The sequence below is a fragment of the Dyadobacter alkalitolerans DSM 23607 genome (assembly GCF_000428845.1).
GTDB classification, from domain to species: Bacteria; Bacteroidota; Bacteroidia; order Cytophagales; family Spirosomataceae; genus Dyadobacter; species Dyadobacter alkalitolerans.
Window position 1 is genome coordinate 173,014 of record NZ_AUAS01000012.1, and the last position, 53,904, is coordinate 226,917.

A 53,904-nucleotide genomic window follows, 5' to 3' on the forward strand; every position below is an offset into this window, starting at 1 on the left:
AGCCCGTAGCATCCACAATGGCTGTTGGCTTATAGGCCGGAATCCGGAAAAAATCATTGTCTACATAGATCAGTGAGCCTTTGCTGCCCAGTGTGATGATCACTTCTTTTACACCAAGGTCCGCCAGATATGCAGCGCCCTTGCGCACGTCGCTGGTGCCTGTCACCACTTCCATTTCAAACTCATTGGCTTTGAGGATCGAAACATGCGGAAGCGCTTCTTTTTTATCGGCCCAGTCTTTATACAAAACCTTCTGATCTTTTACATATCTTAAATAACCCTGAATATCCAGTGAAACCGTGCCCTTAGCGGCCAGCGATTTCAAAAGGTCCACAGTGATATCATCCGAAAGCAAAGGACCTAAATGAAATATCCTGGCCTCAATGTCAGGCATTTGCGTGGTGGTGAATGGCGCCGCCTTATGCAGCACATTCTGTTCGCGGTGATCCTGATTGGCACTGTAGATATTTTCAAAATACACTGTAAACTCACTCGGCTGCGAGAAGATCTGGATATTTTCGTCCCTTAATGCAGATAAAATATGGTTCTCTTTTTCAGCCAGCGCGGTTACCAGCATATAGTCCACATCGAATTGGCGCAGGGCCTTCGAAAAGTAGAACGAAGTGCCGCCGGGCATGAATTTGACTGACTGGGCAGTTACCACTTTATCCAGAGTAATGTGCCCTATGGTACAAATGTCGTACATGTTCTTTTTCAATTTAATTTTATCAAGGCTTGTGTCGGTGCCCGATAAAAGTTGACAACTAGCCCAAATTTGTAATGCTGTCCGCTATCCGGGCAAAATCGGTAATCTCAGCATCCGCATCCGAAACTTTAAAATCCGTATCGGCCTCATCCCACCCTTTCACATTCAGCCAGATTGTTTTGCAGCCTAATGACTTGGCCGGCTGAATGTCTTTGGAATAAGAATCCCCGATCACTACACATTCCTGCGGAGAGAGCGCCAGCTGATCAATGCCGAGCTGGTAAATTTGCGGGTTGGGCTTCCGGACGCCAACGACAGCAGATTCAACAACAGCCTGGAAATAATCCTTAATGCCAAAATCCTCCAAAACGTGATTGATGTTTCCATAAAAATTGGAAACCATCACAAGCGGGTATTTTTGCGCCAATAGTGCCAAAACCGGCGCTGCTTTTTCAACATTAGTGCGTGCAAATTGGTTACATTCCGTGGCGATGAGCCTTATCGCCTCATCTTGAAGAACCAATCCTTTGTCTTTCAAAAAACTGAATTGCTGCTCCACTTTCAGAAACAGCACATCATAAAACACGTGGTGCGGTTCAATGATCGGCTTGATCGCTAATGCTCTCTCGCCGAATTTATACGCCTCCGCAAATGCATCCCGGTCCACATTTACCTGGTTACGCTGGTAACTTTCCCACAAAACATTGGCCCAATGTAGGCCGTTGGTATCGATCGTACCGCCGTAATCAAATAAAATCCCTTTAATCATACTGTACTTTGGCTGTCGGCAACTGGCTTCGGCCTTTTTTTAAATTGAAATATATTAATACTGATCCTGACCCAACGAGAGCCCTTTCACTCAACTAATGCCGCTTCCTGCTTCACTTTTGACTTTTTGGTAATCAGGGCTAATCCGATGATAATCCAGACAATTTCACGGATCCGCATTACGATGCCAATAAAGATGCCTTGTGATGCTGCAAATCCTACGCTGCTGAGTGCCAGTGCCAGTCCGCCTTCCCTTGTGCCGAGTTGCATGGGGAAGAAGAATATCAGGTTGGCAAAGAGCGACGATCCGGAGCTGATGATCAGCGATTCCGACAGCGACATGCCTAATCCAATGGCGTGGGCCGTAAAAAAGATCTCTGCACAGCCGATAACCCTCGCTACGAATTCATAGAACAACGACAGGTAAAAAACGTTTCTCCTTTCGGCATATAAAATGCGGATCTGTTCATCAACCTCGTATAATGTTTCAGAGTTCTTTAATGCAAATGCCCTCGCTTTGGTTTTGATAAAAGGAATCTTTTCCAGAAGTCGGAATGTGCTGACAGTAAATCCCTTTTTATAAACATTGATAAACCAGTAACCCAGCACCAGCCCCGTTACCAGCAGAATCCCGCATCCGGCCAGCATGACATTGTTCAATGGTACAACGGCTACAATCAGAACGATGGAAACCAGCCAGAAAATGACGTGCGAAAACATGTGCATTAAGCTGTACAGCAATACCGAAGAAGTTGCTTTCTGAATCCCTAATGCGGGTTTCAGTTCTAAAATCCGGTAAGGTTCCCCTCCCAGCGCCACAAACGGCGTAATGTAGTTAATCGCATATCCCGAAACTGTCAGCTTCAAAACCGACCAGAACGAGAGATTGCTTTCCGGCAAATTCGGCTCCCGGATGATCGAACGAAAGGCAAGCGCATTCAGGATGTAGATCACCAGCCAGCTCCCTATCACGGGAATAAACCAGATGCCTGTCCTGCTGATATTTTCCCAAATCACAAGCGGTCCCGTGCCGTAGATCATATAACCTAACGACAAAATGCCGATCGCCATGAAAAGGGCTTTATACGCCTTGGAACTCATTCGTTTTTTCAGTCAAAATCTTTTGATAAAAATAACGGCTCACTTTCTCCTGGTTCACGATCATGTAAATCAGGATCGGGTTCAGGACAAACATATCGAAGAAGAAATAAATCCACGATTGGTCCAGAAACAGCCATAAGAACAGAAAAAGCACACGTGTGTTAAACTGAACAATGTTGGTATACTTCATCAAAGGCTTGTTATGCGCCCTGAAATCGGTTACCAGCGCTGTGGGCAAGCCGTTTTTATATTTTTCACGCACCAAAGTCAAGAGCTTTTGCAAATGGGGTGAGAAGCTTTCCTGCAACTTGGTGTAATTCAAATAAGTGCGGGCGATGAATTTCATCCCAAAGTTCTTGCTCCAGGTAAGGCTGTCATATTCTGCCTGCAAGTCGCGGCTGTTGTCGAGCTCGCTTCCTGATGTTCCTTTGATAAAGAACAAATGCACATTGCGATAGTAATCCGCCATTGCCGACTGCACCACATGTGACGCGCCCGCGAGTACACCCGGAACCCATATCCACGCGCTCCAACCCTCATTCATGCTCCTGAGACAGATCGCAATGTGAATGGCAATAAACCAGAAATCACCAGCGGCCCCGTCCAGAATCCTTCCTAACCGGCTTTTATCATTCGTCATCCGCGCAAGTTGCCCGTCCGCACTGTCCAGCGAATTGGCAAAAACGAGTAGCAGCATCCCGATCACATTGATCCAGAATTCCTGATAATAAAACAGGATCCCCGCCGCAACGCCGAAGAAAATACTGATAATCGTAACCGGATTGGGCCTCAACCCTATTTTGGCACAAAACAATGCGATCTGATAGCCGATCGGGCGGTAAAACCAAATGTCGATCTGCTCCTCTGTATCGTTGGATTTCAGTGAGCTTTCAAATGCGGATGGCGCTGGTTCGGGAGCGGCGTTGTGCTTTATAACTGGATCCATTAATTGCTTTTTGTAAATTTCTCGTATATAATGCTGGCAATGTGTCCGGCGGCTTTGTCACGGCATGGCGCAAAACTTGGCCAGTCGTTCAGATCAATAATGCGGAAACTGCCGTCTTTTCCTATAATGGCGTCACCGCCGTAAATATCTATTCCAACTGCGCCCGATGCGTCCGTAGCAACCTGCTGCAAACGTCCCGCATCAAAAGGATAATAGGCTGATGCGCTGTTAATGTTCTGGTATTCAACATATTTATGATGGTTGTTATCATAGGGATAAAACCAAAAGAAAAAATCCGTCCCGCGCACGCCGTAAAATTTCACGAGGTCACCGATTAAATGCTTGCTGATCACCGCATCCGGAATGTCCCGCAATGCATATTCGCGCAAAATCTCCCTGGCTTCTTCCCGTGACGCTGCAAACGATACGTCCTCTTTGTGTATCGCGTGAAAATCGCCTCTTTTGATCCAGTAACCTTTCCCTGTAATCGCATCAAAAACTTCGTCGCCTGTATAATCCGTTGGCACAATGTAGCTTTCGGCTACGGGAATGTTATTTTGGTTTAAAGCATTAGTCAGGTTCGTGCGAAAGCAATTTTCTATTCCGAATGCTGAGTTAATGACCTGTGCACCGTTTTCTTCCAATGCCTGCAATTTTTTAACCACTTCTTTCTGGCGGGCCATCGTGAAGATGTGTTGCTCGGCGATATTTTCATTTTTCAAAAAATCGTCCTCAAAACTGATCCGCACTTTGCATCCCATTTTTTCTAATTCCTTTGCTGTCAAAGAAAAAATCGCATCGTCATTTCCAATGTGGTTAGGCGAGAACTTGCGGTTCCTCGGAACGCCTAAAATATTTAATTCACTCATTTACGCTGCGGCAGGCCAAACGCTCCGCCTTTATTTGGTGTCGGTTACTCAATTAATTTTTAATCAAACAGCTGCTTCCGGGCTCAAAAATAGCTCGGCTGTTGCAATGTCCTGCACATGGTCCACGTCCACAATTTTGGAAAACGGATAGGCTTTCAGATGAATGTTATTTTCCAGCAAACTGCGCTGAAAGTTCCGCATCCGGCTTACACCGCCATTCACGGCATCATTTACCAGCGCAATAGCGCCTTTTCTCAAACAATAAATTCCGCCTGAGATGAAGCGTGTTTGCGTCGTATTTTTATCCGTGAAAGCGGTAATGTTCTCAGCCTCGTCAACAGTTACGTACAAAGGACTTTCGTCGTCGATGAATGTGGTTACGGCCATGAGGCCTCCTAATTCTTCATTTCCTGCAAATTCCTGAATGTAGGCGGTGAACTCTTCTTCTTTAAAAACAGTGTCCGTTGTTGTCAGGCAAATTTCTTTCAGTTCCGGGTCGCTGCCGAACAGTTCAAAAACACTGTGCAACGAACTCGGTGTTGATTTTTTCACAATGTGAATCGGCAATGTCAGGCTGAGCTCTTTCAAATGACTTTCCAGGACAGCTGATTCTTCATTGATAATGATCATGATCTTTTCTGCATCATTCCGCATAAAAATCCCTATCAGCCTGTCTATCAGCATTTCGCCATTCAGCGTCACCATGGGTTTCGGAAGTTTGAAACCTTCCTTTGCCAATCGTGATCCTTCTCCGGCCGCTATAATTGCGTAATTCATATTGTTGGTGTCTTTTTCTAAACCTCTCTTAAAAATCAAGCCTGAACCGCGCCCTTATGCCCCATTCCGAAACATTCGGGTTGTCGAGATAGGTGAAACGTTTCACCAGATCGACGCGTAACAGCTTGAAAATGTTGGCTATACCCACGCTTCCCTCAATGTAAGGCTCGCGCGACAATGTGTAACTGATCGGCTTGCCGTTCTCATCCACCGGAAAGCGGAAAAGTGCTGGGTTATTAGTTGGGTTGTTTTCGTCCCTGAGCCCGCCCATGAGTCCTTTGAAACTGAAAACCTCTCTCAGTTTCAGCTTTTTCAGCAATGGGATTTTGTTAAATAAAAACCCGTTCATGTAATACTGCACGTCCAGACTCGCATAATGATCGCTCACGAATTCCAGGAAGTTCATCAGGTTATAGCTGTTGAGCTGGTAAGCGTAAGTCTGGTTGGCGCGGTGAATGGTAAGCAGCGGGAACAGGACCTTGTTACCGAAAATGTAACTTCCCTCAGCTGTCACGTCGGCATAACCGAACTGCGACAGGTAAACCCGTTTTGCAATGTTGGCCGACACATTATGATAGCGGTTCTGGCCTTCGAAAACGCCTTTCAAGCCTGCATTATAGCGTAATGTGAAGATCGGATATTTGTTAATGATCGGCGTGCGATACAGTTTTCCCTGGTAATATTGCTCATGCGGCGCATAGCGCAGTTCCAGGTTGGCTTCTGTGTTGCTTAATCCGCCCACATTCTGCAATTCGCCTTCACTGTTCAGTTTTTCGTATCTTAAAATTCCGGCTGGCGTCTGCCTCCAATTGGTAAAACCAATTTTGTAAGAAAAGCGGCTTTCGAACTCGCGGACATATTCGAGCTTATAAACATCATTATAAAGCCAGCGGTTGTTGTCACCTCTTTTGAATGATAAAAGGAAGTTGTCTTCCTGCACAAACTGCAAATCCTGGCCCGGAATCTTGGTGTCGCGCTGGTAACTGGCACGGATGTAATTCAGCGGGAAATGGTAAACAGACTTGTTATTGAAAGAATAAGTGCCGCTCAGGAAATATTTCCATTTCTGATCTTTAAAACCATAAGCCGCATAAGTTTCAATGTAAAAGCGCTTGCTGAAATCCGTGGTCGTGCGTCCGCCGAAACGAAGCCTGAAACCTTCCACCGGGTTGAAACTATAAAAAGTGTTCACCGGCCCAACTTCCACTTTGCCGAAAGACTTGTAACCCGACAATAATAGGGTGGCAATGTCCATCGTCCGGCGGAAGGACGGAATGGTTTGCAGTGTGTCCACATTTCTGTAAATGTTCAGCTCCATTTTTTCCAGCGGCAAATGCCTCGCGCCTGCCCAGAATGCTTCGCCCGTTTTTACGTCGGGATTGAATGCAACCTCCTCGCTCGGCCCGCGGTAAACGCTGTCGGGGCGGGTTTGATTAACCGTGTAATTTTTAAAATTCACCACGCGCTGACCATAAAAACCGGCATTTTTCTCTCCTAATGCGAACTCCATGCCCAATGTTGTCTTGGTCGGGTGATAGCGTCCGTCGGGTCCTTTTTCGTATTCCAAACGTGCTTCGAGGTCACGCATGAAGTTGAGGTTAATGTCTTTATTAACCGTCAGATATGCATTTTGCACGCCATAATTCCCGTCCAGTGTAATGTACAGCTTGCCTTCAAAAAGCATGTCTGTCTTGTTTCTTGGAACAAAACCCAGTTCGACGAGCCATGGCGTTTCAGTCTTGATCGTGTCGCGAATGAAGAATTTGTAAAATGTAGGCGCCGAATTTGCGATCGGGCTCAGCAATAGGTTGGTGGCGATGGAAATGTCATTTTCGTACAAATTGACATCTTCATATAACCTGTTGAAATAGGCGCTCAAACCATCATTATCCACAAATTTCGCATCAAACTCTGCCCTTCTGTTGGCCAGCACCCATTGTTTTTTGGTATATGGATTTTTGCGGAAATAAATCTGCGAAAGCTTTTCCTGGATGTAGGCAGGCAACATATTTTTGCCGCCCATAGCCGTAGAATCCTGGTCTTCGAAAAGGAACTGGTAGTTTTTGAAAATGCGTTTTTCCTTGAAATTATCAGAAAGGTTGCTCAGTGCGAACGAGATCTTTTCGTACTGCTCATATTCCACAAAGTCATTGGCGGCCATTTTGTTCTGGTCCTTGTGCGCAATCACTTCGCGGATGAGCTGAACAGCCGGGTTATCCTTGTTCCGGTAACGCCCTCTTCCCTTAATGGTCACTTCTTTCAGCATGGAAGCATCCACAGCCAGTTTCACATTGATAACTTGCTCAATGCCGGGCGTAATGGGTTTTTCAACGCTGAGATATCCTACATATGTGAACTTTACGGTTTTGTAATCTTCACGCAATGTCATCGCGTATTTTCCGTCTGCGTCGGATGCTGTTCCCATGGTCGTGCCGGGGATCAGGACGGATACGAAAGGCAATGTTTCGCCTGTTTTCGCGTCGGTAACGGTTCCTTTAATTGTTGTGGTGCTTTGCGCTATGGCAGTTCCGGAAAGGGTCTGTACGAGACAGAGGATCAGGAAAACTTTTAACCATACCGACTTACTTAATGTTTTCATTTGTGAACGTCATAACGTATTTTTCATGGATGCGTTTTTAATAAACCGTGCAGACTGCGGAGCCCCGAAGCCTGGAGGCCTGGACGCTCAAAACCCAGCACGATGATCAATCCGGCATTCGATTGCTAAAGCCACTTATTTTCTTTGTACCACATCAGGGTTTCCTGCATGCCCTGCCGTAAGTCGTATTGCGGCGCGTAGTGCAGGCTGTTTCTGGCTGCTTCAATACTGCAGATCCAATTTGAAGCGGTGAGCTCTTTGAGTTTTTCCTTGTTCAAAACCGGGGTTGCTGCGGTGAATCCGTAAACGAAGTCCAGGAAGCCGGCCATTAATTTTACCAAAGGCAATGGCAAATGTGCCCTGAAAATGTTCTTGCCGCTGATTTCCCGGAACCGGTCTGCGAATGCATAGCGGTCGTAAGCTTGCCCGTCGGAAATGTTGTATACTGTTGTTTCGCGCTGGTTTTCCAGCATTGCAGCCATGGTGGCGGCCACAAGATCTTTGACATACACGAAGCTCAGCCGCTGCGGGCCCTTGCCTATATATGCATCCAATCCATTGTTCAGTGTTTTGAAAAGGATAAAAAGATCCTTTTCACCGGGACCGTAAACGGCAGTCGGACGGATAATGGTTAACGGTAAGCCGCTTACCTGCGCGAGATATTGCTCGGCCAGCAACTTGCTTTTGCCATAATCGGTCACAGGAATGGGTAATGTTTCCTCTGTAATAGGCTGTTGCTCAGCATAGGCAAGCGGACCGATGGCGGCCAGGCTGCTCAGAAAAACAAAGCGTTTCAAAGGAATGTTGGCTGACATGGCCGCCTGCGCCAGATGCAGGGAATATTCTGCATTGACTTTGTTGTAAACGGCCGTTTTTTTAGCCTTGGTCACTCCTGCTGCGTGGATAATGTAGGAATACCCTCCATCTTCCAGTAATTCTGTCAAGGAATCCCTTGACTCAAAATTCGTATTCACAAACGTCAGCGGGCCTTTTCCGATTTTTTCGAAATCGCTTTGCAGCTTTTTCAGAAAGGTCAGGTCGCTGGAAGGCCTTACTGCTGCGTGCACTTCCATGCCTGCTTCCAGTGCTGCTTCTACCAAGTGAAACCCGATGAAACCGCTGGCCCCCGTTATGAATACTTTCTCTTTCATATTGCTTTTTCCAGCAGTCTGTACCGTTTGTACAGCTTGCCGTTGATCTGTTCAATGGCGTGGTTCATGAGATAATTGCCTTCCAGCATCCATGAACATTCGCCACCTGTGACTTTTGTGCCGTAAGTGTTTTTAATGATATGGCCGTACAAACAGGCTTCTATGCCCATTTTGCGGTAACCTTCAATCACACCCAATGTCAGCACGCGAATGCGGGTTATATTTTTTTTGCCAAACAGTAATTTAAAAATTCCGGTCGGCAGCAAACGTCCTTTTTTAATCTTGATCTGGATCTGGTTAATGTCGGGGATGCCCAACACGAAACCGACCAGCTTGTTATCCTTCTCTGCAACGAGACAGAAATTGGGATCAAGGACCAGTTTCAGGTCATTGGCCAGGTAATCGAATTCCTTTTCGGTCATCGGAACAAAGCCAAGGTTCTTGTCCCAGGCGCTGTTGTAAATTTCCCGGATCTTCACCACCTCGTTTTTGAAATCTTTCAAATTGATCTTGCGAATGGTGATCCCGCTCCTTTTGAGCCTTCCTTCCAGCGCTTCGATCATCCTTACCGACTTATCATTCGCCTCATTCACATTGATCTCGTAAGCAAGCAGGTCCGTCTTTTTCACAAGTCCTGTATTTTCGAGCAAAGGCACGTAATACGGCGGATTGTAAGGCATCATCGCCATCGGCGGCCGGTCGTAACCTTCTATCAGCAGGCCCACCGTATCATTGGTCGACAAATTCACCGGCCCGATCAGGTTATCCGCTCCTTTTTCCTTCACCCACGCAGCCGCCTGCCCGATGAGCAGATCGACCACTTCCTGATCATTAATGGTGTCAAAAAATCCAAAAAAACCGTCTTTTCTGCCTGTAAAAGCATTATGATTGCGGTTATCAATCGCCGCAACCCTACCCACAATCTTATCTCCGTCGTACGCTAAAAACAGCTTAACCTCCGAATGTTCATAAAAGGGATGCTTCTTTGGAGAAAGCATATCTCTTTGCGCGATAAAGAGCTCCGGAACGTAATTGGGATTTTCCTTATATAATTCGTGGGGAAAATCGATGAACAGTTCCAGGTCTTTGGGAGAGTTTACGTGGGCAATGCGCTTCATAGTTTTGCGGTTACAGCTTCGGGACAGATCTGACGATATATTTTAGCCATTTTATCAACTGCTTCTTCAATCTGCCCAAAAGTGTGCGTCGCCATCAGCGAGAAACGGATCAGCGAATGCTCGGGACGAACCGCTGGAGAAACCACCGGGTTCACGAACACGCCATCTTCCTGCAACAGCTTGGTCATCAGGAATGTTTTCTCATTATCGCGGATGTAAACCGGCAGGATCGGGCTTTCTGTATTGCCCAGGTCGAAACCGTTTACCAGCAACAATTCTTTCGCATATCTTGTATTGGCCCAAAGGCGTTCAATGTGATGCGGCTCGGATTCGATGATGTCCAATGCTGCCAATGTGCTGCCTACTGCGGCCGGCGTCATGCTCGCACTGAACATGAGTGAACGTGCGCGGTGTTTCAGGTAATCGATCGTGGCTGCATCGCCAGCAATAAAGCCGCCCAAAGAAGCAAGCGATTTGCTGAATGTTCCCATGATGAGATCCGTCGTCTCGGTCAGGCCGAAGTAGGAAGCTGTTCCTGCTCCGTTTTTCCCGATCACGCCCAGACTGTGCGCGTCATCGACCAAAACCGAAGCGTCAAACTCAGCTGCGATAGCATTCAATTCAGGAAGTTTAACGATATCGCCTTCCATGCTGAAAATTCCGTCCGTAGCAATCAGCTTCACGGCTTCTTCCGGCAAAAGGCTCAGTTTTTTCCTAAGGTCTTTCATATCATTGTGCGCATACTTGATCACTTTTGAAAAAGACAACCGGCAGCCGTCAATGATGGAAGCATGGTCGCTTTCGTCAAGGATCAGGTAATCATTACGGCCCGTAAGGCTTGACAATGCACCCAAATTAGCCTGGTAACCCGTGCTGAAAAGCACTGAAGCTTCTTTTCCGGTGTAAGCGGCCAGCCTTCTTTCCAGTTCCTCGTGAATGTCCAGCGTTCCGTTCAGGAATCGCGAACCGGCACATCCGCTTCCGTATTTCTGAACCGCCTTTTGCGACGATTCAATAATGTAAGGATGCGAGGTCAATCCCAGATAAGAATTGGATCCAAACATAAGGACCGGCTTACCATTGATGATCACTTCCGTATCCTGCCCGGATTCGATGGGGCGGAAATAGGGATAAAGACCTTTGGATCGAATGTTAGCCGCGTCTTTAAATTCGGCGATGCGCTTATTTAATTTTTTACCCATAAGTAATTAATGTCAGAATCAACAGCTTCTTTTAGTGGGGTGCCTGGTGGCTTTCAAGCCGAGGCTGTGGGGTGATCAGAGCGATCAGTTTGTATTGTAGTGGTTATTTTCCATGCTAATTTTTTTAGAACTTGAGTTGGATAAAAATGTCAGTTTCACTCGCTGCGGCCTTTAATTTCCCTGTTCTTAAACTAGGCTCCGGCCGCAACATTTTACCGGAATTTATCTACTGGCATTCAAAGTTAAAAGGTAAACCCGATACCTGCCATACTAGTTCATCAAATTCCCTATTCATTTTGCATTTTACCGTTAACATGAAAAAAAACTTTTTGCACTTTTCATCCATTCAGCCCCTAAAACGCCAAGTTCTGACCAACTTGCCTTTCAGTTTTCCAAAATGGGGAACTTTATCAAACAGTAATTTTTTCATGTTAACGTTTATACCACCTACGCTTCTTCCACCACTATACTTTTGGTTACCGCGCCCGACCGGAATTTAGCAGATGCCCACTTTTCCGCCAGTCTGTCGACGAGGTAATACATCATTGGCACGAGATAGATGGTTAAAAGCATTGAACTGGTCAGTCCGCCTATTAAAACCCATGCCAGCGAATTCTTCCATTCTGCCCCTGCGCCGGTTGCCGTTGCAATCGGCACCATCCCGATCACCATCGCAATGGTCGTCATCAAAATCGGCCGAAGACGCTCTTCTCCCGCAATCAAAATCGCCTCCCGGAACGGCACGCCCAGCTCTTTTTGCTGATTGGCAAAGTCGACGATCAGAATTGCATTTTTAACTACAAGCCCGATCAGCATCAGCATTCCCAGAAGGGCAAAAATACCGATGTTCGATGATGACAATGCGAGTGCCAGGAGCGCCCCGACAACGGCCACAGGAATCGAGAACAACACCACGAGCGGATACACAAAACTGTCGTAAAGCAGCACCATGATAAAGTATACCAAAACCAACCCCGCCAGCATCGCCAGCCCTAGTGAACCAAAACCTTCGCTCTGATTTTTCGCGTCGCCTCCCCATGTCAGAATAATGTCTGATGGAAGTGGCTTCTCTACTAACCCGGCTTGAATATTGCTCACCAATGTTCCCGATCCAATCCCTAATGTATTAGCGGTTACAGTTACGGATGAACGACGATTCTTGCGCTCCACAATCGACGGTCCGTTGCTCAGACTCACGTTTGCGAATTCGGCCAGGCGCACCGGACGCTTTGCGGCAGGACTGTAAAAGTTAATATTTTTAACGTCATCCGGGTTTTTCCGGTCAAATGCGTCCAGCATGATGCGGATCTCGTAATCTTCACCGCCATCCCGGTATTTGGAGTCATCATTTCCTGCAAATGCATTCTGCATGGTCGCACCCACAGTCTGAATGTCCAGACCCAGTTTCGCCATTTTTTCGCGGTCAATTTCGACCCTTACTTCTGGGTTACCTGCCTCTACGGAAACATTCACGTCGTTCGCACCGGGTGTTTTTCTCAATCTATTGGCTAAGTCATTGGCAGAAACCAGGATTTTGTCCAGATCATCGCCGCTCAGGAAAATCTCGATCGGAGACGCGCCGGAGTTCACCATTCCCACAGCTGCGGAGTTGAATTCCACGCCTGCGAATTTTTGTTCCAATTCTTTACGAACTGCAAGCATATAATCCTCAGTCAGTTGTGCATTCTTGCGTTCTTCTGCGGGGATCAGTTCTACTGTTAATTCTGTCCGGTTGGTTTCGCCGCGGCCGGAGCTGTTCAAACCTGTGCTCGCTCCGCCAACATTGGCGAAGATCGTTTTCACTTCCGGTTTTTGTCTTAAATAATCTTCTATTTGTCTGGATGTAAGGTTATTCTGTTGCAATGAAGCACTTTTATCCAGTTTCATAGTAAGCAGGAATTTACCCTGGTCACCTTCCGCTACGAACTCCGAACCAATGATGCCCAGGCTCATTACCCAAACCGTCATCCCGAATATCGCGACCAGGATCCCGGAGAACGCCAGCTTATGACCCAAAACCCATTGTAAGCTGCCGTGATACCATTTTGTCATCTTGGTAAGGCCTTTTTCAAACCATAACAGGAAAGCCTGCACCGGATTTTTAGGATCCAAATGTTCAATCCGCGCCATTTTGGAAGTCATCCAGGGCGTAAGCGTGAAACTCACCAGCAAGCTGACCATTGTTGCAAATGCAACCGTTAAGCTGAACTGACGAAGCAAATCGGCAATAACGGAGTTCACAAATGTGATCGGAACAAATACCACCACGATTACCAGCGTGATCGCCAGGGCTGCAAATCCGATTTCGGTAACCCCTTCAATGGTCGCATCCCAGCGGTTTTTACCCATTTCCAGATGTCGCTGAATGTTCTCAAGAATTACAATCGAGTCATCCACCAAAATCCCGATCACAAGCGAAAGTGCCAGTAAGGTCATCAGGTTCAGCGAGTAACCCATCAAATACATGAAAAGGAATGCGGCAATAAGCGATGCCGGCACCGACACCATAACAATGAATGCATTCCGGAAACTGTGCAGGAACAAAAGCATCACCGCCGCCACCAGGATCACTGCGATGATCAAGTCATGCGTTACGGCTTCCACGGATTCCAAGGTAAAAATGCTGCTGTCGTAGGCGATCGCAAATTTCACCTTGTCCTTTGCATTCGTTTTTTCAATCTCCGAAAGCTTTGCCTGAATGGATTCGCTGATCTCCACCGCATTGGCGTCCGATTGTTTTTTTACAAACAACCCGATCCCGTTGATGCCATTATAGCGGCTAATGCTTTCTGCGTCAGTGAGTCCGTCGGTAATGTTAGCAACGTCGCCCACGCGGATGGGGCTGCCGGTTACGGGGGAGGTGATTACCAGATTTCTAATGTCGTCAATGGAAGTAAACTTTCCGGCGAGACGCAATGTCATGTTTTCGCTCGTGCTCTTTACTTTTCCGGTCGGGAAATCGAGATTGGCCTGGTTAATGGCTTGCGTAACTTGTAATAGCGATAAGCCGTAAAAATTCAGCTTGTCGTTGTTCACATTTACCCGAATCTCGCGCTGGTCGCCACCGGTCATAGTGATCTCGGCAACGCCTTCGATCTGTGTTAGTATGGGCAGATATTTGTCTTCAACCTGCTGATAAAACACTTCATTCGGCAAGCTTGAAGTTGCTAGCAGCTGCATAATAGGCTGGTCGCTGGGTGATATTTTGGATAAGGATGGCGTTTCAGCATCGTCCGGCAAGTCGCTGAGCATGTTGTTCACATCGCGCTGCGCATCTTCCAATGCTTTGTCAATGTCCGTTCCGGCTTTGAATTCCACGATCACCAATGATGCGCTTTCCAGAGATTTGGAAGTCACTTCCTTAATGTTGTCCAGTCCGGAAACAGCGTCTTCAATCTTCTTGCTCACTTCGGATTCCACTTCCGTAGGCGCTGCGCCCGGGTAAACCGTTGTGATCGTGATCGTTGGAACGGAAAATTCCGGCAGCAGCATGTAATTCAGCTGCGTGTAGGAAACAAGCCCACCCAGGATCAGCACTGCAAACAGCACGATGATCATCGACGGACGTTTCAATATGGTTTGAATAAATTTCATGTTTTCTCTGGCTAATGAGTGTTATTGTGCAACAACAGAAGTTCCGTTTTGCAGGTTAATCTGTCCGCTTGTCACGACTTTGTCGCCCGCTTTCAGTCCCTTTGTGATTTCATAAAATTCGTTGGTCGTAGCGCCGATGGCCACGTCGCGCAGGTTTGCTTTGCCGTTTTCAACGACATAAACCTGAGGCTGCTTCGCTGAACCCGTAATTGCCTGGCGCGGCACGGCCAATGCTTCACCTTTCACTTCGCCAGTGTTGGCGATGGAGCCATACATGCCTGCTTTCAAAGGATTTTTCTGTGAATTCTGAACCGTGATCTCTACCGGATAATTGTGCGCATCATCGCCTTCTGCGCTTACCATGGTCACTTTCCCTTTGAAATCAGCATCGGGATACACATCCGTTTTAATGCCGATAGTCTTGCCATTGCGGAACTCATTTACCGATTTTTCAGGAATGTTCACCACCAATTTCAGCAGGGAAATGTCTGTAATCTCGGCCATAGGCGTTCCTATGCTCACTACGGAGCCTTTCTCTACCATTTTAGCCGTTACAATCCCCGAAAACGGGGCGATAATGCTGGTGTTGGCAACCTGTTTTTTCAATTGCTTGATCTGCGCTTCCGTGCTGCGAATGCTTAGTTGCGTTCTTTCCAGGTTTACCGCCGGAACCGCATCGCCTTTTACGAGCACTTCGTAACGCTTCAAATCATTCTGATAACCTTCCAATGTAACCTGCGCGGCCTCGATCTGGTAGCGTAATTGCTCGTCGTCCAGCTTGGCGATCAGTTGTCCAGCCTTTACGAATTGTCCTTCTTCAATGTTCAGACGAACGATTTCGCCGCCTGCCTGCGGACGGATCTCTACTTTGCGGTTAGGAGTAAAAGATCCCAAAAAGGACGCTTCCTGTGATAATCGCCGTATTTCTGCCACGGCAACTTTCACACCTACTTTGGGATCTGTGTCGGGTATGTAAACTTTCTGTGCTGTTTCTTCTTTGTTGTCCAGCAATTTTGCCGCAGTAAGTCCAATGCCCGCAATCACGGCTAAAAATATCAGTAAACGTTTCATAATCTAGATGTTAATGTTTAGTACAGTAGTAGTTGAGTGTTATTTTTGGATCAATGAGCCGGTCGCTTTTTTCCATTCCAGCTCCGCTTTCAGCAATTGGACAAGGGAAGTGAGATAATTGCTTTGGGCGTCCAGGTTGCTGTTTTCTGCCTGGATTACATCTGTCAGCGAAACCGTTCCCTCTTTGAATTGCAGCTGGATCTGTTTGTAAACCCTGGATGCCAGTGCGACCTGGTCTTTCTTGGCATTAATGTTCCTTTGTTCGACAGCAAATTTGTTGCGTGCATTGGCTTCTTCCATCGCTATCGACTCTTTCACTTGCCTCAGCTGCACATTCAATTTGTCGTTATCAATCTGATTTTGAGTCCGTTTGGCGCGTCGGGCCATCCCGTCGAACACATTCCAGTTCAGTTGCAAACCGGCCCAGTAACCAGGCACATCCTGAAAGGTTGAGTTCTCGCCCCCTTTGGCATAAAACGCCATATTAGCAACTCCGTAAGCATTCACAGTAGGGATAAATCCGGACTTGATGTTCTTGTCCTGCAACTCATTCAGATCACGTTGCTTATTCAATAATGCCACATCCGTGCGCCTTAATTCAGCATCCTGCGCTTGTGCCGGAAGCGAAACATCACTAACGTTAATTGCTATACGCAACGAATCGGTCTGTGGCGTGCCGGTGTAATATTTGAGAAGATTGACGAGTTGGCTGTAATTGTCTTTTAAAGTGGCCAGCTGCGTTTCTGTTGTGGTTTTGTTGATTAAAATCCGGTCAACATCCACGCGCTGGCCTAACTTATTCTGATAAAGGAGGTCTGAAACTTTGTGCATGCGGTCCAGCGAAATGAGGTTGCTATCTAAAAAAGCCATTTGCTGCACTACTGTAACGAGATTGTAATAGGCGTCCGTAACATTGTAAGCCACATCTTCCTTGGTTTTCACCGTGCTTAATGAAGTCAGCTCGCGATTGAGATTAGCTGCTTTCAATGCATATTTTACGGACGGATTATACAGATTCTGAGTCACTTGCGCCGTCGTTGACAAATTGTAAGGCAAACCGAACGCCAATGTGCTATACTGTCCTTCGGGCCCGCCGAATGCGCTTGCCGGCACCACCTGGCCCGGGATTTTGAAATAACGTCTGTAATCTCCGGAAACCGCGACATTAGGCAGCAAAGCAGATTTCACCTCGTCAATCCTTGCGTTTGTTTTCCGTTCTTCCAGCTGCGCCGACTGAATGGAAAAATCATTTTTCATGGCTAATTCTAAGAGTTGCGGCAGCGAATATTCCTGCGCGTTTGTGCTGCCTATCGCCACAAAAGACAATAGGGCTGCGATATGAAATTTTAATTTCATGGCTAATTTCAAGTAAATGTTTATTTTAAATGTTTGTTTAAACGGAGGGCAAAAAAATTTAGATTAACTGATTACTAAATAATTGCAAATCATTTCCTTAATGTGGTTTTTCTGAGTTTCTGCAAACTTTTCAAAATCTTCATCCGTCATATTGTAAAGCTTCTTGTGAATGGGTTTTCCCAGGAAAATAAATTCAACAGAGCATTTGATCAGCGGCAGCAAGTTTTCGAGTCTGAGCTCCCGGATCGTTCCATTTGCAATGCCCTCTTCCAGCTGGGTTGTAAAATAGGATTCCTGTAATTTTTTGAAAACCGACATGCCAGAGAACAAGCGGTCCGGTTCCTTGTGAATTTCATTCATGATGAAAATCACCATATCAGGCTCATTTTTCATCATATCGAAATCGTTTTCAATCATCTCCGAAATCTTGCTCTTAATGTCAATCCTCTTGTTCAGAATTTCGAGCGTGCTGTTAAAATACATATTCAGCACTTCACTGAAAATCTCAAGAAACAGCTTTTCCTTACTTCTGAAATAATAATTCGTCAATGCAATGTTCATATCAGCTTCGCGGGCAATGTCCCTGGACGTTGTTCCATCGAAACCTTTTTTAAGAAAAACCCTTCTTGCCGCCTCCTTAATCTTGTCCTCGCTTTTTTCTCCTATGCACTTCACTTGCTTGTCTTATTTAAGTTTCTGTCAGGTTAGTTTTAACCGCACAATGTATTAATACAAACCAAAGGTCTGCAAAAAAATTCCCTCTCACAACTGTTTTAAATAAATAATTTAAACAACCGTTTAAAACTGTGATTTAAAACTAATATTTACCCGATTAATACAATTCAATTTGCTCACAAGGTGGCTCTTCGCTTAACAGTTCAAAACTTTGCCGGGCGATCTCAAACTCCTCATTTGTAGGCACAACCAGGATTTTCACTCGAGAGTCGGCTGAACTGATTTCCTTAATCTCGGATGATTTGATACGATTTGCATCCTGATCGATTTTTAATCCCAAAAATTCCATGTCCCTACAAACACGCTCCCGCATCTGCGGATCATTCTCGCCTACGCCGGCTGTAAAGATGACTGCGTCCAGACCATTCAATGTGGCAGCATAGGAACCAATGTATTTTTTAATGCGATAAGCAAACATATCTGAGGCGAGTTCCACATCATAATTGCCCATTTCCAGCAGTTTCCGCACATCGCGCATGTCGCTATGGCCCGTGAGCCCGAGCATTCCGGATTGTTTGTTTAATAAAATATCCATTTCATCCGGCGTCCTGCGTTCCTGCCTTAGCAAATGCAGGATTACGGAAGGATCAATGTCGCCCGACCTAGTCCCCATAATTAATCCGCTCAACGGCCCGAAACCCATGCTCGTATCCAGTGACTTGCCGCTATCCACGGCCGTAATGCTGCAACCATTGCCCAAATGAATGCTGATAATCTTCGCATCGGGCTTGTCCATCCAGGCCATTGCCGCGGTGCTCACATATTTGTGGCTTGTGCCGTGAAACCCATAAGCACGGATCCCCATTTCAGCGTAATATTTCTCGGGAATGGCGTAACGAAAGGCATATTCGGGCATGGATTGGTGAAACGCGGTGTCGAAAACGGCGACCTGCTTTGCATTAGGAAATGTTTTTTCCGCAATTTCAATGCATTTGTAATTCACCGGATTATGCAGCGGCGCGAGCGAAAATAAGGAACGGATCTTCTCCTTCACCTCATCCGTGACCATCACAGCGGTTGTAAAATCCTCCCCGCCATGCACCACGCGGTGTCCGACCACTTCTATTTCATTTATGTTTATAATGATCCCTGTTTCGGCATCAGTGAGCAGCTGCACGACTTTTTGGAGGCCTTCTGCGTGATCTTTTACGAAGAATGTGCTTTCTGTCAGCTTCTCAACGCCCTCTTTCTGCACCTTATGCCGGATAAAGCAATTTTCTTTTCCAATCCGTTCCACAATTCCCGCACTGAGCGGTTGCTGATCGGGCATTTTGAAAAACTGGTATTTTAGCGAGCTGCTGCCTGAATTGATGATGAGAATGTTCATTCTTGCTGACATTGAATGGAGGTGATTACCACGGTGTTGAAAATATCGTCCACGGTGCAGCCGCGGCTCAGATCATTAATGGGCTTGTTCAATCCCTGCAACATCGGCCCGATCGCCAAAGCGCCCGTTTCACGCTGAACAGCCTTGTAGGTGTTGTTTCCGGTGTTCAAATCCGGGAAAATCAGCACGCTGGCTTTTCCGGCCACTTCGGAATTGGATAATTTCTGATTGCCCACAATCGGGTCCACAGCAGCGTCATACTGAATCGGTCCTTCGACTTTCAACTGCGGCGCGCGCTGCTTCACGATGGCTGTCGCTTCCCGCACCCTTTCCACATCCTCTCCTTCTCCCGACGTTCCCGACGAGTAAGACAACATGGCGATGCGCGGCTCAATGCCAAACCTGGCACTGCTTTCAGCAGAAGATATGGCAATGTCGGCCAACTGCGAAGCCGTTGGATTCGGGTTAACGGCGCAATCGCCAAAGATCGCTACGCGGTCGGGCAGGCACATGAAGAAAATTGAGGAGACGATAGAAACGCCCGGTTTTGTTTTAATAAACTGCAATGCTGGCCGGATCGTGTGCTGCGTCGTATGCACCGCACCCGACACCATTCCGTCTGCATGGCCTTTGTAAACCATCATTGTCCCGAAATAGGAAACATCGGTCATGAGGTCACGCGCCATTTCCTCGTTCACATTTTTATTCTTACGCAGCTCATAAAGCGTCTGCACGTAATCGTCGTAATTTTCCGAATTGGCCGGATTCACGATTTTGACCACATTCAGGTCCAGATCAATGCCTAGTCTTTTAATAGAAGCCGCAACTTCGTTCGGATCACCAAGAATCGTCAGATCAACCACATTCTGGCTGATTAACCTTGCCGCAGCGCGTAAAATCCGGTCGTCGTTTCCTTCCGGCAGCACAATGTGTTTTTTCTGGCTTTTGGCCCATTTAACCAATTGATATTGAAACATATGTGGCGTAATTCCTTCGGGCTGGAATGTAATGATCTTGTCGTCCAGCACCTTCATATCCACATATTTTTCAAAAGTGTCGATTGCCAGCTCTATCTTTTTAGTATTATCCGCAGTGATCCGGGAATGGATCGCGCCTATGGCTGTGGTGGTGCCGAATGTGCCTTGCTGCACTGCTATGATCGGGATCTGGGTCTGCAAACCCTCGATCAGCCGCATAACAGGCTCTTCCGGAACAGTGCCGGCCGTAAGCACAATGCCCGCGACTTTGGGATAATTGGTCGAAAGGTTGGCCTGCAATGCACCAATCACAATGTCGCCCCGGTCACCCGGCGTAATGATCAGCACATTTTCTTTGATATGGTTTAAAAAATTGGGCAGCATCATTGCGCCCGTCACGTAATTGTCAACCTGGCTGGAAAGCAAATGTTCGCCAAATAAAACTTTCGCATCCAGCGCATCTGTGATCTCGCGCATGGTCGGACTTTGCAATGCTTTTTCCCAGGGAATGACGGTGAGCATAATGTCCGCTGGCAACTGCATTCGCAGCAACTCACGCACATCTTCTACCTGCTCGGCCTTCACGCGGTTGGCCACAATGCCCAGCACCTGCACTTCGCGGGATTCGAAATTCCGGAGCACATTCAGCGCCGAGTTGATGATCTGCGCGGTGGATTTATTTTCCCCATTAATGATCGTGAGCACAGGTGCGCCCAGATTTTTGGCAATAGCCGCATTGGATTCAAATTCAAAAGCAATGCCTTCGCCTAAGAAATCGCTTCCTTCAATGACCGTGAAATCATAATCCTCTTCCAGCTTTTTGAACTTGCTGATGATCGTGTTGATCATTTCGCCCCAGTTCTCCGATTCGGGATGCTGCAAAACCTCCTGACGGGTGAATGCAAATGTATCCTCGTAGGGAATAGGAAGCGAAAAATGGTTGATAATGGCTTCAATGTGCTTGTCTTTTCGCCCCGGCTCCTGCTGGGAAATAATGGGTTTAAAAAAACCAATCTTTTGCGTTTTGGACAAAAGCATATTCACCAGGCCCAATGCAATCACTGACTTCCCTGCATAAGGCTCGGCGGAAGCGATAAAAATGGTCTTTGTCATAAGGTGTAGCGGAAAAGGCGATAAGAGCTGTGCTTTGGGCAAAAGCTAAAAAATTATTCCAAGGTGTTCCATTCGGCCACATGCTCCTCTTGCTTCTCTACCAGCCAAACCCTGCTTTCCGGAAACTGCGTTATCATTTGTTTACTTTTTTCTATTCCCGCAACACTGAATGCCGTTGCAAGTGCATCCGCCACCGTTCCGTCCGGTGAAATTACCGTGGTACGGACGTGAAAGAGCAGCCCTTTGCCTGTTTTTGGATCCACAATGTGCGAATACCGGATCCCGTTGTATTCCATATAGCGATATGTCGGGCCGGACGTCGCCAGCGCAACATGGGACAACGGCATTGTTTTGAGGGAATCGCTGCCATTTGAAATGGTAATGTTCCATCCTTTTGTTCCCGGCGGCGGATTGGTGAGGACTATTTTACCCCCCGCATCCATCATGATGGACTTGATACCAAAGCTTTTCAGGACTTTCACCGCTTCCTCGGCTGCAAACCCTTTGCCTAACCCGCCAATGTCCAGACGCATGCCTTTTTGTGTTAACAACACTTTTTTGCGTTTTACGTCAAGTTTTAATTTTTTATAACCCGTTCTGGACATGGCGTCCCTAATAGCAGAATCCGTGGGGAAAATCCCTTTCCGCGTTGCATGGCGCCACATTTGAACCACTGGCCCTAATGTTGCATCGAAAGCGCCGTCTGTTTTTTCGCTGATATCCTGGCTGATGGCGAGAATGTCGAACAGTTCGTCGCTCACCTGGACCCACTTATCGCTGCCTGACTGCGCCGAGAGCAAGTTTATTTCGCTTCCGTCGCGGTAATCGCTCAGTAATTCATTCAATTTTTCGATGCGTTTGAATGCTGCCTGTGCTGCGACATTGGCTATGGAGTCGTTTTTTGCATAAAAGACGAGCTTGAAAGGAGATCCCATCATGCCTTTTTCGAAACTATACCGGCTTTCCTGGGCATGGCAAAAGCAGGCTATTGTACTCAATGCCAAAGCTATCGCCCATTTGTAGTTGTTATCTGGAAACTTTACTGCCATTTACTTCAATATGATAAGCTGTATTTTGAATGCTCAAAAGTATTCGATTTGAGATAATAACTGCTTTTTGCGGCCGAATGTTGCTAATCTGTCTTACCGTTTTACACCATGAAAAAAGGGGTGCAGATCTGAATCCGCACCCCTTTTGGCTATTAGTTATTTCAATATGCTATTATCCGAAGTAATCCGCCATGTGATTCCGGTCTGCATGCTGGTGCGGATGGGAGTCAATTGCGTCCTTAATCATCCCAGCGCCAATAAACGGCAAGGAAATGATAGTTGAAATGATCATCGCAACAAATAAGATCGTCGCGAACAGAAGCTTACCAGAGTAATATATGATGTTGGTGATGAAGTTCATAGCCGTTACTGTTTATGTGATATTTTTCAATGACAAAATTAAATAAATAACCATGCCAGCCTAATTTAATATGATAATTTTCTTATAAATTTAAACATTTAAGGGCTTTTAGGCAGTTTTGACTATGATTTCCGGGCATCTTCACAATGCTTTGTCAAACACATTCGATATGCAAGAAAGTATAAGAATAATTTATTCTACAACATACACACCTATAACGCAACATGACAAAATTTCTCGTCCTGTTTTTCAAGATCCTCTTCGCTGCGATCCTCGCGATTGCGACCATTATCACTGTTGTCATTTTGTCCCCGGTCTGGCTGATCTTCTGGATATGGAAGCAGTTGTCTGAAAAAATTCCGCGCAGCTAAAAGAATGCTTCAAGGACTTTTTATCTTGCAATCTACCGACGACGAATGCTCCTATGAAACGAAGAAACTTTGTACGCCTCACTTCTGCGGCAGGAATTACCCTGGCTGCGTTTCCTCTGTTTAAATGTAATTCTGAAACGCGCAATAGGGAGCCACAGGATGAGCACTCATTTCAATTATCGGAAATGACGGTGGCACAAATGCAGGATGGAATGGAAAAAGGAACATTAACATCCCGCTCCATCACAAAAAGTTATCTGGATCAAATCGCCTTACTGGACCGTAACGGCCCGAAAATCAATGCGGTGATCGAGGTGAATCCTGATGCGCTTGCGATTGCAGACGCAATGGACGCGGAAAGGAAAAAAGGAAATGTGCGCGGCCCCATGCACGGAATCCCTGTTTTAATCAAAGACAACATTGATACAAAGGACAAAATGCAGACAACGGCGGGCTCCATCGCGCTAGCCGGTAACATTGCATCATTGGACGCATTTGTCGTGCAGAAAATGCGTGAGGCGGGCGCGGTAATCCTTGGAAAGACCAATATGAGCGAGTGGGCCAATTTTCGCTCTACACGTTCGACGAGCGGATGGAGCAGCCGCGGCGGTCAAACCAAAAATCCATACATCCTGGACCGTTCGCCTTGCGGGTCCAGTTCCGGATCGGGAGCGGCGGTGGCTGCTAACCTCTGCGCAGTTGCTGTGGGTACGGAAACCAATGGCTCCATCGCCTGCCCGGCAGCCATGAACGGCGTTGTAGGCATCAAACCGACTGTGGGGCTCGTGAGCCAGACGGGCATTATCCCGATATCAGCAACACAGGACACCGCCGGACCACTCGGCCGGACTGTTGCCGATGCGGCTATGCTGCTCGGAGCAATGGTCGGCGCCGATCAGGCCGAGCCGGCAGGTACCCGCGTGGATTATGCGCATTTTAAAGATTTCTCCTCATCGCTTGATGCCAATGGCTTGAAAGGCAAGCGCATTGGAATCGAAAAAGCATTTTTGAAACAGCACGAAGATGTAGATGCCCTTTTGAAAAAAGCGTTGGACCAGATGAAACAGAAAGGCGCTGTGATTGTGGAGGTTGATTATATGAAGACCCAAAGTACGGATGGGGCTGAATCCATATTATTGCAATATGAGTTCAAGGATGGGCTGAATAAATATCTTTACAAATCTAATGCGAAGATAAAGTCGCTCGAAGCGCTCATTGCATTCAACAAAGCAAATGCGGAAAAAGCAATGCCCTATTTTGAGCAAGAATTGCTTGAAATTTCCCAAACGAGAGGTGATCTTGAATCAAAAGAATATCAGGATGCCCGACAGAAAATATTGAATGTAAGAGTGGAATTAAACCGGCTTTTCGAATCCGAAAGACTGGATGCCTTGTGTGGCCCGGCAACTGGCCCGGCTTGGTGTAATGACCTGGTAAATGGTGATTTCTGGACGGGCTATGGCGGCTATGGGCCCGCTGCTATATCGGGATTTCCTTCTGTGACCGTGCCTATGGGCGCGGTAGACGGGCTTCCGATCGGGATTTCGTTTCTGGGAAAAGCTTATGGAGAAGCGGACCTGATCCGCATAGCCTATGCGTACGAGCATGCCTCTAAAAACAGAATTGCCCCCAAGTTTTTGAAAACACTCGGGGGCTGAGATATGAGAAGGTTTGTGTTATCGTGCTAAATATAATTCGTAGATAGACCCTTTCTGGCCTAAAAACTGATTAGCTTCCTGCTGAGAATAAATGCTCAGGCCCAGCTCATAAAAATCTTCAAACTGGTTGTAAGGATAGGGAGTAAATTTCACCTTGTCCGGGAAAAGCATGGACGTAACCACATTTTCCTGCAAGGCACGCCGGATCTGCGACATAGGGACCACGAGGCCCAGCAAAAGAAATATCATCAAGGGATAAGCCACTTTCTGCTTGTACCAATGCGGATGCTCTTTAATCCAGGTGGAAAAACCTTGCAGGATAAAAAGCGAAAGCAAAGTCAAAACCGGTGTGTTCCCTCTCAGGAACCAGTCGTTCCATTTACCCATTCTCACGAGCGAAATCAGGATAAGGAGCGTAAACAATGCTATTATGATGTCCCGGTTAATGTTCTTATGAAGGTTCAGGATGAACACAATGCCGATCAGCACGCCCAGATCAATAACAACACCGAAGAAATAGTGAAATGCGATCTCGTTCAAAGGATTAAACTGCCATATGAAACCTGCTATAACCGAACTTTTACCGGACAAGAAATAGAAAAAAGTCGGGATAAAGATCAGACCGGGAACCAGGATGTCAATCAGGACCTTAGGCTGGAAAAATGCCTTGATATCCCTGCCATAGCGCAGCAGGATAAGCATTGAAAAAATGATCACGAAAACGATCGACGGGAAAATTCCCCAGATAAAAATGGCGATCACGGCCAGGAAGCTTCGTTCCGGTTTTTTTAAATACACATAATCATGAAAAAGAATCGACGAAACAATAATGATCGGGATGAGCTGGTTGGGAGCCCATTGCGCCTGATAAAGCACGGGCCAAATCTCAGTGAAAAACGGCGGCACGTGATAATTGAGCCCTATTAACCTTAAAGTAACCACTTTCACCAAATGCCCTACGCCTCCCAATGAAAGGAACAGCACGAGCGACAGATAACTTTTTCCCGTAAAAATGAATATCCAGCAAAATCCAAGAAACAGCCCCAAAGAAGCCCACAAGTAAAGCGCTATGCCTGATAATTCGCCCAGCATTTTGGAGATCAGCGCAGGAACCAGGAAAAAGCCGAAATAGTGACAGGCATAACGACCATTTGCCTTAAACAAAACCGGCCAGGAATGATTGAAGAGCGTATAATATTTTGAATTGTGTGCCCAATAATCAAAAGCCTGGAAGCAAAAGCCCCCTATCCCCGAGAATGCAATAATGAGCAGGGAAATAACGGATATCTGAACCAGCTGCTTGCTGCTAAGTTCGGCGAGGTTTTTTTTTTCAAGGCGATAGTTGTAAACGAATATGCAGATAATTGCCAGCGCAAGCATGGCGGACAAAGGCAGCCGAAACCATCCCAGCGAAAAAATGAGGTTAGGCAAAAGAAGGTAGCCCAAACTTAAATTGCGTAGTAGCGTTGTTTTCATTCAAAATCCGGCAAACAAATTGTAAAAATCGTGTGGAGAAGGCCAAAAAGGCATATTAAAGCTCTCGAAAACTTCGGGCTTTTGAAAACGCAGTTAGCAAACGGCAGACAAAACATTCCTACTAGTTGTAAAATCGATATCAAATTTGTTTCAATTTTTGATCAAATCCAATGCATCCGCCACAAATAATGGAAATAATGTAGTATAAGTTCTATCAGCAAGTAACCCCTTCATTTCTGCTCCTTTTGCAAGCATAAGAACTAAATCCTACTATGAACAGACGAATATTTGTAAAAGGGACTGCCGCCGGAATCTGCACATTACCCATCACCTCAGCGCTTGCATTCAGCACTGTAACCAGTAAGATACAAAAAATGCCGGAATGGTTGGATGCGCTGGTCAAACAAAATGATATCGGTGTAGAGGCGATCAGAAAATTGCAGATTAAGAATGCTGCAAATCCCGCATATGGTGGCCTGATGGACGCTTTTGACGTTGTTAATCCACACACCACATCCGCACTGATCCAGGCAGGCGCCAATGCAATTTCGTCTTCGAACTCCCGCTTTTTTCAATCGCCGGAATTACTGGCCGATATGGACCTGGCAGCATTATATCTTGTCAAAACGCAGCATGCGGATGGAACCATTGATTTGCTTTCCACCAATTTTCATTCGACGCCGGATACAGGATTTCTCGTGAAGCGGCTCGTAACCGCGTACTCGCTCATTCAGAAATCAGGGACAAAAGGTTCTGAAAAAATGCTTGCTAACCTCAAAACCTTCCTGATCCGGGGCGGAAATGCGTTGTCGGTCGGCGGAATCCATACGCCCAATCACAGATGGGTGGTGTGTGCGGCGCTGGCCAGGCTCAACTCGCTCTGGCCCGATCCCAAGTATGTGGCCAGGGCGGAAGAATGGCTCGGTGAACACATTGATATGGATCAGGATGGGCAATACAATGAAAAAAGCACTTTTATCTATTCCTCACTGACCGATCGGCTGCTTATCACGATTGCGAATGGTTTCAACAAACCGGAACTGCTAGACAACGTACGGAAAAACCTGGATATGACGATGTTTTACGTTCATCCGAATGGCGAAATCGTCACTGATGCGTCAGGTCGGCAGGATAAGGCATTAATAGGGACATTGGAAAACTATTATTATCCTTATCGCTATCTTGCCTTGAAGGATCAGAACGGTTCGTATGCAGCGATGTGCCAGATGATCGAAAAGACGGCCGGGCTTAAAATCGGCGGTTTCCTGGACTATTACCTCGCCGACCAGACATTATGGAAAGACATGCCCGCTCCGAAGCCGCTGCCGGTTAACTATGTCAAAACTTTTCCAAATTCGGGCCTTGTCCGGATCCGCCGGGGCAACTGGGACAGCACATTGATCGCCAATAACCCTACCTGGTTTACATTCATGAAGGGAAATGCGGTGCTGCAGGGCGTGCGGCTGGCCTCTTCGTTTTTTGGCAAAGGTCAGTTTCAGTCGGAGAAAATCGATGAGCAGGGAAAAATGTGGGAACTTACTCAGACATTGGAAGGACCTTATTACCAACCCTATCCGAAAGATTTTATTGCCAAAGACGGAGACTGGGAGAAAATGCCGCGCCTCTTCCGGCCTGTTAGTGAAGTGCAGACCCTGGAAACAAAAATCCTGATCAGCGAAACGGATAATGGCATGCAGATCGTGATCCAAACCTCCGGCACTGAACGCGTCCCTTTGGCTGTTGAACTTATTTTCAGGCCGGGCGGAACATTCACCGGGCTTACCCAGATTGAAAAGGCCAAAGATTCCTGGCTGCTGAAAGAAGGGACCGGGAGTTACAGCTTGAATGGTGACACTATTTCTTTTGGGCCGGGGATTGGCTTGCATAAGAACATTGCATTACGCGGCGCGCTTCCGCCCGTGGAAGCGCCCACGGTGTTCCTGACCGGCTTTACACCTTTCAAACATACCATCCGCTTTTCGTAACCCCTTTTTGCTTTTAAAACTGCATTTTGAACTAATAAAAAAATATCTAATTCACTTACTGGCAAGTATTTAATATCGTGATTATTCGTTAAATTTGATTTTACCCTCCCCTTTTTTCTGGCGCTGGAAATTTAACCTGTCACGTTATGCTGAAAAGGTTTATAATACTCATTTTGGTGCTCGTCTCGCAAAACACCTTTGCGAATCAGATCCTGATCCCGATGGATCACACGCAGACAAATCACTTGAAGGCTTATGGCCTCGCGTATATGCTGCTGAACAGGGAAATTGACGTTGACTGGCTGCTTAACTACCGGGGCGGGGCTTTCAAAGTGGCTTACAGCAAGTCCATTGAGAATGAATGTAAGCTCCGCGCTGTTTCCTATGAAGTGCTATCCGAATCTGCAAGCACGCAGATTGTGAGCCAGATCAGTAATCCGGATGTGAATATGGACGTGATCAAGCTGCATAAGGCCGCTAAAATTGCCGTGTATTCCCCTATCAAAATCAGCCCGTCAGAGTTCGAGAATACGGATGCTGTTTTGCTGGTTTTGAAATATGCCGAGATTCCTTTTGAAGTTATATATGATGAAGAAATTCTGAAAGGTGACCTGCCGAAATACGACTGGCTGCATTTGCATCACGAAGATTTCACCGGGCAGTTTGGCAAAAGTCTGCGACGGACGACACCCGCAGACGTGAAAGCGCAGGAAGCCATTGCGAGCCGTTTTGGTTTTGCCAAAGTGCCGCAAATGAAGCTGGCCGTTGCAAAAGCAATAAAGGAATTTTGTGCAGGCGGCGGGTTCCTGTTTGCCATGTGCTCAGGGGCGGAGACTTTCGACATTGCATTAGCAGCCGAGGGCATTGATATTGTGGACAATATGGATGGCGACGGCGTAGATCCCAACGCACAGTCCAGGCTGGATTTTGAAAAAACATTCGCTTTTCAGAATTTCAAACTGGCACTGGATGAATATGAAGGGATGACATTTTCCGATATTAATTCCTCCGCGGGAGGTTTTCGCAGCTGGGGCGAAGAAGGGGCCTACTTTTCGCTATTTGATTTTTCTGCCAAATGGGATGTAATCCCCGCAATGCTTGTTCAGAATCATGAACATCTGATCAGGGAATTTATGGGGCAGACTTTTGCATTTTCAAAAAAAACCGTCAAACCTAGCGTACTTGTGATGGGAACCGCAGCTTCTTCGGATCGCTACATCTATGGCGAACTCGGCCGTGGACAATGGACATTTTACGGCGGCCACGATCCCGAAGGACGCGGCGGAGGCGGTCGCAGAATGCCCACGGATCTGAATCTTTATCCCAATTCGCCGGGCTACCGATTGATTTTAAACAATGTATTGTTCCCTTCGGCACGGAAGAAAAAACGCAAAACCTAAGACAGGATAGTCCCGGTATTATCAGGATCAAATTGACTTGCTACAATGCCAATTCCATTTTAATATCTGCGCGTTTGAAGTTGTGACCGGTTAGCGGCACTTCAACAAAACCCAGCTTCCTGTAAAGATTAATGCCGGCTGCTGAGCCTTTTTTGTTGGAATAAAGAATGATTTTTTGCGCTCCTAAATCGCGCGCTTTTTCAATGATCGCATTACCCAGTAGATCTCCGATTTTTTTGCCTCGCATTTCTTTCGAAACAGTCATTTTACTCATTTCCAACGTGCCCGGCTCGCCTTGTTTCAATGCGCATGTCCCTACAACTTCATTTTGGTAAAGCGCTATTAGTATGGCACCACCGTCTTTCAAATAATAGCTCTCGGGATCGTCAAGGACCTTTTCATCCTCCGGCTCGACTTCGTAAGCTTCTGATATCCATGCATAATTCAAATCGTAAAATGCCTTTGCATGGGCGGGATTGTAATCGACGATTCGAATAGATGAGGTTCTTTCCTCCTGGCTCAAAAGGCCCTCTTTTTTTGATGGATACTCTTTTTCGTCCATGGCCGGTAAAAGGTTATTCGCTGTATTTTTGATGTTGTCAAATATTTTATTCATTCTTCAAATATCCAACAATCAATCCACCTGCTCTGCCAGACGCCCCAGGCCCTCCTACCATGTCTTGCAACGTTTTATAGTCCTGCATTTGCTGTTGATGCTTGGCTCCGCCGGGTAGGATTTTCTTTAATTCACTGACCAACTGATTCTCGTTTAAGTCGGTTTGTATCAGCTCCCTGACTGCTTCTTTGTCTAAAATAAGATTGACCAAGGATATAAAAGGAACCCGGATGAGGCGTTTGGCGATGGCATACGAGAACGTGCTCGTTTTGTAACAAACCGCTTCGGGAACACTGAATAAGGCGGTTTCCAGAGTTGCTGTGCCGGAAGTTACCAATGCAGCATCCGCAATGTTCAGCAAATCATAAGTGGATTCGTACACAATGATGGCATTGTGGGCGGCAATGTATTTTTCGTACAATGTTTGAGGCAAATTGTTTACGCCAGCAATGGCGAATTGATGATCTGGGAAATGGGGCTGAACAGTTAGCATAATGTCCAGCATGCCAATGATTTCCTGCTGCCTGCTGCCTGGCAGTAATGCTATGACAGGCTTATCGTCTTCTAGATTGTTCTTTTGCTTAAAGTCAGGATCGGGCTTGAATGCTGCGATTGCGTCCATCAGCGGATTGCCGACGTAGTCTACTTTGTAATCGAACTTTTTGTAAAAATCAATTTCAAACGGAAAGATCACGAACATATGATCTACATTCTGTTTGATCTTTAAAGCACGTTTTTGGTTCCAGGCCCACACTTTTGGAGAAATGTAATAGAAAACCTTCAAGCCTTTTGACTTCGCAAATGAAGCAATGCGCAGATTGAAGCCCGGGTAGTCGATCAGGATCAATGCATCCGGCTTGTATGCAAGGATATCAGTTTTACATTTTTTGAGGAATCCCGAAATTTTGTGCAGGTTGAGCGCAACTTCCAGGAAACCCATGAATGCTGTGTCCTTATAATGTGTAACCAGTTCCATCCCCGAGGCGGCCATCATATCCCCTCCCCAGCCGCGGAACTGCGCGTCAGGATCATTCTCGCGGATTCCACCGATGAGGTTGGAACCATGCAAATCTCCCGAACGCTCTCCCGCAATGAGGTAATATTTCATTTAGACTAGTCAGTTGGCGCTTATTCACCGTAATACTCTACAAAATTCTTTGGCGTTTCAACGAGCTTAATGTAATGCAGTTTAGAATTTGGGGATGCGGCAGCGATTGCAGGCGCAAGGATATTCCATATTTCCGTTACAAAAATTTCACAGGAAGCCATTTTGCCCTGCATAAAATCAACATCCAAATTAAGATTTTTATGGTCCACTTTATCCACCACTTTCTCTTTCACAATGTCACCCAGCACCTTTAAATCGATCACGAATCCCGTGTCCGGATCCGGCTTTCCTTTTACAGTAACAATCAGCTCAAAATTGTGTCCGTGCCAGTTGTTGTTAGCACATGGCCCAAACACTTCCTGGTTTTTTTCCTCAGACCATGCCGGATTGAAAAGCCGATGGGCTGCGTTAAAATGCTCTTTTCTTGTTACGTAAATCATAAATCTTCTTCTCCCTTAATAAATAGGGTACAAAATTACATCTTGTATCCGTAGTTTTGCAGCTTAACAAGAGGATAATAATAAAAATCACATATATCTCTCCCATGATTATCGTAACAGGTGCAGCCGGATTCATTGGCAGCGGGCTTATCAGCCGACTTAATAAAGACGGTTTCACAAGCATTATCGCAGTCGATGATTTTTCTAAAATCGATAAAGCAGAAAATCTTGCAGGAAAAACAATTCAGGAAAAAGTTGAAAGAACTGAGCTTTTCGACTGGCTTGATCAAAACAACCGGGATGTTGAATTCATTTTTCACATCGGCGCACGGACTGATACGACAGAGTTTGACAGAGATATTTTTGAGGAGCTGAATGTGAGTTACTCCAAGCAGATCTGGGAGAAATGCGTTGCTTACCAGATTCCGCTTGTATATGCTTCGTCCGCAGCCACTTACGGCCTTGGCGAGCATGGTTACGACGATAATGAATCCACATTATCACAGCTTAAACCGCTTAATCCTTACGGTGATTCCAAAAACGAGTTCGATATCTGGGCATTGCAACAGGAGAAAAAGCCGTTTTTCTGGGCGGGATTGAAATTTTTCAATGTTTATGGGCCTAACGAATATCATAAAGGAAGAATGGCGTCCGTGGTCATGCATGCTTTTAATCAGATCAACAAAACGGAGAAAATGAAGCTTTTCCGCTCGCATAACCCCGATTTCCAGGATGGCGAGCAAATGCGCGACTTTATTTATGTAAAAGACCTGATCGACGTTTGCATTTTCTTCATGCACCACCGCAAAAACTCGGGCATCTATAACCTTGGAAGCGGCCGCGCGCGGACATTCAAAGACCTGGTAACGAGCACATTCAATGCAATGGGTAAGCCGGTTGACATTTCGTATATAGATACGCCGGAAGACATACGCGATAAATATCAATATTTCACGCAGGCCAATATGAGCAAACTTCGCTCCATCGGTTTCACACGTCCTTTTACCTCACTGGAAGACGGAATTGATGACTATGTGAAGAACTATCTTTCGACGGGAGCTTACCTATAAATCCGCATTTTTGTGTATTTTTGATGTTCTCAATAAACTCAATCCCCGTTCTCTGTGTTACTATTAAACGAAACACAGTGTGATAATAACTAGACTATGAGCAAAGAAGATGAATTGTTGGAGGAAATCACCAGTTCGGAATACAAATATGGTTTTGTAACTGATATTGAAGCAGATGAAGCTCCTATGGGGCTGAATGATGATATTGTCAGGTTTATCTCAGCCAAAAAAAATGAACCGGAGTGGATGCTTGCGTGGCGTTTGAAAGCTTATCATTTGTGGCTGACTATGGCTGAACCCAAGTGGCCTAACGTACATTATCCAAAAATCGATTTTCAGGCAATCAAATATTATTCGGCGCCTAAAAAGAAAAAGCAGGTTGACAGTCTGGATGACATTGATCCGGAATTGCGCGATACTTTTGAGCGTCTGGGAATTTCCCTTAACGAACAAAAAAGACTTTCAGGCGTTTCCATCGCGGTTGATGCCGTAATGGACTCTGAATCGGTTTTTACAACATTTAAAGAATCGCTGAAAGAAAAAGGAATCATTTTCTGCTCCATCAGCGAGGCTATTCGTGAACATCCGGCATTAGTTCAAAAATATCTGGGATCGGTTGTTCCGCCGAAAGACAACTATTATGCAGCATTGAATTCTGCTGTATTCTCCGACGGTTCATTTGTTTACATTCCAAAAGGCGTTCGTTGCCCGATGGAGCTTTCCACTTATTTCCGTATCAATGCTGCGGGAACAGGACAGTTTGAGCGTACGCTCATTATCGGTGACGCCGATAGCCACGTAAGTTATCTGGAAGGCTGTACAGCGCCGATGCGTGATGAAAACCAGCTGCATGCGGCTGTTGTGGAAATCTTCGCACACGAGAATGCGAATGTCAAATATTCAACCGTTCAAAACTGGTATCCGGGCGATAAAGACGGAAAAGGCGGGATTTACAACTTTGTAACCAAACGCGGCCTTTGTGACGGCGCTGGCTCAAAAATCTCATGGACGCAGGTTGAAACCGGTTCGGCGATCACGTGGAAATATCCTTCGGTGATCCTGAAAGGCGATAATTCAATTGGTGAATTTTACTCTGTTGCGGTTACTAATAACATGCAGCAAGCTGATACGGGGACGAAAATGATCCATATCGGGAAGAATACGAAGAGCCGGATCGTCTCAAAAGGGATTTCAGCTGGTAAGAGCCAGAATTCATACAGAGGTCTCGTACAGGTTTTCAAGAAAGCCGAAAAAGCGCGAAACTTCTCGCAATGTGATTCCCTGTTATTGGGTGACAAATGCGGAGCGCATACATTCCCATACATTGAAGTAAGCAATCCTTCTGCCACGGTTGAACACGAAGCAACTACTTCGAAGATCGGTGAAGACATTCTTTTTTACTGTAATCAACGCGGAATTCCAACCGAGCAGGCCGTTGCATTGATTGTTAACGGATATGCAAAAGAGGTGTTAAACCAGCTTCCGATGGAGTTTGCCGTGGAGGCTCAGAAATTACTGGAAATCAGTTTGGAAGGCAGCGTAGGTTGATGCTGTAACCCAAATTTTTATACGATTGCCTTACAAAAGCCTTTGATTCGTCAGAGGCTTTTTGTATTTTATTGACCCGAAGAAAATATTCGCCACTAAACCAATATATGACGCACGTTCCGCAACTGATTGTCGACCTTTCATTAATACTCACGATGGCGGGTATCATTACCCTTATTTTCAAAAAGTTAAAACAGCCCATCGTTTTAGGTTACATATTGGCCGGATTGCTTGTAGGTCCTAATTTCAACTTATTTCCAACCATCACAGACATCAAAACCATCGAGATATGGGCAGAGATCGGTGTGATTTTCCTGCTCTTCAACTTAGGTCTCGAATTTAGTTTTAAAAAACTGGTCAAGGTCGGCAATACAGCTGCTATAACGGGTTTGTTTGAAGTAGGAATGATGCTGGCCACCGGTTTTACAACGGGCCAGTTGCTGGGATGGAGCAAAACAGACAGTCTTTTTCTCGGTGGGATCATTGCGATTTCCTCCACCACGATCATATTCAGGGCTTTTGATGAACTGGGGTTAAAAACACAGAAATTCACCCGCGTCGTGCTGGGTATCCTGGTGATTGAGGACCTGACGGCAGTGCTGCTCATGGTGTTGCTTTCCACGCTTTCTATTAGTCAGCAATTCGCTGGGATGGAGTTGTTACAATCTATCCTTAAACTGTTTTTCTTCCTGACATTATGGTTTTTGGGCGGCATATTCGTGTTTCCCACGCTTCTCAGGCGTTACAGGAAGCTAATGAACGACGAAAGCGTCCTGATCACCTCCGTGGCATTATGCTTTGGGATGGTGTTTTTGGTCACGCAGGCAGGCTTTTCGGCAGCGCTTGGCGCGTTTATCATGGGTTCGATCCTGGCCGAAACCACCCATGCAGAAAAGATCGAGCATTTGTTGAAGCCGTTGAAAGACCTTTTTGGTGCGGTGTTCTTTATATCGGTAGGGATGTTAATCAATCCTGGCCTACTGGTGGAATATGCATTGCCGACAGCCATCCTGGTTTTGGTTGTGATTTTAGGTAAAACCACATTCGTTTCGCTGGGCGCCATCATTTCAGGACAACCACTCAAAAATTCATTGCAGTCCGGTATGAGCATGTCGCAGATCGGTGAATTTTCCTTTATCATTGCTAATCTGGGACTTTCGCTGAGCGTAACAAGCAGTTTTCTTTATCCGATTGCGGTGGGGGTTTCTGTTATCACCACATTTACGACCCCGTACATGATGAAAGCCTCCGAACCGCTTTCAGAATGGCTTGAAAAACGATTACCGGAGCGGTGGAAACATTATCTAAACAGATATAGCACCAGCACCGAAACGATTGTACAGACCACACATTGGAACCAGATCCTGAAATCCTATTCACAAACGGTTATCTTAAATTCGGTGGTTATCATCGGAATTGTTATGGCCTCCTCGCGTCAGCTGGCGGATCAATTGCATACAAGGGTTCCCGAAACTTACATTACTAATGCCGCTTTATTTGGCATTACATTTCTCTTAATTTCCCCATTCCTATGGGCGCTCATTTTCAAAAGATCCAATAGGAAGGCTTATTCGGCGATTTGGTTAAGCCGGAAATTCAGCCGCGGTCCGTTGCTGTTGCTAGAACTTTCACGCGTGCTGATCGCTATTTTATTGATGGGTTTTCTGCTTAACTCCTTCTTTGCAACGCCCACAGCCTTGGCCGTTGCGGGCGGGATTATGATCCTGGGTTTTGCGATTTTTTATCAAAGATTACAAACCTTCTACACCCGCATTGAAGAGCGTTTTTTACAAAATCTAAATGCAAGGCAGCTGGAAGGAAGTGGAAAATCCAAAATGATATTGCTGCCCTGGGACGCACACTTTGCGTTTCTGGAAGTGAGTGCCGATTCCTCCCTTATTGGCAAAACTTTGCAGGAATTGAAGATCAGGGAAAATTTTGGGATCAATGTTGTGCTGATCGAGCGCGGCAGTAAAACGATTTATCTCCCCCGCCCTACCGAAGTGCTGTATCCCTGTGACCGCATCGAAGTCATTGGGACCGACGACCAGCTGGATATATTCCGGGGACATATTGAGGTGAGCACGAATGGGGACGTTTATATGGCCCACGAAGACAGCATTGTGCTGGAACGCGTAGAAGTAAGAAGCGAATATCAAATCCGTGGAAAAAGCATCCGAAGCAGTCAGATCAGAGAAAAAACGCGGGGTATGATTGTCGGGCTGGAACGGAACGGTGAGCGCATCCTAAATCCTGACTCTTCGATGATCATTGAAAACGATGATGTTTTGTGGATCGCGGGAGAAAAAGATCTGATCAAAGAATTTGTCAGAACAAAATCAGCGAACAGCGACGAAGAAATTCCCGCCCTGTCCTGAATTCGCCTACGCTCTAAGCAATCCCTGCAAGCCGCCCGTGTGCACGGCAACGATCGTAGTGCCTTTTGGAAAATGATTTTTACGGATCAAATCAAAAAGTCCGAAGAACATTTTCGCCGTGTAAACTTGTTCGAGCTGGATGCCGAATTCATGCTGAAAATTCTTCATGAACGAGATAAGCTCCGGGATCCATTTGGCGTAGCCTCCAAAATGGTAATCCGTAAAAAGCTGTAAACTTCCGGATGAATGTTGATCGCTTAACAGCATGCTAATGTCTTGTTTCAAAAACTCCCCGCCTTTTAATGCTGAAAAAGCAAGCACATTTGCGCCAGCGGATAACAGTCCGGCGGCTGTTCCGCCGGTACCCGCAGCAACGGCAAGGTAATCAGCGGTCTTACCCAATTGCGCATTTATTTCCGGCATCATCTCCGCCACGCCCTGCAATGCTAATGTTGATGTCCCGCCTTCCGGGATTATAAAAGGATGATCAAACTTTTTAGCGAGATCCAGCAGATAATTATCCGAGCTCCTCAATTTGTATTCTGCCCTCGATACGAAATCAAGCTGCATCCCTTGTGTCTGACAAAACAGCAATGTGGGCGAAAGCTTTTCTCGTAATTCTTCGCCTCTTACAATGCCGATTGTCTCAAAACCCAAAGCATTACCCGCAGCCGCAGTGGCATACAGGTGATTGGAAAACGCTCCGCCGAATGTCAGGACGCGTGTATATCCTAGTCTGCTAGCCTCGAGCAAATTGTATTTCAGCTTCCGCCATTTGTTACCGGATACTGTCGGATGGATCAGGTCATCACGCTTGATGTACAACGTTATACCGGCAGCTTCCGTCATGACATTGGAAAGTCTCTCCATCGGGGTGGGCAGCACAGCACTTATTAAATCCACTTATTTTGATAATTTTGTTTACAATAAATGACCATTTCGAATGTCCGAAGACCATATTGAAATCGCCTCAGAAGAAGATGATTTGTTTGAACATTACAGGATTGTTGCTGACAAAGGTCAGGGATTAATCAGGCTGGACAAATATCTGAGCTTACACGTCGCAAATGCTTCCCGGACAAAAATACAAAATGGAATCGATGCGGAAGCTGTGAAGGTGAATGGGCTGATTACCAAAGCGAGTTACAAAGTTAAGCCGCTGGATGTCATTACGCTTTCTCTGCCGGAGCCACCTCGTGATACGGAGATTATTCCTGAGAACATTCCGCTAGACATTATTTATGAAGACGAAGTGCTTCTGATTGTTAATAAGCCGACCGGCATGGTTGTTCACCCAGCATTTGGAAATTGGTCGGGAACGCTGATTAATGCATTAGTATATCATTTTCAGCAATTGCCCACGGGTAGGAATGGAGAAGGGCGGCCAGGATTGGTCCATCGCATTGATAAGGACACCTCGGGGCTGCTTGTTATTGCCAAAACCGAATTTGCGATGACATTTGTAGCCAAACAGTTTTCGGACCACACCATTGAGCGGACCTATAATGCACTCATTTGGGGACAGCCAAAAGAAGAATCGGGGACAATAGCCGGCAATATCGGCAGGAGCGCAAGAGATCGTCGTGTGATGGATATTTTTCCGGACGGCAGCCAGGGCAAGCATGCGATCACGCATTACAAAACGATCAGATCCTTTCGTTACGTTACACTTATTCAGTGCAACCTTGAAACCGGCCGCACGCACCAGATCAGGGCACATATGAAGCACATTGGCCATCCGATCTTTAACGACACCACTTATGGCGGCGACAAAATCCTGCGCGGTCCGTCAAATGGCAGTTATAAAGCCATGGTAGCAAATCTTTTTGATCTGCTGCCTGGCCAGGCACTGCACGCGAAGTCGCTGGGATTTGTACATCCTACCACAAGGGAATGGATGCAATTTGACACCGAACTTCCCGAGAACTTTCAGGCAATTCTAGAAAAGTGGGAAATCTATACGAACAATCAGTAGGAAATTGTATCTTCTAAACTCTTACTGGATATTTATAAAATCAAGCTATGACAATCTCAACCCGACCCGGAAACCTCGAAGACATTCCTGCAATTTTTGAATTGGTCAAAGAACTGGCGCTTTATGAGCGAGCCCTGGATCAAGTTTCGAACAACGTCGAAAAAATGACCCGTGACTATAATGAAAAATTGTATGACTTCTTCGTGGCCGAATCGGATTTCCGTATCATCGGGATGTCGCTCTATTATTACCGGTATTCGACCTGGAAAGGGAAAAGATTATACATGGAAGACATTATTGTGACAGAAGATATGCGCGGGAATGGCATAGGCAAGATCCTGTTCGATGCGACCGTAGCAGCTGCCAAACAAACCGGCTGCACTGGCATGTTGTGGCAGGTGCTGGATTGGAATACGTCAGCCGTTGGATTTTACCGCAAGTACGGCACCAACTTCGACAATGAATGGATCAATTGCAGCCTGGATTTTTAATGTTACAACAAATCCGGCCGGCGTTCCCTGGTTCGCCGAACGGATTGCTCATAGCGCCATTCTTCTATTTTAGCTTCATGTCCCGACATCAGGATTTCAGGAACCTTATTTCCTTCGAAGTCGGCTGGCCGCGTGTATACAGGCGGTGCGAGGAGGTTATCCTGGAAGGAGTCCGTTAACGCCGAAGTCTCATCATTAAGCACACCCGGAAGCAAGCGTATAATGGCATCGGAAAGGACAGCCGCAGCAAGCTCTCCGCCCGAAAGCACGTAATCTCCAATGCTAACTTCTTTGGTGATAAACATATCGCGCACGCGCTGGTCCACCCCTTTGTAATGGCCGCATAGCATGATAATGTTCCCTTTCAGAGAAAGCTGGTTCACCATAGGCTGTTGCATCAGCTCTCCATCCGGTGTGAGATAAATGATCTCGTCATAAGTCCGCTCCTCCTGTAAACCACGAATGCAACGTGCAATGGGCTCGATCTGCAAGACCATCCCGGCCCCTCCGCCAAATGCGTAGTCATCAATCGTCCGATGCTTATTAACCGAGTAATCTCGGATATCATGCACCATCACTTCCACAAAACCACCCTGCTGGGCACGTTTCAGGATAGAATGTGCAAAGAAACTATCCAGCAGATTCGGGACGCACGTCAAAATATCAATCCGCATCGTCTGGCGTATTTTGAGAGTCAGAATTGTCAAGATAAACTTCCAGTAAACCCTCAGGCAAATTCACCATAAGTTGCTTGTTCTCTTTATCTGCTCTTAGCACAATGTCAGAAGCAGTTGGAATAAGTACTTCTACGCCCTGATAATCCATTGCGATCAGGTCCTGGCCATTCAGGGAATAAACTTCGCGCACGACACCAAGTGTCCCAGCGGTTTCATCTACAACCGTGAAGCCTTTGATTTCATGATAATAAAACTCCTCGTTACTCAGCTCGTCCAGCTCGTCAAGGGACAGATAAAGTGAGCTTCCAACAAGCGCCTGCGCCTTTTCTATCGTATTAATGTCCTCAAACTTCACAATGGCATTGGCCTGCTTCTGCAAGTTGAAGTTTTCAATAAAATAAGGGACAAGCTCTCCTTTGATTTCAACATAAATTGCGTCGAGATCTTCATATTCCTCGGGATAATCCACGTCAAGGAAAATGACAACATTGCCCGCCGTTCCGTGCGTGCGGACGATATAACCTAATAAATAACAATTGTCTTGTGTCACCTGCTTATTAAATATTGGTGTAAGTATAAAACAATATGAGTCTGTACGGATCACCGACAGACTCATAAAGATTGTATTTTGACGCTAATTACTCAGCTTTTTTCTCTGCCGATTCATCCGTTGCAGGAGTTTCGGTAGATGCTGTTGCCTCAGCTTCAGGAGCTTCAACTGCTGGTGCCGCAGCCTCAGGAGTTTCAACTGGCGCTTCCGCAGCAGGTGTTTCCACTGGTGCAGCTGCCTCAGCTTCCGGAGTTTCAGTTACTGTTTCGCTAGCTGTTGTTTCTTCTGCTACTTCGTTAGAAACTTCCTCTGTGTCGACAGCCGCATCTGCTTCTTCAACTTCAGGAGCCTCTTCCACAGGAGGAGCATTTTTCTTAGCGATTGCTTCTGCACGAGTCTGGCTTACTTTACGCTCAGCTTCAAGTCTGGCTTGTCTGTCAGAATCTTTCTTCTGAGACAACGTATCAGCAGCAGTTGCTTTACGGTCTGTTTTTGATCCTTTCCATTCTTCAAAACGTGAATCTGCAACTTCTTGCGTGATTGCACCTTTGATAACGCCTACTTGCAAGTGTTTTTTAAGCATTACACCTTCATGTTGCAAAATAGAACGTGCTGTATCAGTCGGTTGCGCACCTTTCAAAAGCCAATCAACTGCTTTATCTGATTCCAAAACGATGGAAGCAGGGTTTGTTCCCGGGTTATAGATACCCAATTTTTCGATGAAGCGACCATCACGTGGTGCTCTGGCATCTGCGACTACGATATCATAAATCGCCTTCTTCTTGCGTCCACGACGCGCCAACCTAATTTTAACTGCCATTATTGAATTTGTTATGATCGGGAGCTCGTCCCTAAATTAAACAGGGTGCAAAGGTAAGTGAAATTACTGAATTCACGAACAGCTTGCACAAAAAAAGGAAGGTAATCGCTTACCTTCCTTTTTAATATGTTTAACCAAATCCTAAGGGCGGAAACCAGCAGGATATGTTGAGCGGATCGTGTTATTAGGCAAGATCTTGATTTCAACGCGACGGTTAGACTGCAAGCCTTCAACCGTTGTGTTTTCAGCGATTGGGCGATACTCACCATAATGTTCTACAATGATGCGGCTAGGATCAGTAATTCCGGCACGGATCAGGAAGCGTTTTGCAGCATCAACACGACGACGTGAAAGTGATACGTTATAAGCATCAGAAGCACGAGCATCTGTGTGACCAACCAGAACGATGCGGCAGTTTGTACGCATGTTCAGAAGCTCAACTACTTTGCTCAAAGTCTCTTTTGAAGGATTGCGGATGATCGCTTTGTCAGTATCAAACTCGATGTTGCTGAACAATGCTTCGCACTCGTCTTTCGGCAAGTTGTTTTTGATAGCGTCTCTGATGATTTTGTCCAGATCCATTGCAACTCCACCACCTGAAACGATGCTTCCAATTGGTGTGTTAGGCTCTTTGTCGAACAGATCAGCTACACCGTCACCATCAGAATCTGTGTAAAGACGTGGATCAACTGGCTTAGGCATGTTTGCTTTTGCGATTGAATCTGCATCTTCCATTGTAGGATTGTAAGGAACAGGGATCAAAGACTGTGGATTTGCCCAACGCAAGTGGTAACGGCCGCTTCCTGCATCATATTTACCTTTTTTAGCCATTACCGCATTCTTACCAAGTTTGTAAGTCAGTGCGATGGAAGCCATTCCCCATCCGTCATTTTTAGAATCGTCTTTTGCAAACGTCCAGATTCCAGCTTGAGTCTTATAATCGCTCAAACCACCTACAGTTGCATCAAGCTTTTCTGTATTTACGTAATTGTAAGTAAAGTCTAGGCCTAGGTCAAATCTTGGGGTTAGTTCGTAATGTACAGCTAATCCAGCAGGCACAACCCATTCTCTTGTATATGTAGAACCATTACGTTCCCATTTACCGGCTGTCTTCGAACTAGCATCTGTGTTTGTTGAAACTTCGTAAGTGTTTCCAAAGAATTCACTTCTTGGATTTGTGTTGGTGGCGGTCAAATCAGTGTGGTAGTAGATGATACCAGCTCCCAAATGCGCGTCTACTTTCCATCTTCTCAGCTTTTTATAGCCAAAAAGAAGTCTGTTCACATTAAGCGTTCCGTCGATTGTTACCTGAACGAATGAAGGACTGTTGAACACAACATCATAAGTATCACCGGTAATACGGCTCATGTGACCTTGTTTTGAGCCTTGCAGCTGGCCGTTGTAACCAACAATCTGAACCCCAAAAAGCGGAGATAATTGCTTATTAATAGATAGGCCCCAGCCTCCTGTCAATTTCTCATTATTACTCCTTTTGAAATCGTACTCTTTGATGTCACCGAAGAACTTGGTAATCCCCCCGTAACCTGTAATGGACCAGGTGTTCATTTTATTGGGTCCTTCGTACGTCCGATTTTGGGCAAACGTATTCAAACTCAGCAGGGAAAAACAAATAAAAGCAACGTAAAGATTCTTTCTCTTCATGGGAAACACCAGTTATGTGATTCAAATATTCACTAATTAATTAACTCAATATAAGAAAAAAAATAAGCCTGTAAGCCGGATTCTGTTACTCTAAGCTGGCGAACCAGCATCAAGCTCCTACCATTTATCCAGGATTCCGGTCGCCCGGAACCTCTAACGATCTACCCGTGTCAACGTCCCGAAAGACGGGGACGAGCAGCCCCGCGGATTGACACCTATTTGACCTTTCAGCCCGTAAGGTTTACCGTGCCCCTTCGGTCACCCAAAGAGCGGTGGTCTCTTACTCCACCATTTCACCCTTACCTTGTCACATAAAAAACATGCCAGGGCGGTATAATTTCTGTGGCACTTGCTGTCAGCATTCCGTCTCCGGCGTGCTGCCTTCCTGTTAGGAAGTACGGTGCTCTCTGCTGCCCGGACTTTCCTCTCCGGCCGAAACCGCAGCGGTAGGTCAGCTTATTCCTTTCCTCTGACCACAAAGCTAAGAAATACTTTCTTTCGATCAGCAGTCAATATACTATTAAAAGTAAAAAATTATGATAATGACGCGGATTTTTGCCGAATTTTTGTGTCAAATTCCCTTTAATCCATTGACCTTCAAATTAACATTTCCGTTCGCAAACACAACAGCGTAAAGGTGTTCCGGTGTTAAATAAACCTTGTCAGGTGTAATATCCGTTAAGCTGCCTTTCAAAATGACACCCTCGGTTACTTTTAAACTGGACAGCGCCTTTTGAATCGTTTTTTTCGCATCGCTGATCTGCCCGCCCACCGGAAACACCATCTTTTTCTCCATCATCCTGCTAAACTGGCCTTGTAACAGCCAACCCGCCGTCTTAACAATTGAGTTTTTTGTATCCAAATCATAATCAAGACCTTTCAATGACAATTGCTGGCTTACAGGATCATAATGCGGCACGCCTTTCAGGTAAATATCACCGTTGATACTGCCTTTCAGTGCCGCCTTGATCACCAGCTTTTCATTCTGACCATACATATCAATCGAAGTGACTTCTACATTATACTGTCCGGCCAGGAAAGAAAATTTTTCACCCGCAAACTTCGCCGTTGCCAGTCTCGCAGCTTCCTTATAAGACACGACACTGATCAACCCGACTTTAAAATCTTCTGAAACCTTATTGACTATCTGCAAATTCGGCAACTTCAAAACCGCAGGAATAGCAGGCTTGATAGCTGACGTAATCGTTTGCGTGTAACCTTTAATACCGATAACCGAGCGAAGAATACCATTTCTAGCCAACAAAGGTGTCATCACAACGCCCGTCGGCACGATAGCAAGCCACGTATCAAATTCCTTCGACAGCAAAACAGGCTGCCTGGCAATGTTCCAGGCGAGTTCTGCATTCTTTTTGAGCTCAATGTTGCTGGCAACCTGTTCGTCAATTGCCTGTGTAATTTTTTCAAAATTTTTATTCAAAAGCCTGCTCGCCATGCTCTTGATCGGAATGTTGATGCCGGCAACTTTCACATTCGGGTCGCTTATCCAATCGTAGCTATCCACATATGTTTCCGATTTGATTGCCCAGTTGGGTGAAATCCCTAATTTCGAGATCAGTCGAATGCGTATGGAAAATTCTGTATCCTTATAACCCGACATAGTGATGCCCAGGGGGCTAATTTTATAACCGGCGCTTACCCATATTTTGAGAGGGACTTCAAACAAAAATGAAGAATCGATCGCGACAACCTTAATAGGACTTATTTTCCAGACCTTAGCTTTCAGATTGTCATTATCCTCATCCTCATAGCTGTTATCTTCATAAATGAGTCCTTTGATCTTCGCATTGATCTGATTTTCAATCTCGGCAATCGGAATTTCCACCGGAACATTCAGCACCGAGAGGTGCTTTTCATTCTGGATTTCATTAACGGAGTACTTATATTCTTCCATGGGCGCTTTCGAGGAGGTGCTTTTAGAACGGCATTGCCAAATGCTCAGCGCAAATGCCATGACCAACAATACATTCAGGCAATTAGTGAGCCACTTATTTAATTTTGACGAGGGTTGCACCGTATCCGAATTTTTCTTTTTGAGCGTCTTTAAAATAATTAACATGCTGATTTTTGCCGAGTCTCCTGTGTAATTCGGTCCTTAACACACCGCTTCCGGCACCATGAATGAATGTGATTTCTTCCATTCCGTTTGCAATCGCCGATTCCAGATTGCTTTCGAAAGCGGCCAGCTGTGTTTTAAGGATAGAGTCATTCGAAAGAGAGCCTACATGCTTGGTCAGCTTTTCAATGTGCAGATCTACAACCTGCTCCGGCTTTACCAGCACGGGCGTTTCCACCTTGCCGCCTCCCATCAGGCTCGTTTTCAATTCGTTGGAAAGATTTTCAGGACTTGCCTGTATTTCAGTTTTTAAAGTTTCTTCATCAATCTGATATACAAATGCATCCTTTACTAAAACAGGAGCTTTACCTTTATTTTTGAAAAATGACTGCGCTCTGCATTTAATCCGCTTTGTTAAAGCTTGCGGCAAAGCATGGTTACCTTCCCTGTAATAGAGTATTTTAAACTCAAACACGGGCCAGATTTCGAAGTCCTTCATAATCAGCTCCGACAATTTTTGCGCGGTCCGTGGCTGCAACACACCACCTGCCAATCCTGTACTAACCTGCTCATTAACAGCAACAGCCGTAAAAGGCAACACCCAATCGGAGTTATTGATCAGGTGCATCGTCATCGCCCTGTCATTCACGGCAACGAAAGCCAGGAAGATTCCTTTTTCCGCAAACGGCGCATTCCTGGGCACGATTACATCACTCTGCGATTTGATCTTTTTGGAATCTGGTTCTTTGACAAGTCGCTGGCTTTCAACGGGCGAAATCGTCACGATCTCGTTACGCAGCACGGGAATCCGGAAGCCGTCCTCAATTTCTATTTCCACAATGTTTCCGGGCAGAAAAGCGTAAATCACACCTTCTTCCCGTCCATGCACAAGCCTTACTTTATCTCCAATATTCATATTTAATCTGATTGAACTTAATGACGGCCCGTCGGGCCATATACTTCAGCAACAATTGCTAAAAGTAAAACGGTTTAAAATCAACGCCTTTTTTGCTGAATTGCAATGCGGGCGCTGGGATTTTAATCGAATTAGCAAAAAAACCGATCGTCCGCACAAACTTACTTTTTGTTTTAATTTTTGTGAGATCAATGTCGAGGGACAAATAATACTGCCGGTACGGACGATATCCCCGTTCAATACTCTTCTCTTTTTCAGCCGAAACCATATCATGGATTCCATAACCAATTGAAAGACAAAGCCAGGCAGGCCAGCCGCTATTTTTGAAGAACGTTCCGGGGCTTCCCGAAAACCAGTAAGTCTGGCCATTATAATCTTTCAGCCAGCTTTCAGACCGGGTGCTGCCCAGCAATTCCGGACGAACTCGCGCCAGGGAAGTATAATGAAAAGAAAATTTCGGTTGAATGCGCACTTCATCCCAAAGCGCGATTTGACCTAAATAAATGACTGATCCTGCAATGTTGCCAACCATGTCGCCTGGTGAGAAGCCGTAGTCAGGCGAAAATCCGTCTAAGATTTCAATCGGCGTCTGAAAAATAATGCCGGAAATAGCACCATAGACCAACATTTGGCGCTTGGAAATCCCCGTTTTTTTATACAACTCCGCAGTGTGCCGCGCAATCTGATACGATGTGTAAACGTGCCCCATTTTGTCCATTTGGAGCCACTCGCCGGTGTCATCCTTAAATGTGAACTTGGTCAATGGGTTTTTATACCAGGATTTGCTCAGGCCGTAAATCGTTCCAAGATAAAGTGCTGATTGCGCTGCAAAAATGCCGCGCAGCATCCGGTAATTTGGCCTTGCATCCGCCGAAACTGAATCTGTCGCCGTGATTTTTAATGTATCAATCTGTGAAGAATCGGTTTGCCAGTTACTTTTTTGTAAGGAGTCCGTTTGGGCAGATACTGAATGATAGAGGCAAATAGCCAGGATTAGCAGCAAGGAAAATGGTAAAAAACGCCTGTTAATATCCGCCATGGTATTTTCTTAGGCCCCATTCTGCGCCGAGAAGCAGGACCAGTAGGAAGAACAACCACTTCATATAAATGATCTCGACCATTTCTTCACTGCTGTCGAGCCGGTCAGAAGGGCGGTTTTCTTTGAGTTTTGAAATAAAATCACTGAAAGTTGCGGGCGTGGTGAATGTTCCGCCCGAGCGGCTGGCAAGTTCGCGCAACATTCCGAAATCAGCCGTCGTATTGTTTAATTCAAGATCCGCGTTGCTAATCACAAACTGCCCGGCCACTTTCTCCTGCCCCGAACGCAGCGATGTTGAAGCCGAAAATCGGTAAACACCGTCGGACAAGCCGCTTACATTGAAACGCGGATTTTCCTTGGAATGTGTGTAAGTAAACTGCCTGGTCACGCCTTTTTCATTTGTTATATCCAGCTTCACTTCCTGCCCGTAAATCTGCTCGTAGATATCATTGTAAATTTCGGTTTGAAAAGTAACCTGCTCACCAGCTTCAAATTCGGTGCGAACAGGGTAAACGCGAAATTTCCGCTTATCTTCTCTTACCGAAAGCACCTGGATCAGTTTCTGAAACAGATTATCCACGACTTCCTGCTTATTAGTCTGCGCAAACTCTTCCTGCCGCCATTGCCATATCCCCTCTCCTGCCAGCACAGCTGTTTTTTGCCCGCCATTTGTATTCAGAACCAACAGCGGCTTGCTCGTGTTCAATGTTCCTACCTTTTGAAATAAAATGGTTTCAGTCCCGGAGGAAATATTGTAATCGCCAAAAGGAACAGATAATGGCGGAAGGCGCTCCAATAATTTGAGCTGCTCAGGATCAAAATTCAGTTGCTGAAAAGCCGGATTAAAGCGTGCCGTAACCTTATCGATCTGAGTATTAGTCGTAGCAATGATCAAAGAACGGTTCAACGAATTGGCGAGCGGCACTGCGGACTGGTTGCCCAGAATAAAGAAAAGCGGCGTTTTGGATTCTATGAAATTACGGACCTGCGCATTACCAAGCCCGAGCACATTAGGAATCTGATGTAAAATGATCAAATCATAAGGCCTGGCTGTTGTAACGGGTGTATTTGAAATAGACAAAATCTTCACGTCCAGCTCGTAATTATCGTTGGCCTCTACCAGGCTCCGGATGCTTTTAATATCCGGATGCGGCGCCAAAGCCATCAGCAGAATTTTCTGCCTGCCGTCGATAATGTCTATATAAATGTCTTTTTTATTGTTTCTCGGTGAAGTTTCACCGGCTATTCCGCCCAATTCCAATGTGTAATGCTGCACACCTCTCTGGGTTGACGACGCCTTGAAATCAAATGCTTTGAAGAATGATGGACGGTCCACCATAACCTGCTGGCTAGCGACCGTGCGTCCGTTCTGCTTCAATGTGATCGTCGTGGATTTTCCGGCCAGGCCATTCGCAGCGATTTCGGCACGGATAGGGAATTCATTTCCAAGATAGGCGATCCGGTTGCTGACCACATCTTTGATCCGAATATCCAGATCAGGAACAGTGTCGCCCACTGCCAATGTGTTCACTTTAAAGGGATAACGATTGTAAGCAGGAGAAATTCCCTGATTAACAACCCCATCGGAAAGCAAGATAACATCCGTCAGGTTCCTTCCTTCGAAGTTGGTTTTTACTGTTTGCAGCATTTCAGACAAGTCTGTCTTCCTGGCGTCAAAACGGATCGAATCCGGAAGCGGTGAACGCGAATCTTTTCCCAATGTTTGCACACTCACCTCAAAACCAGACGATTCCAGGTCAGCGACAGCGCCCGAAATCTGCTTCATCAATGCGGCCCCAGGTCCTTTGACAGACTCAGAATTGTCGATCGCAAAAACGATTTTGGCTTTATCAACAGAAGTTTCCGTTTTGCGGACCAGAGGCCCTAACAGCAGAAAACAGATCATTCCAACGGCCAGTCCCCTTAATGCTGCGAGCACATAATTCCATTTTTTACCCCAGGGCGCCGTCGGTTGGTAAAGCAGGAATGCATAAGCAGCGCCTGCCGCCAGACAGAAGACAATAAACCAGTAAGGGGTTTGGAAAATAAGTTCGGACCGCATGTGTTAAATGTAACGAAAAAACATGCTATGTCAACATACCGCCGTCCACTTGTAAAACCTGACCGGTAATGTATCGCGAGAGGTCAGAAGCAAGAAAAACGCAGGCGTCGGCAACCTCTTCGGGCTGTCCTCCTCTTTTCATCGGAATCGACTGCTTCCATTCTTCCACTGCTTTGGAATCCACAGCATCCGTCATTTCCGTTTCAATAAATCCGGGAGCAACAGCATTCGAGCGAATGTTGCGTGAGCCCAGTTCCAGTGCGATGGATTTGGTAAAACCAATGATCCCGGCCTTGGAAGCAGCATAATTAGACTGCCCCGCATTTCCACTGATCCCCACCACCGAAGTAATGTTGATGATTGAGCCCGTTCTGGCACGCATCATGCTTTTGGTTGCAGCCTTTGTAAGATTAAAAACCGATTTCAGGTTAATCGTAATCACAGAATCCCATTGTTCCTCACTCATGCGCATTAGCAATCCGTCACGCGTAACGCCCGCATTGTTGATCAGCACATCCAGTTTTCCAAAGTCAGCAAGGACATCGGTAACCAGCTGGTCCGCTGCCTGGAAATCCGACGCGTCCGAACGGTAACCCTTCGCCCTTACACCGAACTGCTCCAGTTCTTTGGCCAGCGCCTCACCTTTTTCAACACTTGATAAGTAGGTAAATGCAACATCAGCCCCTTCCTGAGCCAGGCGTAAAGCAATGGAACGACCAATACCACGTGATGCTCCGGTTACCAACGCGACTTTATTTTCTACTAATTTCATAAATGGGAATAATTCTGTCAAAATGATTTTGGTCGACAAAAATAGGGTTTTAACAGGCACTGCCAAAAAAGAAACTACAGAAACCTTCTGACTTGTGACGCTGTTAACCCACTACATTTAATTTTTGTTTATTTAAATTGAAAGTAATGGCAGAATCAATCAAGACAGCGCTGATAACGGGGGGCTCAAAAGGAATAGGTTACGGCATTGCAGAAGTGCTCATTAAAGAAGGCATCCGGGTGGCGATCACCAGCCGTTCAAAGGAAAGCGCTGATAAAGCGGCCGCTTCATTGAACAAGATAAATGACGGATTCGCAATCGGCATCGAGTCGGATGTCAGAAGTTTGGAATCCCAGCAAAAAGCGGTGGAAACCGTTATATCAAAATGGGGACAGCTTAATTATCTGATAGCCAATGCCGGCGTAGGACACTTCGCTCCTTTAAAAGACCTTACTGCCGATCAATGGCAGGAAACCATCGACATTAACCTTACCGGCGTATTTTTCAGTGCAAAAGCATCATTAGCAGCGCTGACAGAAACAAAAGGTTACTTTATCAACATTGCCAGCCTGGCCGGCACCAACTTCTTCGCAGGCGGAAGCGCATACAATGCAAGCAAGTTCGGACTGGTAGGCTTCTCGCAAGCCATGATGATGGACGTGAGAGATGCTGGTGTAAAAGTCACGACGATCATGCCAGGCTCTGTTGCGACAGAATTCGGTGACCATAAACCCTCTGAAAAGGATGCCTGGAAAATCCAGCCTGAAGATATCGGACAAATCGTCTCCGATCTGATCAAAATGCCAGCCAGAACATTGCCTAGCAAAGTGGAAGTAAGACCATCTATGCCACCTAAGTAGCAATCTGATTATGAAGAACAACGCCCGCCCGGAAGCACACAGCTTTTCGGGCGTTTTTTATATAAAGTAGGTCTGAATTCACATTCAGCAAATTACATATCAGCATTCGCCAGTTTTGCAAAATAATGTTACTTTCATTGCCGGATGAAGCACAGGAATGTATATTTGAAAAAATTTTAAAAATACATCCCGATGACCCCTTCTCGCCGTTCATTCCTTCGTCTGTCTGCACTTGCCCTGCCGCTTGCGAGTGTTCAGAAACTATTTGCAAAAAGTGCAGTTAAAAAACCGATCGTGATTTCTACATGGGACAGCGGACAGATCTCCAATGCCGCCGCATGGCCTGTGCTGGAAAAAGGCGGGAGAGCATTGGATGCTGTGGAACAAGCTGCCATTGCGATGGAGAATGAGATCAATTGTTGTGTAGGACTCGGCGGTAATCCGGACCGGGACGGGTTTGTAACGCTGGATGCCAGCATTATGGATGAAAAAGCAAATTGCGGCTCGGTAGCATTCCTGGAAAGGATCAAACATCCGATTTCAGTAGCGCGGAAGCTCATGGAAACCACGCCGCACGTATTCCTGGCGGGCGTAGGCGCTCAGCAATTTGCAGTAGCGAATGGTTTTAAGCTGGAATCAGCAGCGCTTTCTCCCGATGCCGAGAAAACCTATAAAGAGTGGTTGAAAAAAGCCGAATATAAGCCCGTTATCAACATTGAACACCAGCAGTCGAAAGGCCAGAAAGGCCACGGCCCGTTTGCCCCTCCCCGGCTCGAAGATGGCTCTTTTAACCATGATACAATGGGCACATTGGCACTGGATAACAACGGCGACCTGTCGGGCATGTGCACAACCAGCGGAATGGGTTTCAAGATGCGCGGAAGGGTTGGCGATTCCCCTATTATCGGCGCCGGACTTTTTGTAGACAATGAAATAGGCGCTGCTACATCGTCAGGTCAGGGCGAAGAGGTGATCCGCGTATGTGGAACGCACCTCGTTGTAGAGTTCATGCGCTCCGGCCTTTCACCAGAAGAAGCCTGCAAGAAAGCCATCGAACGCATCGTAACACCTAATCCTGAGCGTGCAAAAACTTTCCAGGTTGGCTTTCTGGCCATCAATAAGCAAGGTGAAGTAGGCGCTTATTCCGTACAAAAAGGTTTCAATTATACAGTTACGGAAAAAGGTGGAAAAGGAGTGGTTATCAATGCGAAAAGCTATTTCTCGTGAGCTTAACGACATGAACATACGCAACAAAAATTAGTGATCTGTTCCAAAAAAACCGATCTTCACTTTTAGAATTCACCGGACGTTTTCTATTTAATTTTAATACAAAAAATGATAAAACCCTTAGCCACACTTTTTCTGTTAACGGCATTAAATTCGTTTGCGCAAACTCCTCCGAAACCTTACGGCGCATTACCAGCCCCAAGGCAGGTTGCATGGCATGAAACCGAAGTTTATGGCCTCATCCACTTCACGCCCACAACATTTGAAAACAAGGAATGGGGCTTCGGCGACGCGGATCCGAAAGCATTCAACCCATCTGATTTTAACGCAGAGCAAATCATACTTGCTGCAAAAGCAGGAGGACTGAGAGGAATAGTGCTGGTGGCCAAGCACCACGACGGCTTTGCATTATGGCCCACCAAAACCACTGAATACAACATTACAAAAAGCCCTTTCCGTGGCGGCAAAGGTGATCTTGTAAAAGAGGTGGCTGATGCGGCAAGAAAACACGGTCTTAAATTCGGCGTTTACTGTTCTCCGTGGGACCGTAACAATGCAAAATATGGCACGCCTGAATACATTGCCATTTACAGGGAACAGCTTCGTGAACTTTACACCAATTATGGTGAACTGTTTATGTCATGGCACGATGGCGCTAATGGCGGCGACGGTTACTATGGCGGTGCACGCGAGAAACGGGCGATCGATAACACAACTTACTATCAGTGGGATTCCACCTGGACGAACCTGACCCGTAAACTACAACCAACCGCGAGCATATTCAGCGATATCGGCTGGGACGTTCGCTGGGCCGGAAATGAGGACGGCAGTGTAAACGAAACTTCCTGGGCAACGCTTACCCCGAAGCCTTCGGAAGGCCAGAATGTTGCAGTTCCGGGACAGGCAAATGCCACCGAAAACCCCGGCGGAACGAGAAATGGTAAATTCTGGATCCCGGCTGAATGTGATGTGCCGTTGCGCAAAGGATGGTTTTATCACCCGACAGAAAAGCCCAAAACACCCGAAAAGCTATTTGATCTCTATCTAAAAAGTGTGGGTCGCGGCGCGGCGCTGGATCTTGGTCTCGCGCCTGATACGCGCGGACAATTGCACGAGGATGATGTTGCAGCATTAAAATCTTTTGGTAACCATGTGAAAGAGACATTCGCAACGAACCTGATAGCAAGAGCGGGCTCCAAAGCTGTGAATGTGCGGGGATACAACTCTATTTACAGCGCCAAAAACATTCTGGACGGAAAACCGGATACATACTGGGCAACCGACGATGATTTTAAAACTCCGGAGGTTGTCATTGACCTGAGCCAACCCATCACGTTCGATATCATTACGTTACAGGAATTTATCAAGCTAGGACAGCGCATTGAAGAATTTGCGGTGGATAGCTGGGATGGCAATGCATGGAAAGAGATTCATAAAGGGACCAGCATCGGCGCGAAGCGCATTGTTAAATTGACAACACCCGTAACCACTCAAAAAGTAAAATTGAGAATCACCAAATCGCCGGTAAGCGTGGCCATCAGCGAGTTTGGCGTTTACAAGGATTCGGAGTAATTAAGGTAGCATTTTTAAAAAAGGAGGGTGTCTCATTTCAAAATGGGGCACCCTCTTTCGTTTCTGGTTTTTGTAACTGAGAATTAAGATTCAAAATCCGCCGTTAAAAGCTAGCTTACTGGATTTGCCAGGTAGGCGCGTAAACAGCCCTCCTAGGCCGCCCTTTTCCTGATATTCTGGGCTAGTGCGATCAATCCCCACTCTATTTCGACCTTTTGTTTGCCGCGGAGCATAAACTTGCGGAAGCCGTGGTTATGTTTAATGTTGCCAAAGACGGGTTCTACGTCATAGCACCGCTTCTTTCGTTTGACAATGCCTTCCTCACTTTTTAGCAGCT

The 53,904-nt window shown here is 46.1% G+C and carries 45 protein-coding genes and 1 other RNA gene (1 of these 46 only partly in view); 12 read left to right on the plus strand and 34 right to left on the minus strand.

Annotated features, from left to right (window positions below; translation table 11 throughout):
* From G395_RS0119885 to G395_RS0119970, 18 genes are all read right to left on the minus strand, one after another.
* Positions 1–706 carry the 5' portion of a PfkB family carbohydrate kinase gene (locus G395_RS0119885; RefSeq protein WP_229204234.1) on the minus strand. 203 nt of this gene lie to the left of the window's left edge, so 706 of the gene's 909 nt are visible here — the first part of the coding sequence; it begins with the start codon at positions 704–706; the stop codon falls past the left edge of the window.
* A gap of 58 nt (positions 707–764) precedes the next feature.
* Positions 765–1,475, minus strand: coding sequence for an HAD family hydrolase (locus G395_RS0119890; protein ID WP_026631679.1), 711 nt, complete (start codon positions 1,473–1,475; stop codon positions 765–767).
* An 86-nt stretch (positions 1,476–1,561) separates the two neighbouring features.
* The gene (locus G395_RS0119895) at positions 1,562–2,575 is read right to left on the minus strand and encodes a lysylphosphatidylglycerol synthase transmembrane domain-containing protein (protein ID WP_026631680.1); all 1,014 of its coding nucleotides are present in this window, start codon (positions 2,573–2,575) and stop codon (positions 1,562–1,564) included.
* The gene (locus G395_RS0119900) at positions 2,556–3,521 is read right to left on the minus strand and encodes a CDP-alcohol phosphatidyltransferase family protein (protein ID WP_035361808.1); all 966 of its coding nucleotides are present in this window, start codon (positions 3,519–3,521) and stop codon (positions 2,556–2,558) included. Before G395_RS0119900 ends, G395_RS0119895 begins: the two co-directional genes overlap by 20 nt.
* Entirely contained in the window at positions 3,521–4,390 is an 870-nt protein-coding gene (locus tag G395_RS0119905; RefSeq protein WP_026631682.1) for a hypothetical protein, read from the minus strand. Before G395_RS0119905 ends, G395_RS0119900 begins: the two co-directional genes overlap by 1 nt.
* A 63-nt stretch (positions 4,391–4,453) precedes the next feature.
* Positions 4,454–5,167: a nucleotidyltransferase family protein gene (locus G395_RS0119910; protein WP_026631683.1), complete on the minus strand. Its 714-nt coding sequence runs from the start codon at positions 5,165–5,167 to the stop codon at positions 4,454–4,456.
* A gap of 28 nt (positions 5,168–5,195) precedes the next feature.
* Positions 5,196–7,766, minus strand: a complete 2,571-nt coding sequence (locus tag G395_RS0119915) for a DUF5686 and carboxypeptidase-like regulatory domain-containing protein (RefSeq protein WP_026631684.1) — start codon at positions 7,764–7,766, stop codon at positions 5,196–5,198.
* Between the two features lie 125 nt (positions 7,767–7,891).
* Positions 7,892–8,917, minus strand: a complete 1,026-nt coding sequence (locus G395_RS0119920; protein ID WP_026631685.1) for an NAD-dependent epimerase/dehydratase family protein — start codon at positions 8,915–8,917, stop codon at positions 7,892–7,894.
* Entirely contained in the window at positions 8,914–10,035 is a 1,122-nt protein-coding gene (locus G395_RS0119925) for a GNAT family N-acetyltransferase (protein WP_026631686.1), read from the minus strand. The genes G395_RS0119920 and G395_RS0119925 overlap by 4 nt, the downstream gene beginning before the upstream one ends.
* Entirely contained in the window at positions 10,032–11,237 is a 1,206-nt protein-coding gene (gene spt, locus G395_RS0119930) for a serine palmitoyltransferase (protein WP_026631687.1), read from the minus strand. The genes G395_RS0119925 and spt overlap by 4 nt, the downstream gene beginning before the upstream one ends.
* 447 nt (positions 11,238–11,684) lie before the next feature.
* The gene (locus tag G395_RS0119935) at positions 11,685–14,831 is read right to left on the minus strand and encodes an efflux RND transporter permease subunit (protein ID WP_026631688.1); all 3,147 of its coding nucleotides are present in this window, start codon (positions 14,829–14,831) and stop codon (positions 11,685–11,687) included.
* A gap of 21 nt (positions 14,832–14,852) precedes the next feature.
* The gene (locus G395_RS0119940) at positions 14,853–15,902 is read right to left on the minus strand and encodes an efflux RND transporter periplasmic adaptor subunit (RefSeq protein WP_026631689.1); all 1,050 of its coding nucleotides are present in this window, start codon (positions 15,900–15,902) and stop codon (positions 14,853–14,855) included.
* 39 nt (positions 15,903–15,941) lie between these two features.
* Entirely contained in the window at positions 15,942–17,258 is a 1,317-nt protein-coding gene (locus G395_RS0119945; RefSeq protein ID WP_026631690.1) for a TolC family protein, read from the minus strand.
* Between the two features lie 63 nt (positions 17,259–17,321).
* The gene (locus G395_RS0119950) at positions 17,322–17,933 is read right to left on the minus strand and encodes a TetR/AcrR family transcriptional regulator (protein WP_026631691.1); all 612 of its coding nucleotides are present in this window, start codon (positions 17,931–17,933) and stop codon (positions 17,322–17,324) included.
* Between the two features lie 157 nt (positions 17,934–18,090).
* A complete protein-coding gene (locus tag G395_RS0119955) occupies positions 18,091–19,320 on the minus strand; it encodes an acetate/propionate family kinase (RefSeq protein ID WP_026631692.1) in 1,230 nt (409 codons plus the stop codon).
* Entirely contained in the window at positions 19,317–21,410 is a 2,094-nt protein-coding gene (pta, locus tag G395_RS0119960) for a phosphate acetyltransferase (RefSeq protein WP_026631693.1), read from the minus strand. The genes G395_RS0119955 and pta overlap by 4 nt, the downstream gene beginning before the upstream one ends.
* A 53-nt stretch (positions 21,411–21,463) precedes the next feature.
* Positions 21,464–22,459, minus strand: coding sequence for an FAD:protein FMN transferase (locus tag G395_RS0119965; RefSeq protein ID WP_026631694.1), 996 nt, complete (start codon positions 22,457–22,459; stop codon positions 21,464–21,466).
* Between the two features lie 172 nt (positions 22,460–22,631).
* A complete protein-coding gene (locus G395_RS0119970) occupies positions 22,632–22,820 on the minus strand; it encodes a hypothetical protein (RefSeq protein ID WP_026631695.1) in 189 nt (62 codons plus the stop codon).
* Between the two features lie 224 nt (positions 22,821–23,044).
* Here G395_RS0119970 and G395_RS32425 point away from each other — a divergent pair, with 224 nt between their 5' ends.
* Both G395_RS32425 and G395_RS0119980 read left to right on the plus strand, forming a co-directional pair.
* Entirely contained in the window at positions 23,045–23,191 is a 147-nt protein-coding gene (locus G395_RS32425) for a hypothetical protein (protein WP_169720055.1), read from the plus strand.
* Between the two features lie 53 nt (positions 23,192–23,244).
* Complete coding sequence (locus G395_RS0119980) at positions 23,245–24,849, plus strand: amidase (RefSeq protein WP_026631696.1); 1,605 nt, start codon at positions 23,245–23,247, stop codon at positions 24,847–24,849.
* A gap of 18 nt (positions 24,850–24,867) precedes the next feature.
* Here G395_RS0119980 and G395_RS29835 read toward each other — a convergent pair whose 3' ends face one another.
* The gene (locus tag G395_RS29835) at positions 24,868–26,325 is read right to left on the minus strand and encodes a hypothetical protein (RefSeq protein ID WP_035361818.1); all 1,458 of its coding nucleotides are present in this window, start codon (positions 26,323–26,325) and stop codon (positions 24,868–24,870) included.
* 272 nt (positions 26,326–26,597) lie between these two features.
* On the opposite strand from G395_RS29835, the gene G395_RS0119995 reads away from it, so the two are divergent.
* Together G395_RS0119995 and G395_RS0120000 are read left to right on the plus strand one after the other, a co-directional pair.
* On the plus strand, positions 26,598–28,310 hold the full coding sequence (locus tag G395_RS0119995) for a hypothetical protein (RefSeq protein ID WP_026631697.1): 1,713 nt from the start codon (positions 26,598–26,600) through the stop codon (positions 28,308–28,310).
* A gap of 146 nt (positions 28,311–28,456) precedes the next feature.
* A complete protein-coding gene (locus G395_RS0120000; protein ID WP_026631698.1) occupies positions 28,457–29,710 on the plus strand; it encodes a hypothetical protein in 1,254 nt (417 codons plus the stop codon).
* Between the two features lie 40 nt (positions 29,711–29,750).
* Here G395_RS0120000 and G395_RS29840 read toward each other — a convergent pair whose 3' ends face one another.
* From G395_RS29840 to G395_RS0120015, 3 genes are read right to left on the minus strand one after another with little or no spacing between them, the layout of a single operon-like run.
* Positions 29,751–30,326: a GNAT family N-acetyltransferase gene (locus G395_RS29840; protein WP_051350268.1), complete on the minus strand. Its 576-nt coding sequence runs from the start codon at positions 30,324–30,326 to the stop codon at positions 29,751–29,753.
* Positions 30,319–31,434, minus strand: a complete 1,116-nt coding sequence (gene lpxB, locus G395_RS0120010; RefSeq protein ID WP_026631699.1) for a lipid-A-disaccharide synthase — start codon at positions 31,432–31,434, stop codon at positions 30,319–30,321. The genes G395_RS29840 and lpxB overlap by 8 nt, the downstream gene beginning before the upstream one ends.
* Positions 31,435–31,454: 20 nt before the next feature.
* Positions 31,455–31,874 carry a 6-pyruvoyl trahydropterin synthase family protein gene (locus G395_RS0120015; protein ID WP_026631700.1) on the minus strand — a complete coding sequence of 140 codons (420 nt, stop codon included), beginning with the start codon at positions 31,872–31,874 and terminating at the stop codon, positions 31,455–31,457.
* A gap of 104 nt (positions 31,875–31,978) precedes the next feature.
* Here G395_RS0120015 and rfaD point away from each other — a divergent pair, with 104 nt between their 5' ends.
* The 3 genes from rfaD to G395_RS0120030 all read left to right on the plus strand — a co-directional run bounded on the left by rfaD (position 31,979) and on the right by G395_RS0120030 (position 36,870).
* Entirely contained in the window at positions 31,979–32,944 is a 966-nt protein-coding gene (gene rfaD, locus G395_RS0120020) for an ADP-glyceromanno-heptose 6-epimerase (RefSeq protein WP_026631701.1), read from the plus strand.
* A gap of 96 nt (positions 32,945–33,040) precedes the next feature.
* The gene (sufB, locus tag G395_RS0120025; protein WP_026631702.1) at positions 33,041–34,492 is read left to right on the plus strand and encodes a Fe-S cluster assembly protein SufB; all 1,452 of its coding nucleotides are present in this window, start codon (positions 33,041–33,043) and stop codon (positions 34,490–34,492) included.
* Between the two features lie 107 nt (positions 34,493–34,599).
* Entirely contained in the window at positions 34,600–36,870 is a 2,271-nt protein-coding gene (locus tag G395_RS0120030; protein ID WP_035361809.1) for a monovalent cation:proton antiporter family protein, read from the plus strand.
* Positions 36,871–36,876: 6 nt separating this feature from the next.
* Here the strand turns inward: G395_RS0120030 and G395_RS0120035 are convergent, their stop codons facing one another.
* Positions 36,877–37,773, minus strand: a complete 897-nt coding sequence (locus tag G395_RS0120035; protein WP_026631704.1) for a 1-aminocyclopropane-1-carboxylate deaminase/D-cysteine desulfhydrase — start codon at positions 37,771–37,773, stop codon at positions 36,877–36,879.
* 40 nt (positions 37,774–37,813) lie between these two features.
* Here G395_RS0120035 and G395_RS0120040 point away from each other — a divergent pair, with 40 nt between their 5' ends.
* Positions 37,814–38,845 carry an RluA family pseudouridine synthase gene (locus G395_RS0120040; protein ID WP_026631705.1) on the plus strand — a complete coding sequence of 344 codons (1,032 nt, stop codon included), beginning with the start codon at positions 37,814–37,816 and terminating at the stop codon, positions 38,843–38,845.
* Between the two features lie 47 nt (positions 38,846–38,892).
* Positions 38,893–39,336, plus strand: coding sequence for a GNAT family N-acetyltransferase (locus G395_RS0120045; protein ID WP_026631706.1), 444 nt, complete (start codon positions 38,893–38,895; stop codon positions 39,334–39,336).
* Positions 39,337–39,338: 2 nt separating this feature from the next.
* On the opposite strand, the gene trmD is transcribed toward G395_RS0120045, so the two are convergent.
* The 10 genes from trmD to fabG all read right to left on the minus strand — a co-directional run bounded on the left by trmD (position 39,339) and on the right by fabG (position 49,908).
* The gene (gene trmD, locus G395_RS0120050) at positions 39,339–40,010 is read right to left on the minus strand and encodes a tRNA (guanosine(37)-N1)-methyltransferase TrmD (protein WP_026631707.1); all 672 of its coding nucleotides are present in this window, start codon (positions 40,008–40,010) and stop codon (positions 39,339–39,341) included.
* Positions 40,000–40,563, minus strand: coding sequence for a ribosome maturation factor RimM (gene rimM / locus G395_RS0120055; protein WP_026631708.1), 564 nt, complete (start codon positions 40,561–40,563; stop codon positions 40,000–40,002). The genes trmD and rimM overlap by 11 nt, the downstream gene beginning before the upstream one ends.
* Before the next feature lie 88 nt (positions 40,564–40,651).
* Positions 40,652–41,383 (minus strand): 30S ribosomal protein S16, encoded by a 732-nt coding sequence (locus tag G395_RS0120060; protein WP_026631709.1) that lies wholly within the window; start codon positions 41,381–41,383, stop codon positions 40,652–40,654.
* Positions 41,384–41,524: 141 nt separating this feature from the next.
* Entirely contained in the window at positions 41,525–43,045 is a 1,521-nt protein-coding gene (locus G395_RS0120065) for an OmpA family protein (protein WP_035361810.1), read from the minus strand.
* A 55-nt stretch (positions 43,046–43,100) separates the two neighbouring features.
* Positions 43,101–43,508: RNase P RNA component class A (gene rnpB, locus G395_RS31210), an RNA gene on the minus strand.
* 108 nt (positions 43,509–43,616) lie between these two features.
* Entirely contained in the window at positions 43,617–44,957 is a 1,341-nt protein-coding gene (locus G395_RS0120070) for a DUF4403 family protein (RefSeq protein ID WP_026631711.1), read from the minus strand.
* 94 nt (positions 44,958–45,051) lie between these two features.
* Positions 45,052–46,035 carry a Smr/MutS family protein gene (locus G395_RS0120075; RefSeq protein ID WP_026631712.1) on the minus strand — a complete coding sequence of 328 codons (984 nt, stop codon included), beginning with the start codon at positions 46,033–46,035 and terminating at the stop codon, positions 45,052–45,054.
* A gap of 58 nt (positions 46,036–46,093) precedes the next feature.
* Positions 46,094–47,074 (minus strand): DUF2279 domain-containing protein, encoded by a 981-nt coding sequence (locus tag G395_RS29845; protein WP_051350270.1) that lies wholly within the window; start codon positions 47,072–47,074, stop codon positions 46,094–46,096.
* Positions 47,061–49,136: a hypothetical protein gene (locus G395_RS0120085; RefSeq protein WP_026631713.1), complete on the minus strand. Its 2,076-nt coding sequence runs from the start codon at positions 49,134–49,136 to the stop codon at positions 47,061–47,063. The genes G395_RS29845 and G395_RS0120085 overlap by 14 nt, the downstream gene beginning before the upstream one ends.
* 25 nt (positions 49,137–49,161) lie before the next feature.
* Positions 49,162–49,908, minus strand: coding sequence for a 3-oxoacyl-[acyl-carrier-protein] reductase (gene fabG, locus G395_RS0120090; RefSeq protein ID WP_026631714.1), 747 nt, complete (start codon positions 49,906–49,908; stop codon positions 49,162–49,164).
* Positions 49,909–50,054: 146 nt separating this feature from the next.
* On the opposite strand from fabG, the gene G395_RS0120095 reads away from it, so the two are divergent.
* From G395_RS0120095 to G395_RS0120105, 3 genes are all read left to right on the plus strand, one after another.
* Entirely contained in the window at positions 50,055–50,768 is a 714-nt protein-coding gene (locus G395_RS0120095; protein ID WP_026631715.1) for an SDR family oxidoreductase, read from the plus strand.
* Positions 50,769–50,960: 192 nt separating this feature from the next.
* Entirely contained in the window at positions 50,961–51,995 is a 1,035-nt protein-coding gene (locus G395_RS0120100; RefSeq protein ID WP_026631716.1) for an isoaspartyl peptidase/L-asparaginase family protein, read from the plus strand.
* 108 nt (positions 51,996–52,103) lie between these two features.
* Entirely contained in the window at positions 52,104–53,567 is a 1,464-nt protein-coding gene (locus G395_RS0120105; RefSeq protein WP_026631717.1) for an alpha-L-fucosidase, read from the plus strand.
* 152 nt (positions 53,568–53,719) lie between these two features.
* On the opposite strand, the gene G395_RS0120110 is transcribed toward G395_RS0120105, so the two are convergent.
* Positions 53,720–53,904: transposase (locus G395_RS0120110; RefSeq protein ID WP_026631718.1), on the minus strand; the 185-nt coding region annotated here is incomplete at its 5' end.

Coding starts and splice junctions, on each gene's coding strand:
- G395_RS0119995 (WP_026631697.1), top strand. CDS start 26,598: ATGAACAGACGAATATTTGTAAAAGGGACTGCCGCCGGAATCTGCACA.
- G395_RS0119935 (WP_026631688.1), bottom strand. CDS start 14,831: ATGAAATTTATTCAAACCATATTGAAACGTCCGTCGATGATCATCGTG.
- G395_RS29840 (WP_051350268.1), bottom strand. CDS start 30,326: ATGAATAAAATATTTGACAACATCAAAAATACAGCGAATAACCTTTTA.
- G395_RS0120095 (WP_026631715.1), top strand. CDS start 50,055: ATGGCAGAATCAATCAAGACAGCGCTGATAACGGGGGGCTCAAAAGGA.
- G395_RS0120085 (WP_026631713.1), bottom strand. CDS start 49,136: ATGCGGTCCGAACTTATTTTCCAAACCCCTTACTGGTTTATTGTCTTC.
- G395_RS0119945 (WP_026631690.1), bottom strand. CDS start 17,258: ATGAAATTAAAATTTCATATCGCAGCCCTATTGTCTTTTGTGGCGATA.
- fabG (WP_026631714.1), bottom strand. CDS start 49,908: ATGAAATTAGTAGAAAATAAAGTCGCGTTGGTAACCGGAGCATCACGT.
- G395_RS29835 (WP_035361818.1), bottom strand. CDS start 26,325: ATGAAAACAACGCTACTACGCAATTTAAGTTTGGGCTACCTTCTTTTG.
- G395_RS0119900 (WP_035361808.1), bottom strand. CDS start 3,521: ATGGATCCAGTTATAAAGCACAACGCCGCTCCCGAACCAGCGCCATCC.
- G395_RS0120075 (WP_026631712.1), bottom strand. CDS start 46,035: ATGAATATTGGAGATAAAGTAAGGCTTGTGCATGGACGGGAAGAAGGT.
- G395_RS0119965 (WP_026631694.1), bottom strand. CDS start 22,459: ATGGCAGTAAAGTTTCCAGATAACAACTACAAATGGGCGATAGCTTTG.
- G395_RS29845 (WP_051350270.1), bottom strand. CDS start 47,074: ATGGCGGATATTAACAGGCGTTTTTTACCATTTTCCTTGCTGCTAATC.
- pta (WP_026631693.1), bottom strand. CDS start 21,410: ATGACAAAGACCATTTTTATCGCTTCCGCCGAGCCTTATGCAGGGAAG.
- G395_RS0120015 (WP_026631700.1), bottom strand. CDS start 31,874: ATGATTTACGTAACAAGAAAAGAGCATTTTAACGCAGCCCATCGGCTT.
- G395_RS0119905 (WP_026631682.1), bottom strand. CDS start 4,390: ATGAGTGAATTAAATATTTTAGGCGTTCCGAGGAACCGCAAGTTCTCG.
- G395_RS0119890 (WP_026631679.1), bottom strand. CDS start 1,475: ATGATTAAAGGGATTTTATTTGATTACGGCGGTACGATCGATACCAAC.
- G395_RS0119915 (WP_026631684.1), bottom strand. CDS start 7,766: ATGAAAACATTAAGTAAGTCGGTATGGTTAAAAGTTTTCCTGATCCTC.
- G395_RS0119955 (WP_026631692.1), bottom strand. CDS start 19,320: ATGAACATTCTCATCATCAATTCAGGCAGCAGCTCGCTAAAATACCAG.
- G395_RS0120045 (WP_026631706.1), top strand. CDS start 38,893: ATGACAATCTCAACCCGACCCGGAAACCTCGAAGACATTCCTGCAATT.
- G395_RS0119980 (WP_026631696.1), top strand. CDS start 23,245: ATGAAACGAAGAAACTTTGTACGCCTCACTTCTGCGGCAGGAATTACC.
- G395_RS32425 (WP_169720055.1), top strand. CDS start 23,045: ATGACAAAATTTCTCGTCCTGTTTTTCAAGATCCTCTTCGCTGCGATC.
- G395_RS0120060 (WP_026631709.1), bottom strand. CDS start 41,383: ATGGCAGTTAAAATTAGGTTGGCGCGTCGTGGACGCAAGAAGAAGGCG.
- trmD (WP_026631707.1), bottom strand. CDS start 40,010: ATGCGGATTGATATTTTGACGTGCGTCCCGAATCTGCTGGATAGTTTC.
- G395_RS0119940 (WP_026631689.1), bottom strand. CDS start 15,902: ATGAAACGTTTACTGATATTTTTAGCCGTGATTGCGGGCATTGGACTT.
- G395_RS0119895 (WP_026631680.1), bottom strand. CDS start 2,575: ATGAGTTCCAAGGCGTATAAAGCCCTTTTCATGGCGATCGGCATTTTG.
- G395_RS0120040 (WP_026631705.1), top strand. CDS start 37,814: ATGTCCGAAGACCATATTGAAATCGCCTCAGAAGAAGATGATTTGTTT.
- G395_RS0119970 (WP_026631695.1), bottom strand. CDS start 22,820: ATGAACTTCATCACCAACATCATATATTACTCTGGTAAGCTTCTGTTC.
- G395_RS0120000 (WP_026631698.1), top strand. CDS start 28,457: ATGCTGAAAAGGTTTATAATACTCATTTTGGTGCTCGTCTCGCAAAAC.
- lpxB (WP_026631699.1), bottom strand. CDS start 31,434: ATGAAATATTACCTCATTGCGGGAGAGCGTTCGGGAGATTTGCATGGT.
- G395_RS0119920 (WP_026631685.1), bottom strand. CDS start 8,917: ATGAAAGAGAAAGTATTCATAACGGGGGCCAGCGGTTTCATCGGGTTT.
- G395_RS0120100 (WP_026631716.1), top strand. CDS start 50,961: ATGACCCCTTCTCGCCGTTCATTCCTTCGTCTGTCTGCACTTGCCCTG.
- G395_RS0120070 (WP_026631711.1), bottom strand. CDS start 44,957: ATGGAAGAATATAAGTACTCCGTTAATGAAATCCAGAATGAAAAGCAC.
- G395_RS0119910 (WP_026631683.1), bottom strand. CDS start 5,167: ATGAATTACGCAATTATAGCGGCCGGAGAAGGATCACGATTGGCAAAG.
- spt (WP_026631687.1), bottom strand. CDS start 11,237: ATGGGTAAAAAATTAAATAAGCGCATCGCCGAATTTAAAGACGCGGCT.
- rfaD (WP_026631701.1), top strand. CDS start 31,979: ATGATTATCGTAACAGGTGCAGCCGGATTCATTGGCAGCGGGCTTATC.
- sufB (WP_026631702.1), top strand. CDS start 33,041: ATGAGCAAAGAAGATGAATTGTTGGAGGAAATCACCAGTTCGGAATAC.
- G395_RS0120065 (WP_035361810.1), bottom strand. CDS start 43,045: ATGAAGAGAAAGAATCTTTACGTTGCTTTTATTTGTTTTTCCCTGCTG.
- G395_RS0119925 (WP_026631686.1), bottom strand. CDS start 10,035: ATGAAGCGCATTGCCCACGTAAACTCTCCCAAAGACCTGGAACTGTTC.
- G395_RS0120030 (WP_035361809.1), top strand. CDS start 34,600: ATGACGCACGTTCCGCAACTGATTGTCGACCTTTCATTAATACTCACG.
- G395_RS0120105 (WP_026631717.1), top strand. CDS start 52,104: ATGATAAAACCCTTAGCCACACTTTTTCTGTTAACGGCATTAAATTCG.